This window comes from Agarivorans sp. Alg241-V36, from assembly GCF_900537085.1.
GTDB lineage: Bacteria > Pseudomonadota > Gammaproteobacteria > Enterobacterales > Celerinatantimonadaceae > Agarivorans.
This window is the reverse complement of record NZ_UNRE01000010.1, coordinates 115,343-173,013: the sequence shown is the minus strand read 5'-3', so window position 1 is coordinate 173,013 and position 57,671 is coordinate 115,343. Positions and strand designations below refer to the sequence as shown.

59 protein-coding genes (2 of these 59 running past the window's edge) are annotated in these 57,671 nt (G+C 44.7%); 18 read left to right on the top strand and 41 right to left on the bottom strand.

What is annotated here, in order from left to right; all coding sequences use genetic code 11:
* The 4 genes from fbaA to tkt all read right to left on the bottom strand — a co-directional run.
* Positions 1-334: the 5' portion of a class II fructose-bisphosphate aldolase gene (gene fbaA / locus G6R11_RS20155; RefSeq protein WP_163134853.1), read on the bottom strand. 743 nt of this gene lie to the left of the window's left edge; the window shows 334 of its 1,077 coding nt (coding positions 1-334); its start codon is at positions 332-334; its stop codon lies off the left edge, out of view.
* A gap of 96 nt (positions 335-430) precedes the next feature.
* Positions 431-1,594 (bottom strand): phosphoglycerate kinase, encoded by a 1,164-nt coding sequence (locus G6R11_RS20150; protein ID WP_163134851.1) that lies wholly within the window; start codon positions 1,592-1,594, stop codon positions 431-433.
* A 55-nt stretch (positions 1,595-1,649) separates the two neighbouring features.
* Positions 1,650-2,675, bottom strand: a complete 1,026-nt coding sequence (gene epd, locus G6R11_RS20145; protein WP_163134849.1) for an erythrose-4-phosphate dehydrogenase — start codon at positions 2,673-2,675, stop codon at positions 1,650-1,652.
* Between the two features lie 84 nt (positions 2,676-2,759).
* Complete coding sequence (gene tkt / locus G6R11_RS20140; RefSeq protein WP_163134848.1) at positions 2,760-4,754, bottom strand: transketolase; 1,995 nt, start codon at positions 4,752-4,754, stop codon at positions 2,760-2,762.
* Between the two features lie 206 nt (positions 4,755-4,960).
* Between tkt and G6R11_RS20135 the strand changes: the two genes are divergently transcribed.
* From G6R11_RS20135 to ruvX, 8 genes are all read left to right on the top strand, one after another.
* Positions 4,961-6,232 carry a chloride channel protein gene (locus G6R11_RS20135; protein WP_163134847.1) on the top strand — a complete coding sequence of 424 codons (1,272 nt, stop codon included), beginning with the start codon at positions 4,961-4,963 and terminating at the stop codon, positions 6,230-6,232.
* A 237-nt stretch (positions 6,233-6,469) separates the two neighbouring features.
* The gene (locus tag G6R11_RS20130; RefSeq protein WP_163134846.1) at positions 6,470-7,015 is read left to right on the top strand and encodes a hypothetical protein; all 546 of its coding nucleotides are present in this window, start codon (positions 6,470-6,472) and stop codon (positions 7,013-7,015) included.
* A gap of 564 nt (positions 7,016-7,579) precedes the next feature.
* Positions 7,580-8,731 carry a methionine adenosyltransferase gene (gene metK, locus G6R11_RS20125; RefSeq protein WP_163134845.1) on the top strand — a complete coding sequence of 384 codons (1,152 nt, stop codon included), beginning with the start codon at positions 7,580-7,582 and terminating at the stop codon, positions 8,729-8,731.
* A gap of 97 nt (positions 8,732-8,828) precedes the next feature.
* On the top strand, positions 8,829-9,305 hold the full coding sequence (locus G6R11_RS20120) for a SprT family zinc-dependent metalloprotease (RefSeq protein ID WP_163134844.1): 477 nt from the start codon (positions 8,829-8,831) through the stop codon (positions 9,303-9,305).
* Positions 9,306-9,412: 107 nt separating this feature from the next.
* Positions 9,413-10,144, top strand: a complete 732-nt coding sequence (rsmE, locus tag G6R11_RS20115; RefSeq protein WP_163134843.1) for a 16S rRNA (uracil(1498)-N(3))-methyltransferase — start codon at positions 9,413-9,415, stop codon at positions 10,142-10,144.
* Positions 10,145-11,101, top strand: a complete 957-nt coding sequence (gshB, locus tag G6R11_RS20110; RefSeq protein ID WP_163134841.1) for a glutathione synthase — start codon at positions 10,145-10,147, stop codon at positions 11,099-11,101.
* Positions 11,102-11,127: 26 nt separating this feature from the next.
* Complete coding sequence (locus tag G6R11_RS20105; RefSeq protein ID WP_163134867.1) at positions 11,128-11,691, top strand: YqgE/AlgH family protein; 564 nt, start codon at positions 11,128-11,130, stop codon at positions 11,689-11,691.
* Entirely contained in the window at positions 11,691-12,119 is a 429-nt protein-coding gene (ruvX, locus tag G6R11_RS20100; RefSeq protein WP_163134839.1) for a Holliday junction resolvase RuvX, read from the top strand. Before G6R11_RS20105 ends, ruvX begins: the two co-directional genes overlap by 1 nt.
* 75 nt (positions 12,120-12,194) lie before the next feature.
* On the opposite strand, the gene G6R11_RS20095 is transcribed toward ruvX, so the two are convergent.
* Complete coding sequence (locus G6R11_RS20095) at positions 12,195-13,604, bottom strand: sodium:alanine symporter family protein (RefSeq protein ID WP_163134837.1); 1,410 nt, start codon at positions 13,602-13,604, stop codon at positions 12,195-12,197.
* Between the two features lie 306 nt (positions 13,605-13,910).
* Here G6R11_RS20095 and G6R11_RS20090 point away from each other — a divergent pair, with 306 nt between their 5' ends.
* A complete protein-coding gene (locus tag G6R11_RS20090) occupies positions 13,911-14,078 on the top strand; it encodes a DUF3545 family protein (RefSeq protein ID WP_163134835.1) in 168 nt (55 codons plus the stop codon).
* A 52-nt stretch (positions 14,079-14,130) separates the two neighbouring features.
* Here G6R11_RS20090 and G6R11_RS20085 read toward each other — a convergent pair whose 3' ends face one another.
* On the bottom strand, positions 14,131-14,688 hold the full coding sequence (locus tag G6R11_RS20085; RefSeq protein ID WP_163134833.1) for a hemerythrin domain-containing protein: 558 nt from the start codon (positions 14,686-14,688) through the stop codon (positions 14,131-14,133).
* 429 nt (positions 14,689-15,117) lie between these two features.
* On the opposite strand from G6R11_RS20085, the gene grcA reads away from it, so the two are divergent.
* The gene (gene grcA / locus G6R11_RS20080) at positions 15,118-15,498 is read left to right on the top strand and encodes an autonomous glycyl radical cofactor GrcA (RefSeq protein ID WP_163134831.1); all 381 of its coding nucleotides are present in this window, start codon (positions 15,118-15,120) and stop codon (positions 15,496-15,498) included.
* A gap of 67 nt (positions 15,499-15,565) precedes the next feature.
* On the opposite strand, the gene tesB is transcribed toward grcA, so the two are convergent.
* The 5 genes from tesB to thrA form a co-directional block, all read right to left on the bottom strand.
* Positions 15,566-16,426: an acyl-CoA thioesterase II gene (gene tesB, locus G6R11_RS20075; RefSeq protein ID WP_163134829.1), complete on the bottom strand. Its 861-nt coding sequence runs from the start codon at positions 16,424-16,426 to the stop codon at positions 15,566-15,568.
* A gap of 91 nt (positions 16,427-16,517) precedes the next feature.
* Positions 16,518-17,156: a hypothetical protein gene (locus G6R11_RS20070; protein WP_163134827.1), complete on the bottom strand. Its 639-nt coding sequence runs from the start codon at positions 17,154-17,156 to the stop codon at positions 16,518-16,520.
* 73 nt (positions 17,157-17,229) lie between these two features.
* Positions 17,230-18,507, bottom strand: a complete 1,278-nt coding sequence (gene thrC, locus G6R11_RS20065) for a threonine synthase (RefSeq protein WP_163134825.1) — start codon at positions 18,505-18,507, stop codon at positions 17,230-17,232.
* Positions 18,504-19,469: a homoserine kinase gene (gene thrB, locus G6R11_RS20060; protein ID WP_163134823.1), complete on the bottom strand. Its 966-nt coding sequence runs from the start codon at positions 19,467-19,469 to the stop codon at positions 18,504-18,506. Before thrB ends, thrC begins: the two co-directional genes overlap by 4 nt.
* Before the next feature lies 1 nt (position 19,470).
* Positions 19,471-21,942 (bottom strand): bifunctional aspartate kinase/homoserine dehydrogenase I, encoded by a 2,472-nt coding sequence (gene thrA, locus G6R11_RS20055; RefSeq protein WP_163134821.1) that lies wholly within the window; start codon positions 21,940-21,942, stop codon positions 19,471-19,473.
* A gap of 539 nt (positions 21,943-22,481) precedes the next feature.
* Between thrA and aceK the strand changes: the two genes are divergently transcribed.
* Positions 22,482-24,188 (top strand): bifunctional isocitrate dehydrogenase kinase/phosphatase, encoded by a 1,707-nt coding sequence (aceK, locus tag G6R11_RS20050; protein ID WP_163134819.1) that lies wholly within the window; start codon positions 22,482-22,484, stop codon positions 24,186-24,188.
* A 134-nt stretch (positions 24,189-24,322) separates the two neighbouring features.
* Positions 24,323-24,874 (top strand): MtrB/PioB family outer membrane beta-barrel protein, encoded by a 552-nt coding sequence (locus tag G6R11_RS20045; protein ID WP_163134817.1) that lies wholly within the window; start codon positions 24,323-24,325, stop codon positions 24,872-24,874.
* Here G6R11_RS20045 and G6R11_RS20040 read toward each other — a convergent pair.
* Both G6R11_RS20040 and G6R11_RS20035 read right to left on the bottom strand, forming a co-directional pair.
* A complete protein-coding gene (locus G6R11_RS20040; RefSeq protein WP_163134815.1) occupies positions 24,871-25,368 on the bottom strand; it encodes a putative 4-hydroxy-4-methyl-2-oxoglutarate aldolase in 498 nt (165 codons plus the stop codon). The genes G6R11_RS20045 and G6R11_RS20040 overlap by 4 nt on opposite strands.
* Positions 25,319-25,786, bottom strand: a complete 468-nt coding sequence (locus G6R11_RS20035; protein ID WP_163134813.1) for a DUF3293 domain-containing protein — start codon at positions 25,784-25,786, stop codon at positions 25,319-25,321. The genes G6R11_RS20040 and G6R11_RS20035 overlap by 50 nt, the downstream gene beginning before the upstream one ends.
* A gap of 344 nt (positions 25,787-26,130) precedes the next feature.
* Here G6R11_RS20035 and arcA point away from each other — a divergent pair, with 344 nt between their 5' ends.
* Together arcA and pykF are read left to right on the top strand one after the other, a co-directional pair.
* A complete protein-coding gene (gene arcA, locus G6R11_RS20030; protein ID WP_163134811.1) occupies positions 26,131-26,841 on the top strand; it encodes a two-component system response regulator ArcA in 711 nt (236 codons plus the stop codon).
* A 250-nt stretch (positions 26,842-27,091) separates the two neighbouring features.
* The gene (gene pykF / locus G6R11_RS20025; protein ID WP_163134809.1) at positions 27,092-28,504 is read left to right on the top strand and encodes a pyruvate kinase PykF; all 1,413 of its coding nucleotides are present in this window, start codon (positions 27,092-27,094) and stop codon (positions 28,502-28,504) included.
* A gap of 58 nt (positions 28,505-28,562) precedes the next feature.
* Here pykF and G6R11_RS20020 read toward each other — a convergent pair whose 3' ends face one another.
* Entirely contained in the window at positions 28,563-29,156 is a 594-nt protein-coding gene (locus G6R11_RS20020; protein WP_163134807.1) for a gamma-glutamylcyclotransferase family protein, read from the bottom strand.
* Positions 29,157-29,197: 41 nt separating this feature from the next.
* Positions 29,198-29,764 carry an SOS response-associated peptidase family protein gene (locus G6R11_RS20015; protein ID WP_163134805.1) on the bottom strand — a complete coding sequence of 189 codons (567 nt, stop codon included), beginning with the start codon at positions 29,762-29,764 and terminating at the stop codon, positions 29,198-29,200.
* Between the two features lie 113 nt (positions 29,765-29,877).
* Here G6R11_RS20015 and G6R11_RS20010 point away from each other — a divergent pair, with 113 nt between their 5' ends.
* Complete coding sequence (locus G6R11_RS20010) at positions 29,878-30,333, top strand: methylglyoxal synthase (RefSeq protein WP_163134803.1); 456 nt, start codon at positions 29,878-29,880, stop codon at positions 30,331-30,333.
* Position 30,334: 1 nt separating this feature from the next.
* On the opposite strand, the gene G6R11_RS20005 is transcribed toward G6R11_RS20010, so the two are convergent.
* From G6R11_RS20005 to G6R11_RS19995, 3 genes are all read right to left on the bottom strand, one after another.
* On the bottom strand, positions 30,335-30,973 hold the full coding sequence (locus G6R11_RS20005; RefSeq protein ID WP_163134801.1) for a super-infection exclusion protein B: 639 nt from the start codon (positions 30,971-30,973) through the stop codon (positions 30,335-30,337).
* A gap of 116 nt (positions 30,974-31,089) precedes the next feature.
* The gene (gene dusA, locus G6R11_RS20000) at positions 31,090-32,082 is read right to left on the bottom strand and encodes a tRNA dihydrouridine(20/20a) synthase DusA (protein ID WP_163134799.1); all 993 of its coding nucleotides are present in this window, start codon (positions 32,080-32,082) and stop codon (positions 31,090-31,092) included.
* A 189-nt stretch (positions 32,083-32,271) separates the two neighbouring features.
* Complete coding sequence (locus tag G6R11_RS19995) at positions 32,272-32,862, bottom strand: hypothetical protein (protein WP_163134797.1); 591 nt, start codon at positions 32,860-32,862, stop codon at positions 32,272-32,274.
* Between the two features lie 196 nt (positions 32,863-33,058).
* Between G6R11_RS19995 and G6R11_RS19990 the strand changes: the two genes are divergently transcribed.
* On the top strand, positions 33,059-33,880 hold the full coding sequence (locus G6R11_RS19990) for a glycosyltransferase family 2 protein (protein WP_163134795.1): 822 nt from the start codon (positions 33,059-33,061) through the stop codon (positions 33,878-33,880).
* A 216-nt stretch (positions 33,881-34,096) separates the two neighbouring features.
* Positions 34,097-34,564, top strand: coding sequence for a chemotaxis protein CheX (locus G6R11_RS19985; protein ID WP_016400835.1), 468 nt, complete (start codon positions 34,097-34,099; stop codon positions 34,562-34,564).
* 67 nt (positions 34,565-34,631) lie between these two features.
* Here G6R11_RS19985 and G6R11_RS19980 read toward each other — a convergent pair whose 3' ends face one another.
* The 16 genes from G6R11_RS19980 to G6R11_RS19905 form a co-directional block, all read right to left on the bottom strand.
* Entirely contained in the window at positions 34,632-35,237 is a 606-nt protein-coding gene (locus G6R11_RS19980; RefSeq protein ID WP_016400834.1) for a peroxiredoxin C, read from the bottom strand.
* A gap of 168 nt (positions 35,238-35,405) precedes the next feature.
* Positions 35,406-36,485 (bottom strand): alanine racemase, encoded by a 1,080-nt coding sequence (gene alr / locus G6R11_RS19975; RefSeq protein ID WP_163134794.1) that lies wholly within the window; start codon positions 36,483-36,485, stop codon positions 35,406-35,408.
* A gap of 6 nt (positions 36,486-36,491) precedes the next feature.
* A complete protein-coding gene (gene dnaB, locus G6R11_RS19970; protein ID WP_163134793.1) occupies positions 36,492-37,910 on the bottom strand; it encodes a replicative DNA helicase in 1,419 nt (472 codons plus the stop codon).
* A gap of 132 nt (positions 37,911-38,042) precedes the next feature.
* Positions 38,043-38,336: a c-type cytochrome gene (locus G6R11_RS19965; RefSeq protein WP_163134792.1), complete on the bottom strand. Its 294-nt coding sequence runs from the start codon at positions 38,334-38,336 to the stop codon at positions 38,043-38,045.
* Between the two features lie 133 nt (positions 38,337-38,469).
* Entirely contained in the window at positions 38,470-39,090 is a 621-nt protein-coding gene (locus tag G6R11_RS19960) for an ATP-binding cassette domain-containing protein (RefSeq protein ID WP_163134791.1), read from the bottom strand.
* Entirely contained in the window at positions 39,090-40,778 is a 1,689-nt protein-coding gene (locus tag G6R11_RS19955; RefSeq protein WP_163134790.1) for an ABC transporter permease, read from the bottom strand. Before G6R11_RS19955 ends, G6R11_RS19960 begins: the two co-directional genes overlap by 1 nt.
* Positions 40,775-41,956, bottom strand: coding sequence for an ABC transporter substrate-binding protein (locus G6R11_RS19950; RefSeq protein WP_163134789.1), 1,182 nt, complete (start codon positions 41,954-41,956; stop codon positions 40,775-40,777). The genes G6R11_RS19955 and G6R11_RS19950 overlap by 4 nt, the downstream gene beginning before the upstream one ends.
* Before the next feature lie 159 nt (positions 41,957-42,115).
* Positions 42,116-42,568: a 50S ribosomal protein L9 gene (gene rplI, locus G6R11_RS19945; protein WP_163134788.1), complete on the bottom strand. Its 453-nt coding sequence runs from the start codon at positions 42,566-42,568 to the stop codon at positions 42,116-42,118.
* A gap of 49 nt (positions 42,569-42,617) precedes the next feature.
* A complete protein-coding gene (gene rpsR / locus G6R11_RS19940; protein WP_016400825.1) occupies positions 42,618-42,845 on the bottom strand; it encodes a 30S ribosomal protein S18 in 228 nt (75 codons plus the stop codon).
* A 4-nt stretch (positions 42,846-42,849) separates the two neighbouring features.
* Entirely contained in the window at positions 42,850-43,164 is a 315-nt protein-coding gene (priB, locus tag G6R11_RS19935) for a primosomal replication protein N (protein WP_163134787.1), read from the bottom strand.
* Positions 43,165-43,169: 5 nt separating this feature from the next.
* Positions 43,170-43,604, bottom strand: a complete 435-nt coding sequence (rpsF, locus tag G6R11_RS19930; RefSeq protein WP_163134786.1) for a 30S ribosomal protein S6 — start codon at positions 43,602-43,604, stop codon at positions 43,170-43,172.
* Between the two features lie 196 nt (positions 43,605-43,800).
* Positions 43,801-44,535 (bottom strand): 23S rRNA (guanosine(2251)-2'-O)-methyltransferase RlmB, encoded by a 735-nt coding sequence (gene rlmB / locus G6R11_RS19925; protein WP_163134785.1) that lies wholly within the window; start codon positions 44,533-44,535, stop codon positions 43,801-43,803.
* Between the two features lie 2 nt (positions 44,536-44,537).
* Entirely contained in the window at positions 44,538-47,063 is a 2,526-nt protein-coding gene (gene rnr / locus G6R11_RS19920; protein ID WP_163134784.1) for a ribonuclease R, read from the bottom strand.
* A gap of 76 nt (positions 47,064-47,139) precedes the next feature.
* The gene (locus G6R11_RS19915) at positions 47,140-47,859 is read right to left on the bottom strand and encodes a tetratricopeptide repeat protein (protein WP_163134783.1); all 720 of its coding nucleotides are present in this window, start codon (positions 47,857-47,859) and stop codon (positions 47,140-47,142) included.
* 239 nt (positions 47,860-48,098) lie between these two features.
* Positions 48,099-49,028, bottom strand: coding sequence for a malate dehydrogenase (mdh, locus tag G6R11_RS19910; protein WP_163134782.1), 930 nt, complete (start codon positions 49,026-49,028; stop codon positions 48,099-48,101).
* Positions 49,029-49,209: 181 nt separating this feature from the next.
* Positions 49,210-49,917, bottom strand: a complete 708-nt coding sequence (locus G6R11_RS19905; protein WP_163134781.1) for a transporter substrate-binding domain-containing protein — start codon at positions 49,915-49,917, stop codon at positions 49,210-49,212.
* Positions 49,918-50,106: 189 nt separating this feature from the next.
* Here G6R11_RS19905 and argR point away from each other — a divergent pair, with 189 nt between their 5' ends.
* Positions 50,107-50,574, top strand: a complete 468-nt coding sequence (argR, locus tag G6R11_RS19900) for a transcriptional regulator ArgR (protein ID WP_016400817.1) — start codon at positions 50,107-50,109, stop codon at positions 50,572-50,574.
* 23 nt (positions 50,575-50,597) lie between these two features.
* Here the strand turns inward: argR and G6R11_RS19895 are convergent, their stop codons facing one another.
* The 7 genes from G6R11_RS19895 to G6R11_RS19865 all read right to left on the bottom strand — a co-directional run.
* The gene (locus G6R11_RS19895) at positions 50,598-51,656 is read right to left on the bottom strand and encodes an ABC transporter ATP-binding protein (RefSeq protein WP_163134780.1); all 1,059 of its coding nucleotides are present in this window, start codon (positions 51,654-51,656) and stop codon (positions 50,598-50,600) included.
* A gap of 7 nt (positions 51,657-51,663) precedes the next feature.
* Positions 51,664-53,346, bottom strand: coding sequence for an iron ABC transporter permease (locus tag G6R11_RS19890; protein WP_163134779.1), 1,683 nt, complete (start codon positions 53,344-53,346; stop codon positions 51,664-51,666).
* 102 nt (positions 53,347-53,448) lie between these two features.
* Positions 53,449-54,483, bottom strand: a complete 1,035-nt coding sequence (locus G6R11_RS19885) for a Fe(3+) ABC transporter substrate-binding protein (protein WP_163134778.1) — start codon at positions 54,481-54,483, stop codon at positions 53,449-53,451.
* A 134-nt stretch (positions 54,484-54,617) separates the two neighbouring features.
* Entirely contained in the window at positions 54,618-55,889 is a 1,272-nt protein-coding gene (locus G6R11_RS19880) for an ammonium transporter (RefSeq protein ID WP_016400813.1), read from the bottom strand.
* A gap of 45 nt (positions 55,890-55,934) precedes the next feature.
* Positions 55,935-56,273, bottom strand: coding sequence for a P-II family nitrogen regulator (locus G6R11_RS19875; RefSeq protein ID WP_163134777.1), 339 nt, complete (start codon positions 56,271-56,273; stop codon positions 55,935-55,937).
* A 351-nt stretch (positions 56,274-56,624) separates the two neighbouring features.
* The gene (locus tag G6R11_RS19870) at positions 56,625-56,972 is read right to left on the bottom strand and encodes a YacL family protein (RefSeq protein ID WP_163134776.1); all 348 of its coding nucleotides are present in this window, start codon (positions 56,970-56,972) and stop codon (positions 56,625-56,627) included.
* Between the two features lie 9 nt (positions 56,973-56,981).
* A protein-coding gene (locus tag G6R11_RS19865) for a winged helix-turn-helix domain-containing protein (RefSeq protein ID WP_163134775.1) crosses the window boundary here: on the bottom strand, positions 56,982-57,671 show its 3' portion. 129 nt of this gene lie beyond the right edge of the window; the window shows 690 of its 819 coding nt (coding positions 130-819); the start codon falls outside the window, past its right edge — the gene reads right to left on this strand; its stop codon occupies positions 56,982-56,984.

Below are 57,671 nucleotides of genomic sequence, written 5' to 3'. Positions count from 1 at the left end.
CAGCGTGGTCAGTGTGCAGAATAACTGGAACACCGTAAGTTTCAGCAACAGCGTGTACGTATTTCGCACCAGCTACAGCACCAAGGATTTGAGCACCTTGACCTTCTAACTTAACGCCTTTACCAGCGAAGAAACCAGCACCGCCGTTAGAGAACTGAACTACAACTGGAGACTTAACTTTAGCAGCTGCTTCTAGTACACCGTTGATTGAGTCAGTGTTAACTACGTTAACTGCTGGCAAAGCGAATTTGTTTTCTTTAGCAATTTCGAAAACTTTCTGTACGTCATCACCAGAGATTACACCTGGCTTAACTGCGTCAAAGATCTTAGACATAGCAATGGTTCCATTTAGTCTTATTGATTAAAAATTTTTCATTTCTGCATAGAACATTCTAATACAGAAAACGGGAGCAAGCTCCCGATCAAGTAATTAGCCTTTTGCACGCTCTTCAAGCATGGCTACAGCTGGTAATACTTTGCCTTCTACAAACTCTAGGAAAGCGCCGCCGCCAGTAGAGATGTAAGAAACATCGGCTTTAATACCAAACTTGTCGATGGCCGCTAGTGTATCACCGCCGCCCGCTACAGAGAAGCCTGCAGATTCTGCGATTGCTTTAGAAATACCCGCTGTACCTGCTTCGAAGTTTTTGAATTCGAATACGCCAACAGGGCCATTCCAAAGGATTGTTTTAGCATTGCCAATAATTTCAGCAAGTGCTGCTGTAGAATCTGGACCTAAGTCGAAGATCATGTCGTCATCTTGAACGTCTGCAACGTTCTTAATTTCAGCTTCAGCGTTTTCATCAAATGCTTTAGCACATGCAACATCAGTAGCTACCGGAATAGCACACTCTTTCATTAGCTTTTTAGCAGTGTCTACTAGGTCAGCTTCGTACAAAGATTTACCTACGTTATGACCGTCAGCTGCAATAAAGGTGTTGGCAATACCGCCACCCACTACAAGTTGGTCAGCAATTTTAGATAAAGACTCAAGCACAGTTAGTTTAGTAGAAACTTTAGAACCACCAACAATTGCTACTAATGGACGCTCTGGGTTGTCCATTGCTTTGCCTAGTGCTTCTAGCTCAGCAGCTAAAAGAGGGCCAGCACATGCTACAGGAGCGTTAGTACCTACACCGTGAGTAGAAGCTTGGGCGCGGTGAGCCGTACCAAATGCGTCCATAACGAAGATGTCACACAATGCAGCATACTTCTTAGATAGCTCTTCTTCGTTTTTCTTTTCGCCTTTGTTGAAGCGAACGTTCTCAAGAACAACCAATTCACCAGTGTTTAGCTCTAGGCCATTTAGGTAATCTTTAGCTAATTTAACGTCACAATCTAGTGCGTCGTTTAAGTAGTTAACTACAGGAGCTAGAGAGAATTCTTCAGCGTACTCGCCTTCGGTTGGACGACCTAGGTGAGAAGTAACCATTACTTTAGCGCCAGCTTCCAGACAACGCTTAATGGTAGGAAGCGATGCAAGAATACGTGCATCTGAAGTTACTTTACCGTCTTTTACTGGAACGTTTAGATCAGCACGGATAAATACGCGTTTGCCTGCAAGATCTAAGTCGGTCATTTTGATAATTGACATTATCTGTCCTCTATAGTTTCAATTTAAACTTACAGTTTAGCCAGCATGGCTAAACCTACAATTCCGTGTTACTCATTAACTCTGCGGTGTCTAACATACGATTGGCGAAGCCCCATTCGTTATCACACCAGGCCAACACTTTTACTAAATGCTCGCCACTTACCCGGGTTTGTGAACCGTCAATAATGCTTGAATGACTATCGTGATTAAAATCGATAGACACCAATGGTTCTTCGGTATAACTCAAGATGCCGCTTAATTTACCGCAAGTTGCTGCTTGGATGGCTTGATTTATATCAGAAACTGTAACTTTTTTACACAATGTTACACTTAAGTCCATCGCCGTAACGTTCTGCGTTGGCACCCTTACCGCAATTGCTTCAAATTTACCTGCAAATTTAGGCAAGATCCGCTCTACACCTTTGGCCAGCTTAGTATCAACCGGGATAATTGATTGCCCTGCAGCACGTGTTCTGCGCAAGTCGGTATGGTAGGCATCAATCACTTGCTGGTCGTTCATGGCCGAGTGAATTGTAGTAATAGTACCACATTCAACCCCAAAGGCTTCATCTAAGACCTGTATCACCGGCACAATGCAATTGGTGGTACAAGAGCCATTAGACACCACTTTATCGCTGCTACTTAATAGCTGGTCATTTACACCATAGACCACTGTTTGATCTACGCAAGGATCGGCAGGATGAGAAAACAAAACTTTTTTAGCCCCTGCGTCAATGTGCATTTGCGCATCGGCCACCGAGCTAAAACGACCGGTACATTCCATCACAATATCTACAGCGAGCTCTTGCCAAGGCAAGCTACTTGGCTCGCTTTGATGCAATAACTGAATGACTTGACCTTCTACCGACAATGTTTCGCCTTGCAGCAGTACATCTTCTGCAAAAGTGCCGTGAGTAGAATCGTACTTAAGTAGGTGAGCCATGGCCTCTGGGCTTGCCAGTTCATTGATAGCGACAATTTTAATTTGGTGCTGACGATGAGATTCAAACAGTGCCCGCACTACACTGCGGCCAATTCGACCAAAGCCATTAATGGCTACTCTAATAGCTTGATTAGGCATACTAATCGCCTTTATATAACGCTAAAACAAAGAACCCTCTTAGCAGAGGGTTCTATTTTTTACTGAATTACACCAAGCGCGAGCTTATAGTAATTCGTTAGCCATGCTCACTAAGTTCTCTTTAGTGAAGCCAAATAGCTTGAATAGTTCACCAGCTGGCGCTGATTCACCAAAGGTAGTCATACCTAGTACTTTACCGTCGAAGCCAACGTACTTGTACCAGAAGTCGGCAATACCGGCCTCTACAGCAATACGCTTGCGAACAGCATTTGGTAATACTGACTCACGGTATTCAGCTGATTGCGCATCAAATACATCGGTAGCAGGCATAGACACTACACGTACTGCTTTGCCAGCAGCTGTTAGTTCTTCGTAAGCCGCTACAGCTAGCTCAATTTCAGAACCGGTTGCGATTAAGATAAGCTCTGGCGTGCCAGCGCTATCTTTAAGTACATAACCACCACGAGCAACATCAGCTAATTGCTGAGCATCACGCGCTTGAGGCGCTAAGCCTTGGCGAGAGAAAATCAATGAGGTTGGGCCGTCGGTGCGTTCTACCGCATGACGCCAAGCCACTGCAGACTCAACAGAGTCACATGGACGCCAAGTGCTCATGTTAGGCGTTAAACGTAAGCTTGCAGTTTGCTCAACCGCTTGGTGAGTTGGACCATCTTCACCCAAACCAATTGAATCGTGAGTGTAAACGAAGATCGCAGGTTGCTTCATTAAGGCAGCCATGCGAAGAGCGTTACGTGCATATTCCATAAACATTAGGAAGGTTGCGCCGTAAGGCTTTAAGCCACCGTGCAAGGTCATACCATTCATAATGGCCGACATACCAAACTCACGCACACCGTAGTGCATGTAGTTACCTGATGCATCTTCAGCAGTAACCGCTTCAGAGCCAGACCACATAGTAAGGTTAGATGGTGCTAAGTCAGCACTACCACCTAGTAGCTCTGGCAATTTAGGGCCAAAGGCTTCTAGTGTTTTCTGAGAAGATTGGCGGGTGGCAATCTTAGCTTGGCTTTCTTGCAATTCGCTAATGTAGTTATCGGCAAACTCTTTCCAATCACTTGGAAGTTGACCGTCTACACGACGCTTAAACTCAGCCGCTAGCTCTGGGTGAGCAGCTTCGTAGCCAGCAAACAACTGGTTCCACTCAGACTGAGATTTCTCACCATTTGGTTTTGCATCCCAAGCTTGGTAAACATCTTGTGGGATATCAAAAGCAGCATGTGGCCAGTTTAAGAACTCACGTGCCGCTGCAATTTCTTCAGCGCCTAGTGGAGCACCGTGACAATCGTGGCTACCAGATTTGTTTGGCGAACCAAAACCAATCACAGTTTTACAACAAATCATGGTTGGACGTTTAGTCTCTGCTTGAGCAGCTTTAATTGCCGCGCTAATCGCCTCGCTATCGTGGCCGTCAACACCACCAATCACGTGCCAACCGTAAGATTCAAAACGCTTAACTGTGTCGTCGGTAAACCAACCTTCTACTTCACCATCAATTGAGATGCCATTGTCATCCCAGAATGCGATTAACTTACCTAAGCCTTGAGTACCCGCCAAAGAACATGCTTCGTGCGAGATACCTTCCATCAAACAGCCATCACCTAAGAAGGTGTAAGTGTAGTGATCAACTACTGGGAAACCGTCGCGGTTAAATTGCGCAGCCAAAATTTTCTCAGCTAGCGCCATACCTACAGCGTTGGTAATACCTTGACCTAGTGGGCCAGTGGTAGTTTCTACGCCCGGTGCGTAACCATACTCTGGGTGACCTGGAGTTTTTGAGTGCAATTGGCGGAAGTTTTTAAGCTCTTCAATAGGTAGTTGATACCCAGAAAGGTGCAGTAGAGAATACAGCAACATAGAGCCATGGCCGTTAGATAGAATAAAGCGGTCACGGTCTGCCCAGTTTGGGTCAGTTGGGTTGTGTTTCAAAAAGTCGCGCCATAGTACTTCAGCAATGTCAGCCATTCCCATTGGTGCACCAGGGTGACCAGAGTTAGCTTGCTGAACTGCATCCATGCTTAAAGCACGAATAGCGTTGGCGTATTGACGACGAGAAGACATGAATTTCTCCTGCAAATATTAGGGCTATAGGGTATCGAGAGGCGCGTATTGTCACAAAGTCAACGGTGTTACTCAATATTTATCTAAAAAGAATCCTTAGTTTTATGAAATTTTTCTGCTGAATGCTTAAGCAATCGCATATTTACAGTCTGAATCTTCGTGATAAAGTCTTGATATAAGAACTAAACAAGGACGCTAGACAAAAAATGGCTAACAATTTTGCTTTTCGCAGCCGCAGCTTTTTTGTTTACCTATTCATTGGTTTGTTCTCTAGTGGCTTGGCCTTGTTATTTAGTGACCTCGCCCACCTCAACCCTAACCAACTACTAAGCACGCCTTTACCCGCCTATTCGCTGCCTTTTATTGCCGCTATTTGCATCTTGTTGTTTGAGCGATTGTTTACTCGTTATAAACAGGTGGGCTTAATTTTTGTGGTAAAGGCTTATCACTTTGATGAGGGGCGGCTGCACTGGGGCAACCTGGTGTATCAATTTGCGGTGGGCCTGTTGTTAACCTGGGGAGGCTATGCCGTTGGAATCGTTGGCCCAGCTTGTTATCTGAGTGCGGTAGTTGCCAGTAACTTATCTTACTCTGCGCGCTTAACCGAAGGCCAAGTACGCTTAAGTGTAGCCTGTGGCACAGCCGCAGCAGTAGCGGCTTTATTCAATGCGCCATTAGCAGGCACAGTGATAGCGTATGAGCTGGTAATGCGCCGCTTTAATTGGCGATCTATTGCAACTATCGCCGTAGTGGCCTTTACCGCAAGCGTCATATCGCAGCTGCACGGCGGCAGCATGTTAAGTATTGATTTACCGCAGCAGTCGTTTCAGTGGCATGGCTTAGCGCAGTTTGCCCTACTGGGTATGCTATGTGGCCTATTCGCCACTTTATTGGTGAAGTTGATTCGCGCAATGCCCAAACTAAACCGCAACTATGCAGTTAGCATTGCAGCAAGCGTGACTGCAGTAGCAGGCTTACTCAACCCACAATGGTTAGGGCTAGAACCCATCACGCCGAACGGTTTACTTTACTGGGAATTAGGCCTCGGCGAGCAGCACCTTTGGCTACTAGCTAGGATAGTGCTCACCACTGTAGCACTGGCCTTTGCGCTTCCAGGAGGCAGCTTAGGACCAATGTTGGTTATTGGCGGAATTTTAGGCAGCATTATTGGTGATGTCATTCCTAACAGCGCCGACTTAATGCTGGTAATAGTGGGAATGGGCGCGATGTTTGGCGCAGTGTTTCGCACACCTTGGGCAGCATTTCTGCTGATTACCGAGCAAACCATGCAAGTGGAAATAGTAATTCCAGCCATAGTCGCATGTTTATGTGCCAGTGCCATAGCCAAATACATCTTCCGTTCGCCAAGCTTGATTGAGCAACAATTACTCAACGCACAAATCCGCCTAATCAATAGCCCAGTGCTGGTTAAGGAAGAGAACAAAATCCTAGACAGCGAGCCCCTGCAACAGCGCTAATTTGAAATAGACTCTATAAATAGATACCCAAGTCAGCCTTAGCCATCCCCCCAAACTAGGCTGAGTCGAGCTGATAATGGCAGTCAAATAAGGACGATTTAGAAGTAATTCCCCGAAAAAACTAAGCATTCTAAAAATGAGAACGGTATCACAGAAAAATACGATAGGCTTACGGACTCGAGTGTTCTAGAATGGCAAAGATATTAATAGTGGCTTTGTATTTTATAGGGAATTTTTATGCGCCGCCCAGTTGTACTGTTAATAGTGGCTTTATTTTCCGGCCAAGTTTTTGCTGCCGTAAATACTGACACTACCACCTTTAAGGCTAATAGCCGGGTGATAGAAAGCTTCAGCGATGAACATGGTAAAACAACCAAACACATACCTAGCATCAAGAAGTTCGATGCTGGCCAATACTTCTATTCGCAAGCTCTTAAGTACCACGACTTTGTCTGGTCATGTAAGGAATACAATGATAAAGGCCAATGCCTAGACTTAACACGTAGCCCTCGCCCCCCTATTCGCTTAGTTTCGTTTGTGCACGACCGAAACGATCACAGTAAAATTCAAGCTGATTTGGTGATGCTTTATAACCAGAAAAATGAAAAGAAAATTGAGCTGATCAATTTAAGTGAAGACAGGACTGCTCGTAGCAAATATCAAATATCTACCCTACCGGTGGTAGTGATTGTGCGTGGTGATAAAGAAATCGCCCGAAAAACTGGACTCGAAACTAGAGAAAACATGGTCAACTGGATTAAGCACGAGCTTAGTAAGCCTTAGATAACCAGAGCTCGGGATAATAAACCGATTTCTAGCGGCTATTTTTACTTATTTCGGTGTTGCAGCTACTTGCAATAGACTAGCTATTGGCGCGCAGCTTCGCCTTGAACTAAGCAAAACTATCTCGCCAGAAACATCAAGCTAAATTAAATGCTGGGTTCTAGAGTTTTCGTCACTTCCTTATCCCGAGTTCAGGTTAAATAAGGCGAGTTGATTCAAGTTAGTTGAATACTTAGCCGCATCAGTGATGCGGCTAAGTGCTTTATAATCCAAGCGTAAAATGGCAGCCAGCACTTCTTGGCAGTCATAATCCTCAGAATGGTCCGTACTTTCCTTAAAGACCAACCTCCAGCATGCAAGGCTGCTAGTTCAAAACGTCCCACCGCATTCAGCAATATCTTTAAGTGAAAGACGGCTTGCCATCGAGCAAACACAATAAAACTAATCTGCCAATGTGAATTATTTTCATTAATAAGCGCTAGCAAATCTCTCAGCCCTCACTTAGAATAGACGTCCAGATGGTAAAACATCCATACGTATATAATTCATTTACGAGATATAAACATGGCTACTCATTTATTTACTTCAGAATCAGTGTCTGAAGGTCATCCAGACAAAATTGCAGATCAAATTTCTGATGCAGTATTGGATGCGATCTTAGAGCAAGACCCCAAGGCACGTGTAGCCTGTGAAACCTACGTAAAAACCGGCATGGTAATGGTGGGCGGCGAAATCAATACCTCAGCATGGGTTGATATCGAAGAACTTGCTCGCTCAACAGTACGCGACATTGGCTACACCCACTCAGATATGGGCTTTGACGCCGACTCTTGCGCTGTACTTAACGTTGTGGGCAAACAAAGCCCAGACATTAACCAAGGTGTAGACCGCTCGCGCCCAGAAGAGCAAGGTGCTGGCGACCAAGGTTTAATGTTTGGTTATGCCACCAACGAAACCGACGTACTCATGCCTGCTCCAGTGACCTATTCTCACTTGCTGGTTAAGCGCCAAGCAGAAGTGCGCAAAAATGGCACGCTTGACTGGTTACGCCCAGATGCTAAATCACAAGTTACCTTTGCTTACGAGAACGGCATTATCACTGGTATCGACGCAGTAGTATTGTCTACTCAACACTGTGACAGCATTTCTACTGCCGATTTACGTGAAGCGGTAATGGAAGAAATCATTAAGCCAGTGCTACCAGCACAGTGGCTTAACGAAAAAACACAGTACCATATCAACCCAACTGGCCGCTTCGTAATTGGTGGTCCAATGGGCGATTGTGGTTTAACCGGTCGTAAGATTATTGTAGATACCTACGGCGGCATGGCACGCCATGGTGGCGGTGCATTCTCTGGTAAAGATCCTTCAAAAGTTGACCGCAGTGCCGCATACGCTGGCCGCTATGTAGCTAAAAATATTGTTGCTGCAGGTTTAGCCGATCGCTGTGAGATCCAAGTATCTTATGCAATTGGTGTAGCAGAGCCGACTTCAATCAGTATTGATACCTTTGGCACTGGAAAAATTGCCGATGACAAATTGGTTGCTTTAGTGCGTAAGCACTTCGACCTGCGCCCTTACGGTATTTTAAGCATGCTAGATTTAGAGCGTCCAATCTATAAAGCTACCGCTGCTTACGGCCACTTTGGTCGTGAAGAATTCCCTTGGGAAGCAACCGATAAAGCAGAACTACTAAAGAGTGAAGCAGGCCTATAGCCTTTAAACTCTCTCGCTAAACAAAGCCGAAAGCGTATAATCAACGATTATCCTTTCGGCTTTTTTATTGGCGTTTTACCGCTTAAGAACTCAACGCGTGCAGCAACTAACCCAACAAGTAGAACATTGTTTTACTCTGGCAGAAGCATTTTATAAACGCCGTTTTCCTCGCCCAGAGGTGGTGCTGTCATCGCGAAAGAGTAAAGTCGCAGGTAGCGCTAATTTAAGCCAATGGCGTTTGCGTTTTAATGCCCACTTCTACCAGCAACAACCACAGCACTTTTTAGCCCAAACAGTGCCTCACGAAGTGGCTCACCTAGTTTGTCATGCCATTTATGGCAGAGTAAAACCGCATGGAGTTGAGTGGCAGCAAATTATGCAGCAAGTATTCAACTGCTCTGCAGCAACCACTCATAGCTACTCACTGGAGCAACTAAAACTAGCCAGCTATGAATATCGCTGCGCCTGCCAAGTTCATCAGCTAAGCGTACGACGCCACAACAAAGTGCTTAAGGGTGCCAGTTATCAATGCCGCAAGTGCCACACGCCATTAATTGCCAACACTTCAAGCTAAACTAAATAGTATTAGCCCTGCTGCTGGGCTTAGGCGCTTTTTAGGTTTATCCTTTAACAGTCAGAACGTTAACTATTGCAGCTACCTAATGGAGCCTATTTTTCACCATGCGCATTCCTCGAATTTATCACTCTCAAGCTCTCTCACTTAATATGCTTACCGAGCTCGACGAAGAAGCCGCCAATCATGTTGGGCGCGTATTACGCATGGAAGCGGGGCAACAGTTGGAACTGTTTAATAGTGATGGCAATAATTATGCGGCAACCATAGAAAGTGCCAGTAAAAAACACGTCACGGTGAAGATTACCGCCGTAGAGGAAAACCCCAGTGAATCTCCACTTAATATCCATTTAGGCCAAGTAATTTCTCGTGGTGACCGAATGGAATTTACCATTCAAAAATCTGTTGAACTGGGGGTAAATAAAATTACCCCACTAACTAGCGAGCGCTGCGGGGTTAAGCTCAATCAAGAACGTTTTGAGAAAAAGCGCCAGCAGTGGCAGAAAATCGCCATTGCCGCTTGCGAGCAGTCAGGGCGCAGTGTTGTACCAGAAATAGCGCCACTGCAAAGCCTAGAACAATGGGCGAGCGAAGAGTCTGCCGCTATGAAGTTGAATTTGCACCCAAAGGCCCCATATAGCATTAAGACCCTGCCAACTCCTGAACATGGAGTGAGGCTGCTGATTGGGCCAGAAGGTGGCTTAAGCGAGCAAGAAATTGAAAGCTGCAACCAGCATCAGTTTCAAGAGACAATTTTAGGGCCACGAGTGCTGCGAACTGAAACCGCAGCCCTTACGGCTATCACCGCTTTGCAATGTCAATTTGGAGACTTAGCATAAATGAGCATTAAACTTGGTATCGTGATGGATCCCATCGCCAACATTAACATCAAAAAAGATTCTAGTTTCGCCATGTTGCTAGAAGCTCAATCACGCGGCTACGAAATTTACTATATGGAGATGCAAGATCTCTATTTAGATGGCGGCAGAGCGGCAGCAAATATGCGCCCATTGGCCGTACAACAGGACGAGCAGTCATGGTATGAGCTTGGTGGTGCAGTGGATCAAAGCCTTAGCGAGCTAGACGTAATCTTGATGCGCAAAGATCCGCCATTTGATACCGAGTTTATCTACGCCACCTACATTCTAGAGCGAGCTGAAGCTGAAGGCAGCTTAATCATCAATAAGCCGCAAAGCCTGCGCGATGCTAACGAAAAACTGTTTACCGCTTGGTTTGCTGAGTTTACTCCAACCACTCTGGTTAGCAGTGATATGCCGCGTTTAAAAGCCTTCCACCAGCAGCATAAAGACGTAATTATGAAGCCACTCGATGGCATGGGCGGCGCATCAATCTTTCGCTTAAAAGAAGGCGACCCCAACGTCGGCGTGATCCTCGAAACTTTGACCAATCACGGTCAAGAATATTGCATGGCGCAAAAGTTTATCCCAGAAATTGTCGATGGCGACAAACGCATCTTAATTGTGGATGGCGAACCTATGCCCTATTGCTTAGCGCGCATTCCATCTAAAGGTGAAACACGTGGCAACCTAGCTGCCGGCGGGCGTGGTGTTGCTCAACCATTGTCTGACAGCGATTGGAAAATTGCTAAGGCCATTGGTCCAGCCTTAAAAGCTAAGGGCTTGGTATTTGTTGGCTTAGATGTGATTGGCGACAAAGTGACTGAAATCAACGTCACCAGCCCAACTTGCATCAAAGAAATCGAAGCGGCCTACGATATTTCCATTACCGGTAAGTTAATGGATGCAATTGAAGCTAGACTTAAATCATCAACCTAAGTAGTAAAAGGGTTAATTTGGACGCAATCAATACTTTGCAGAATCAGTTTTTAATCGCCATGCCGAGCTTAGAAGACCCCTTCTTCAAACGCTCGGTAGTTTACCTGTGCGAGCATAATGATGAAGGCGCAATGGGTTTAGTGATTAATGTACCGGTAGACTTATCGGTTGAATCGCTACTGCAACAAATAGAACTGCAAGATCAGGCTGAAATGATCCGAGAAGATTTGGACCGTCCGGTATACCAAGGCGGCCCCGTTTCGCAAGAGCGTGGCTTTGTGCTGCACTCGCCAGTAAAGGGCTTTAGCAGCAGCTTAAAAGTGAGTGAAGAGCTAATGGTCACCACCTCGAAAGATGTGCTCGACACACTAGGCACAGATTCTCAGCCTAGCGAATACATCGTGACTTTAGGTTACGCCAGCTGGGAAGCGGGACAGTTAGAGCAGGAAATTGCCGAGAACTCTTGGTTAACCTTGCCCGCTAGTACCGACATTATTTTCTCAACCCCCATTCACAAACGTTGGGAAGCCGCGGCAAAAAGCTTAGGTATCGATATTTGGCAATTATCCAACCAAGTAGGTCACGCTTAATGGCTCGTTCAGGAGAGCGCTCTGCCCTAGCTTTTGACTTTGGAACCAAGAGCATTGGCGTGGCTATTGGCCAGGAGATTACAGGCTCAGCCAAACCGCTGGCCGCCATTAAAGCTCAGGATGGCATTCCCAACTGGCAAACCTTGGAGGAGCTGCTCAAGCAATGGCAACCCGATCTACTAGTGATTGGTTTGCCGCTTAATATGGACGGCACCGAGCAAGACCTCACCAATCGAGCCAAAAAGTTTGCCAACCGACTTCATGGCCGTTTTGGCTACCCCATAGCGATGCAAGATGAGCGTTTAACCACGGTAGACGCCAAAGAAAAGCTATTTGAGTTAGGCGGTTACAAGGCCCTAGAAAAAGGCGCTGTAGATAGCCTAGCCGCCGCCTTAATTTTTGAAAGCTGGTGCACCGAGCAATACTAGTTATTCACTTAAATTAGTTAATAAAAAGCCTCGATATTATCGAGGCTTTTCTGCTTATTCGAAGAGCGATGCCTGCTACTTGCTAGATCCTGACCAAATATCTTTATCTATTTGTTGTTTCAATTCAGGGTACTCATCACTATTGAAGCTTGGCACTTTGCCCGCATCCAATTGGCGGTTGTAGTCAGTCGCTAGTTTCACCACCACACCTGATAGCATCAAAATTGCCACCAAGTTAACCAAGGCCATAAAGCCCATGGATACATCAGCTAAATTCCAAATAATGTCAATTTTGACTACGGCACCTACCATTACCATTGCCAACACCAATAAACGGAAGATCCACAAACCCGCTTTATGGTTATGCTCTAAGAAAATCAGATTGGTCTCAGCGTAAGAGTAATTGCCCACAATAGATGTGAAAGCAAAGAATATGATCGCAATGCCTACAAAGTAGCTACCCCAAGCCCCCACTTGGCCGCTTAAAGCTTGCTGGGTTAAGGCAATGCCATCGCCGGTTAGCTGTTCGTTGTGGCTAAGCAATATAATCGCTGCGGTAGCAGTACAAATCACCACGGTGTCGATAAATACGCCAAGCATTTGCACGTAGCCCTGAGACGCAGGATGCGGCGGGTAAGGCGTTGCAGTAGCTGCAGCATTAGGCGCACTACCCATACCGGCCTCATTGGAGAATAGGCCACGCTTAATACCGTTCATCATGGCTGCGCCTAACGCACCAGCCCCAGCCTCTTCAAAACCAAAGGCAGAGCGGAAGATAAGGCTAAATACTTCGGGCATTTGCTGAATATTCATCAACACCACAACCAAGGCCACTACCACATAGGCTAAGGCCATTACCGGCACCACTAGTTCGGCAAAACGGGCAATACTGCGAATGCCGCCAAAAATAATCAGCGCCGCCGCTATCACCAATACCAAACCCACTAGGTATTTCTCAAAACCAAATGCTTCATGCAAAGCAGAAGCAATTGAGTTAGCCTGCACGGCATTAAATACCAAGCCAAAGGCGATAATCAAGCAGATAGCAAATACCACTCCCATCCATCGCTTTCCAAGGCCCTGCTCCATGTAATAGGAAGGCCCACCACGAAAGTTACCATCGCTGTCTTTTACTTTATACAGCTGAGCCAAGCTACTTTCAGCAAAGCTGGTTGCCATGCCCAACAAGGCAATCAGCCACATCCAGAATACTGCACCTGGTCCACCCAGGGTTACCGCAACCGCCACACCTGCTAAGTTACCTGTGCCGACTCGCGCCGCAAGGCTGGTACATAAGGCTTGAAATGAAGAAATACCACTGGCGTCACACTTACGGCTAGACTTCATCACCGAAAACATATGGCCAAAATGGCGAAATTGAATAAATTTGGTTCTTACGGTGAACAACACACCCGTGCCCAGCAACAAATAGATGAGCAAATTTCCCCACAACACGTCGTTTAACCAGTTCACAATCTCATTCATGGTTCTATTCACCTTACGTTTAATGTTGGTTAAAAACCTAAGCTAGGTTTGAACGAACGCGGATTCTAAGGAGCTGCGAGCGACTATGCTTTGATATATAACAAAAACAAGATAAAAACACACACCGATATAAATTAATGGCATAAAAATCTATACCAAGAAATAACCACTACGAATAAAGCTTAGAAAATTTTGCAAAAAATGCCTAAAAAAGTGAGCCACTGTAACTATTTTGCAACATTAGTATTTTACTTTTTGTGCTCGTATGGTACTTATTAAATTGCAACAACATACAAGGAGATAACCATGGATAGGCTAGACTTGGATACTGTTGAAACCAGCAAATCTTCTCGCGGTTCAAATAAGAAACGAAAATGGCGAGAGATTGAGGCAATTAAAGATAAGATTCGTTTACAAAAAGAACTGCAGTCAATCGACCACAGTTTTGATCTTCAATCAGAGTACGAATACTAAACAAAAAAACCCGGCCTTAGCCGGGTTTTTTATTTACTAAAGAATAGGCTTTCTACTCTTCTTCTTGAGGCTGAGACAGCTTAATTCGCTCTGACAAAGCTTTATATTGCTCGTGAACACGGTGGCCAAACAATGGGTCTTCGTAGTTGCCGTGCTGCCAGCTTTGCTCAATTGCACGCCAGTCATCGGCTGTAAGATGGCGTTTTAATGCCGGGAAAACTACATCTTCTTCATAATTAAGATGTTCCCACTGAGCATTAATAAAGGCTTCGAGTTTGTCACTAAACTGATCCAATGGAACCACTGCGTCAAGCAAGATGATATCTAGAATATCGCTTAGCTCATCGGTCATCGCCATCAAGTTTTGGTGCTGCTTCTTAAGTTGATTGGATAAATCATCCTCTACCACGCGATACTTCACGTAGTAATCATAAATAAGATCTTCTTTGGGATGGTGATAACGGTCAGCGTACTCTTGCATGTAGCTAATAATATGGGCGATCAACTTATATTTAACCGCTTTTTCATTGCGAATATGAGCCAACTTCTGCTCTAATACCTTCAGCAACTTAGCGATATTTTGATGATCTTGTTGAAGACTTTGTAACATTGCTTCTCCTTGGCTAACTAGCACTTTTCAAATCAGTATAAAGGACTCACCGTTGTACTATTATTGCGCTAGATCGTTTATTAGACAGATTTGCTTTTCGCTCAGTTCACAGTTTTTAAGATAAACGCTCCAAAAAGCGCATTTGTACTGTTTGTTAACCACTAAGCCATAAAAAACAAATGCTTGTATAACACTTCGGTGATGAACGCTTGTTTCTTATTCAAGCACAGCTCGGGGCACTAGCACAAGCCATCAGGCACCTTCTTAATCTTAATCAACAAAGATAACAATAAAATTCAAAAAAAACCCTTTTTTGATTAAGGTCAATTGTAGTATAGTTACAGCAAGTGGCGATATTGATTCAATAAGTGGCTCAGGGATCGCTATATTATGTAATAAAATTACAATTTTTAGCTAATGAGGTATGTTATGACCACCGGTATTCAAATCACTAAAGCAGATAACAACGCACTATTAGGTTCTTTTTGGCTGCTAGACAACGAGCAAAACCAAGCTCGCTGCCTATGTGTTAAAGACGAGCTATACGCTGAAGATGAAGTTGTCGCTCTCGATAAGCTAGGTCAAATCGAGTATCGCGAAGTACCAATGAAAGCTCAGCCAATCGAAGAAGGTGGCCAACACCTAAACGTTAACGTTCTTCGTCGTGAAACTTTAGAAGACGCAGTTAAGCACCCAGAGAAATACCCTCAGCTTACTATTCGTGTTTCTGGTTACGCTGTTCGCTTTAACTCGCTAACCACAGAGCAACAACAAGACGTAATTACGCGTACTTTTACTGAATCTCTATAAGACTCAGTAACTAAAACGAAAAAAGCATGCCTAGGCATGCTTTTTTATTACTTAGGCTTCAGAAAACCTAGCTACGTTCTCTAATCAAACCTTCCTGAATAGTAGAAGCCACCAGCTTACCATCGCGAGTAAAGAACTGTCCTCTTACCAAGCCTCGGCCATTAGACGCCGCTGGGCTATCAACCACATAAAGTAACCATTCATCTAAACGGAAGTCATGGTGAAACCACATACTGTGGTCAATGGTCGCAGTTTGCATCTGCGGCTCAATGAATGAGCGCCCATGAGGCTGCAGAGCCGTAGGTAAAAAGTTAAAGTCAGACGCATAGGCCAGCAAATAGCGGTGAATACGCCCGTCATCTGGCATTTGTCCATTAGCCTTAAACCATACACAACGTTTAGCTGCGAGCTTCTCTGGCTGTAAAGGGTTAACAAACTCTACTGGACGCATCTCTAAGGGTTTATCACAGATGAATTTATCTCGAACCGCATCGGGCAATAAGTCACGTAATTGAAAAGCATACTCTTGCTCAGATTGCAGCTCTTCTGGGGCAGCGACGTCTGGCATTTGATCTTGGTGTTCAAAACCAGAAGACGGCTGCTGAAAAGACGCCGTCATATAAAAAATAGGCTTACCAAATTGAATAGCTTTAACTCGGCGAGTAGATACACTGCGGCCATCACGAATGCTTTCTATATCATAAACAATGCGATGATTAGGATCGCCCGGTCGTAAAAAGTAAGAGTGGAAAGAGTGAACTTGACGCTTTTCACTCACGGTTTCTTTAGCAGCAGACAAGGCCTGCCCCATTACTTGGCCGCCAAATACTGCACCAAAGCCTAAATCTTGGCTATGCCCGCGAAACAAACCTTCTTCAATGCGCTCTAAGCTTAATAGCTCGAGCAAATCTTTTAACACTTTACTCATAGTTTTCGTATTTTGTTCTAGCAATCTTTGCAATATGCGTGAGAACGCTGCAAAGATCAACTCGATAGCTAGGCGATATTTATTTGACTAACTAATCACTAATCCGCAACGGTACTTGAGCTAGCTGAGCCAACTGGGTGGCTGATTGTACTAGCTGCTCAATGGCTTGTTGAGTATCAATGATCTGCTGATGCTTAGCAGCATTACGCGCCTCAACTAGCGCTTGGCTTAACTGCTCAGCCAGCAGGTCATAAGAAGCTTGAAAAGCCTCTGGGCAATCTTGAATCACTTGGCCAATCACATCGCTGGCGTGATAAGAAAACTCTATATCTGCAAAGTCATCACTCGACCAACGCATCTGTGAGTGCTGCATAATCGTAAGGTACAGTTCAAACCAGCTGTTATACCCCGACCCCAGCTGATAATAATCCTCATCAAAGTGATGATAGAGAACGTTAAAACTAGCTAACTGATTCTGCGGCTGGAGGAATTGCCAATTCATATAATGATAAGCGGGTTGCAACGGCCCATCAGCTAGGCGTATTAAGCTATCTAGCTCTCCCTGAATACAGCGAAAGATTAAGCTTACCTCGCCTGATTGGGAAACCAGCTCAGCGTAACTTAATTGCTGTTCAGTGCTCTGTTGGTAATGCCAAGCATTGCTAGGCTCAGCGATTGCGGCAAAGCTTATAAAGCTGCTAACGGTGCCAATTATCAGGCTGGGTCTCATGGTTTCAGCACTCCTTGTACAAACAAAAACAGCGCCGTTAAGGGCGCTGTTTTAGATAACCTAACCAACGAGCTTAGATGCTCATTAGTAGTTTACGCAGCTGAGCAAAATCGGCTGGCATTTCTTTAGATAACAAGTCCAAGTCTGCACGGTCAGCAAGCGGTTTTGGCAGGTCAATTTCACGCTGCAAAATCTCTTCTACGCTTTCTTTAAACTTAGCAGGGTGAGCGGTACATAGGAACAAGCCTTGTTCGCCTTCTGCTAGCTGCTCAGTAAGTTGCTGGTATGCAATCGCGCCATGTGGTTCACATACGTAACCTAAGTCATCTAAAGCTTTAACCGCTTGAGCCGTTTGCTCATCGGTCATAACGCCTTTACCTAGATCGCTTAGTGGCCAGCCTTTAGTTTTAAATAGCTCCTCAACACGAGGCCAGTTGTTTGGTTGGCTCACGTCCATCGCATTAGATAAGGTAGCTTGAGTCGGTTTAGGCTCCCAGTTACCTGAAGCGAGGTAACGTGGCACCGTATCGTTTACGTTAGTAGCAGCAATAAAGCGCTTAATCGGTAAGCCCATGGCTTTAGCAATTAAACCAGCAGTTAAGTTACCAAAGTTTCCAGAAGGCACAGCAACCACTAATTGCTCTCGCTGGGCTTTAGGCAGCTGCGCTGCGGCTTCAAAGTAGTAACACACTTGTGCCACTAAACGGCTAATGTTGATAGAGTTTGCCGAGTTAAGGCCAATCGCTTGCTTAAGCTCTTGATCATCAAAAGCTTGCTTAACCATGCTTTGACAAGCATCAAAATCAGACTCTACCGCTACCGTGGTGATGTTTCCACCAAGAGTACAGAACAGCTTTTCTTGCAGTGGGCTAATTTTACCCTTCGGGTAAAGCACCACTACGTTAATGTTTTCCATGCCATAAAACGCATGTGCTACCGCTGCGCCAGTATCACCCGAAGTAGCCGTTAGAATAGTGGTTTTATTGCCACTAGAGAACTTGGCCAAACATTGGGCCATAAAGCGGCCACCAAAGTCTTTAAATGCTAGGGTTGGGCCATGAAACAATTCTAAGGCACTGATTTGCTCAGTCACCTTGTTTAAAGGGGCGCTAAAAGTGAAAGCCTTGCTTACCATCTCAAATAGCTCAGCTTCAGACAGTTCATTGTCTAGCAGAGCTGCCAATAGTTTTGCGCAACGGGCGTGAAAATCTAAGTCCAGCACCGCATCAATATCATCAAATGCAGGAATGCTATCGGGAAAGAATAAACCTTGCTGTTTACCCAGGCCTTGCTTTACAGCTTGAGTAAAGCTCACCTGCTCTTCGTTGTGTTTTAAGTTGTATAAATTCATAGCGACGTTCCTGTTACTCGTGTGCCTTGTTCATCGATTTTACAAACATGGCAAAATCCATCTTCGTTTTGAATAAAGTGTTGTTCTAACCAAGCTTTAGTTCGCTCGGCTTGCTCTAATACTGGGGTAACAATATAAACCGTTGGCCCAGAGCCTGAAATGCCGCTGGCTAAGGCGCCACTTTGTGCGGCATAGCTGCGAACTTGATCAAATCCGGGAATCAGCTTCGCACGGTAAGGTTCTGCCACAATATTGTCTTTTAATAGGGCAGCGGCTAACTCAGGCTGCTTACTATAACTGGCATGAACAAATCCTGCCAAGTTACGGCCAAACTCTAAGGTATCTTGGCGGCGATACTGCGCAGGCAAAATAGAGCGCGCCTGAGCAGTTGAAATATTAATGCCTGGGTAGGCCACAATCCAATACCAATCTTCAAAGTGGGGAATAGCTTGGCTGGTTACACCGGCTTCTTGCAACATTAGTTGCATGCCACCTAAATAGCATGGCGCTACATTATCGTAGTGCACACTGCCACTAATTTGGCCTTCTAACTCGCCCATCATTATTAGCATTTGCTCTTTATTAAATGGCGAATCAACATAGGCGTTTAGGCCTTCTAGTGCCGCTACCACCGAACACGCGCTAGAACCCAAACCGCTGCCAATAGGCAGGTTCTTTTCTAGGGTCATCTTAACGCAACCTAGCTGCTTGCCATGATGCTCTGCATATTGCTTCACAAAATAGTGGTAACAATCATAAAGAATGTTCTGCTTAGGATCGGCTGGTAATTTGTGCGCGTAAGGCCCTACGTTTTCAATAAGCACATCATCGCCACTAGCCGCTTCAACCAATACTCGGTCACCTAAGAGCTGGCCATCAATTGGCGATAGCGCAGCACCTAAACTGTCAAAACCTACACTAACATTTGCCGTAGAGGCCGGAGCATAAACAACCACACTCATGTTACACCTCTTGGTTCCAGTTAAGCGTTCTTAATACATCAGCAAATACGCCCGCTGCAGTTACCGCAGTACCTGCGCCATAACCACGTAATACTAATGGAATTGGCTGGTAGTAACGGCTGTAAAAGGCCAAGGCATTCTCACCATCTTTAACGCGGTGTAATGGGTCATCTGCCGCTACAGCAGCTAAAGATACCTTGCAAACGCCTTTATCGATGCTACCTAGGTAGCGCAATACTTTACCCTCGGCCGCTGCGTCATCCATAAGCTTAGTGAAATAGGCATCGGCTTCCGGTAAACGAGCCATAAAGGCTTCGGTATCGCCGCTAGCGTCAAAGTTTGGCGGTAAGGCCATGTCTATTTGAATATCTTCGATGCTCAGAGGCATACCAGCTTCACGGGCTAAGATAAGCAACTTACGTGCTACGTCCATACCTGATAAATCATCACGCGGATCTGGTTCAGTAAAGCCGTTTTCACGGGCAATGGTAGTCGCTTCAGAGAAGCTCATACCTTCATCTAACTTACCAAAGATAAACGACAATGAGCCCGACAAAATACCGTTAAAACGCTCTAACTTATCACCCGCTTTTAATAAGTTCTGTAGGTTTTCAATCACTGGCAAGCCAGCACCCACATTGGTGTCGTATAAGAATTTACGGCGCATCGCCATCGCGGTTTTACGTAGCTGTTGGTAATACTCCATGCTAGAGGTATTGGCTTTTTTGTTTGCCGTTACCACATGGAAACCGTTAGCCAAGAACTCAGCGTATTTTCCTGCAATGTCATCGTTGCTGGTACAGTCAACAATCACCGGGTTAATCAAGTGGCTTTGGTCTACTAAGCTGCTTACGTTGTCTAAGGTAAAGCCGCCATTTTCTTCAGTGGCGGCCAGTTGCTCTTGCCAGTGTTCAAGGTCAAGGCCTTTAGAGTCCAATAACAACTTACGGCTATTAGCTACACCACAAACACGAATACCAATTTGCTGTTCTTTTAAATGGCTTTGCTGAGCATGAATCTGCTCTAACAAAGCACCGCCAACACCACCCACTCCAATTAGGAACAAGTCGATGAAGTGCATGCTGTTAAAGAAGTTTTGGTGACAAGCGCGAATAGCTTCGGCAGCTTTATCTTGCGAAACAACGGCTGAAATTGAACGCTCCGATGAGCCTTGAGCAATCGCTACGATATTAATGGCTACTTCAGCTAATGAGGTAAAGAAGCGCGCTGCAACACCTTTGCTGCGGCGCATGCTATCACCCACCAAAGAAATAATCGCCAGCTTATCAATTGCTTCAATTGGCTCTAATAACTGGTTAGCTAGCTCTAGTTCAAACTCTTCGTTTAGCGCATTTAGGGCACGTGTTGCATCGATACTGTGGATACAAAAGCTCACGCTGTATTCGCAGCTAGATTGGGTAATCAGGGCAACTGATACTTTACTGCGAGAGATGCTCTCGAAAATCCGCCCCGCCATGCCAACCATACCTTTCATGCCAGGGCCAGACACCGTAAGCATGGTTAGTTCAGACAAGCTAGATAGCGCTTTAACGGGTAAATCATCTTGCGCCGGGCTTTGCGCGCCAATTAAGGTACCTTCTCCCTGAGGGTTAAAGGTGTTCTTAATAAGGCATGGGATATGGTACTGAGCAATCGGGGCAATGGTTTTTGGATGAAGCACTTTAGCGCCAAAGTAACTAAGTTCCATTGCCTCTGGATAGCTTAAGCTACGCAGCAAACGGGCGTCTTCAACAATTCTAGGGTCACAGTTATAAACACCATCTACATCTGTCCAAATCTCGCAACATTCTGCATCTAAACAAGCAGCCAACACAGCTGCGCTGTAATCAGAACCGTTACGGCCAAGCACCACAGTCTCGCCTTGCTCATTACCGGCAGTAAAACCAGGCATTAAGTAGATAAGATCTTCTTGGATCATCGCTTTATTTAAGCGCTGCTTAGACGCCTGAATATCTACCACGGCTTCTAAGTAGCCGCCGCTTGTTGCAACCAGCTTTTGCTGAGGGATGATGATTTCAGCGCTATGGCCTCGCACCGACAATAAATGGTTCATAGTGTGGATGCTGAGCTTTTCGCCGGTAGAGAGTACTTTGGCGCGAATGTTATCGGGACACTGCTGTAATAAGGCAACACCTTTTAACAGCTGGCGAAGTTCGCCCAACTCTTGGTGCACCATTAACTGCATTTGCTCAATGGCAAAGCCAGCGTACTTCTCCTTTAGTTTTGACAATAGCTCTTGGAAGGTAGCGTCAATGCGGATCAAATAGCTTTCGCCATCGTTGCCGTGACTAACTTTATCTACCACAGCAACCAAGTCATTGGTTACTCCAGCAGGGGCAGACAATACTACTGCCATTTGAGATTGATGCTGATTGCTTAACACAATGTCTGCTGCACGATTAAAGCGCTCAGCGTCAGCTAAAGATGATCCACCAAATTTTAAGACTCGCATTATTCCTCCCAAAAAAAAACCCGTATCGTGGTTGATACGGGCTTTCTTAGATGTAGTAAGTTGCTACAACCAGCCCGACCCGCATGTGGTGGTGCGGGTAATAGTTCCGGTGGTTGTGTAAGCAAAACGTACTAGCATCTTAATAAAAAACTAAATCCAATTTATGGCCATACCTTAACCAGCTGGGGTGGATAGTCAAGCTTTATTTATCTAAGCCAAGTGCATAAAAGTGCGCTTTTAGCCCTGTTTATGCTTTAAAGGACCATTTTTTTAATAATTGGCTTGCTAAGTCAAGTTGCTTAAAGAGAACAATAATGTCTTCAAACCAAAGGGTTTTTAATGCTAATTCAAGCCATTAAGGCGCTCTCCATAAAACAAGCTAAGTAGCTTTTATCAAGCCCTTAAGCCGTTCCAGCAAAGCACTAGATAGAACGCTAAGAGGCAAACACTCATCCCCCAACACAACTTAGCAACAAAAATTTGAACAGGTGTTTAAATCCTGCCATAGTGAATAAAAAAACAACAATAAGAAACAGCCTATGACGCAATTAATGGAACACCAAGCCGCCCACGCTATGCTGCAGCGCTTCAATAGCTTTTATCAATGTTTTTTAGAAGTAACTCGCGGTGCGCAAATGCGCTTTGAAGAAGCCGACTGGATGTCGGTGCAACTTGCTTCTCGAGAGCGCATTCGCCTCTACGACCACCACGTAACCGAAGCACGAGCAGCCATTAAACAACTCACCGGCCACTTGCAGCGAAGCGATGCCTTTTGCGCAGCAGTAAAGTCGCAGTACTCAGAGCTACTTAAACAGCATGATAATTTTGAAGTTGCCGAGTCGTTTTTCAACTCTGTCTATCAACGTTTATTTCATCACCGCTATATAGAAGAAAGCCAACTCTTTATTCGCCCCAGAAGATGCAGTAAGTTATTTGATTACCAGTTGCTTACCCATACTTATCAAAATACTTCCTTAAATACCCTGTTAGAGCAGTTATTCGAAGACTACCGCTTTAATATCGAGTACGAGGATTTACCCCGCGATATTCAGTTTGTTAGCAAACGCTTAACCGAGCTGCCGCAATTGGCTCAGCAGCAGCTACACAAAATCACCATGCTGCAACCGGTGTTTTATCGTAACAAAGCGGCTTACCTTATCGGCCAATACAAAAGTGAAGACCACAGTTTTCCCATAGTATTTCCCCTGCTTAATCAGCAAGGTAAAGTGGCTGTTGATAGTGTGCTTATTGATAGCGACGAAGTGAGTATTATTTTTGGCTTTGCGCGCTCTTATTTCATGGTAGACGCCCCAGCGCCGCGCCGAATCGTTAACTTCCTTAAGCAACTGCTGCCCAATAAAACTGACTACGAGCTGTTTACTGCCATTGGCTGTCAGAAACATGGCAAAACCGAATTATATCGCCACTACCTCAACCACTTGCACAACTCCAGTGATCAGTTTGAGTTAGCACCTGGCATCAAAGGCATGGTGATGAGTGTATTTACCCTGCCTTCTTACGATGTGGTATTTAAAATCATTAAAGATGAATTTACCCCGCCAAAAGACGTAAGCCACGCCATTGTGAAAGAGAAATACCGGCTAGTAAAACAGCACGACAGAGTGGGTCGTATGGCAGATACCCAAGAATTCTCTAACGTGGAGTTCCCCTTAGCACGCTTTAGCCAAAGCTTATTGGATGAGCTTCAAGCGGTTGCACCTTCGGTACTGCATATAGAAGGGGATTCAATCACCATCAAGCACCTGTACACAGAACGAAAAATGATCCCGCTTAATATGTATTTGGATCAAGCTGATGAAGCACAAACCCGGCAAGTTATTGATGAGTACGGCAATGCGATTAAACAGCTGGCTGCTGCCAATATTTTCCCTGGAGATATGCTGTTCAAAAATTTTGGGGTCACCCGTCATGGCCGTGTAGTATTTTACGACTATGATGAAATCTCTTACATGACGGAATGTAATTTTAGAGAGTTTCCAAAATCTCAATATCCTGAAGATCAATGGGCGGCACAACCCTGTTACTCAGTGGGACCTAACGATATTTTCCCTGAGGAATTCGCCACCTTTTTATTAGGAAAACCCATTGTGAAACAGGTTTTTAGAGAGTTACATGCGGAGCTTTTTCAAGCCAGTTTTTGGCAAGAGTTGCAGCAAAACATTAAAAATGGCCAGTTTGAAGACGTATATCCATACCGAAGACGTCGTCGTTTTATAAACCGCTAGATGATCGTGCTAAAAAATTTGGCTTTAAAATCATTTATTAGGCTTTCTATAATTTTTTGAAGATCTGCAATGATCTTAAAGCGATGATCAACCATACTACTGTTACTAAGAAAAATAATAACAAGGAGACGGCAGTGGCTAAGTTACTATTTCAGCATTCGATTGCTGCTGTGCTTGTTATTGCCAGCGGTTCTTTAGCAGCTGCGGAAGTAGAAAGTGAAATGAGCTTAAGCTACGGCGATGGAGAACATGTCCAAGTTTCTTCACGTAGCCAAGTTAAAAATTGGTACATCACCGGATACAACAACAGCCAGTTTGTAAGCTCTGGTGAAAACAACGATGTAGACTCGTGGTTTTTCAATGGCGGCTATCAACACAAGCTTCGCAACGAATTGTCATTATTCGTAGAAGCTGGGGTTAACAACCAATACGACGATATCGCTACACGCAAAGGCTTTAACCTTTCAACTGGGGTTAACTACCAACCCTTAAAAAGCTTATCTATTCAAAGTAAATTAGTGCAAGTTCACCAGCCCAAGTACGACAATACTGAGCACAGTTTAGAGCTATCTAGTACCTACCACTTGCTGAAGAACATTGATGTTAAAGCCGTTTATCAAGTTGAAGCACAACAAGATAGAGATACCCAACAGCAAGTACAGTTTGGTTTAGGCTACCGCTTTTAGGCAAAGCCCTCTGGCAACTGCAAAGCTTGCTCACTCAGCAAAACACCATTCTCATCAGCATATAAATACATTCCTTGCCGGATAGTTTGCCCAGCAACACTTAGCTCAAGCCCAGCGTCTCCGGCACCTTTGCGCTCTGTTTTCATCGGGCAAGCCGCCAAGGCTCTAACACCGAGTTCCATGGTATTAATGGCTGCAACATCCCGGATGGCACCGTAAATCACTACGCCCGCCCACCCTTGTAAATAGGCTGAGTCAGCAATAAGGTCGCCCATTAAAGCCCTTTGGGTACTTCCTCCACCATCAACAACCAATACCCTCCCCTCTCCAGGGCGAGCCAACAGTTCTTTTACTCGGCTGTTATCTTGCCAACACTTAACGGTTTCCACTTGTCCGTAAAACAGCTTTTTGGCTCCATATATTTGAAAAATGGGGTCGAGCAATTTAACTTGCGCTGGGTATAGGTCGCACAGTTCCGGTAGTAGATCTTGCATAGTGATAGTCCTCTATCATCTTGTTGTAAGCCCAAGGGTTGTTAAACCAGCGGGGCGATATTTCTCCGAGAGTAGAATGGGCGCTCGCTAAACGCTTGGTGTCGTAAAGGTAGCACTCGTCATCCAACCAATAAAAGGCCTTTTGTCTGAAAGCCTTTGCAATATGTTGAGCATCATTTAACGAGCAGTCAACAATTGCACTATATTCGTAATGATTTAGATCCCTTGAACCCGCAAATACCCAAAAGTGACGAAACTGATGACGCTTCAAAAATGAAATAAAATGACAGTCTAGCCAGTGATTAAATCGTCGAGTTCTAGTTACTCCATCAGGATTACTGGCGGTGATTACAGCAAGTTCTTGATATTTAAAGTCGGCATTTGCCAAGAAAATGGTGTTTTGATACAAATTAAACATGTAGTTTATTTTCAGTATTGGTTGGTAATTTTCGCTTTATTAACAAATTTCGATTGATTTGAATCAAAAGCACCTCAGAAAACGTAAGCTTTTTTCATACTCAAGTTGTTATATCACTGTTAAGCCCATAGAATATGTTTATTGCTTGTAACGAACAATGCATATGGAAGGTCTCGTACGCTGATTTATCACGCGTTTTAGACAAACTATTTGTCTATTTTTTTGCCATTCAACGAGTTTTAACACAAACTCAACATGGAAGAATAAGTAGCCATTGCCTCACCTTCTATATCGCGCTACCTGTTCGCAAGCCAACTTTATTCTAAATAGCATTGGGGAAGACCATGACACCAAATATTTTAATTGTCGAGGACGAACTGGTCACTCGTAATACGCTCAAAAGCACTTTTGAAGCCGAAGGTTACAATGTGTTTGAAGCGATTGACGGCAATGAAATGAACAGCGTATTAGAAGCACATTCTGTTCACTTAATTATCATGGATATTAACCTTCCTGGTAAGAATGGTTTGTTACTTGCGCGTGAACTGCGCGACCGTGAGCAAATTGCGTTAATGTTCTTAACTGGACGTGACAACGAAGTAGATAAGATCTTGGGCTTGGAAATTGGTGCCGATGATTACATCACTAAACCATTTAACCCTCGTGAACTTACCATTCGTGCTCGCAACCTGCTTAACCGTACTGTAAATGGTCAAGTCGCTAGCGAAGAAAAAGGCACAGTTGAAGAATATCGCTTCAACGGTTGGATCTTAGATATTAATAGTCGCTCGTTGGTAAGTCCAAACCAAGAGACTTACAAACTGCCACGTAGTGAATTTCGCGCTATGCTGCATTTTGTTGAGAACCCAGGACAAATTCAAACCCGCGCTGACTTATTAAAGAAAATGACCGGCCGCGAGCTTAAGCCACACGATCGTACAGTGGATGTGACTATTCGTCGCATCAGAAAACACTTTGAATCGATCCCAGAAACACCAGAAATTATCGCCACCATCCACGGTGAAGGTTATCGTTTCTGTGGTGAAATTGAATAAGCGATAAATTCGCATCAAAACCTCGCAGTTTGGCGAGGTTTTTTTATACTTGCTAGATGCTCAAATAATGAGCAAAACAGCAAGCGTTTACAAAATTGCACAATTAACAAGCCACATTTGTGAATTATAAATCGACATTATTTTGATCGACATTCGGATTTGTAGTTATTTTTCTACATATCCTTTTGTGATCAATCTTGTATAATGTGCGCAGATTTTTTACTAGCATCCTTAACGGAGAGTCACTTCAATGAAGAAAACCAAAATAGTTTGTACCATTGGTCCAAAAACTGAATCGGTAGAAATGCTAACTAAGTTAGTTGAGTCAGGCATGAACGTAATGCGTCTTAACTTCTCTCACGGCGACTTTGCTGAGCACGGCACTCGCATCAACAACCTACGTGAAGTTGTTAAGAACACTGGCAAATCTGCTGCTGTTTTATTGGATACCAAAGGTCCAGAAATCCGCACTATTAAACTAGCTGGCGGCGAAGACGTTAGCCTAGTTGCTGGTCAAGAGTTCACTTTCACTACGGACCAAACAGTAATCGGCGATGCAACTCGCGTAGCGGTAACTTACCCTGGTTTTGCTGCTGACTTGAAAGTAGGCAACATCATCCTAGTAGATGACGGCCTAATCGAAATGGAAGTTATCGCTGTATCTGATGACGAAGTTAAGTGTACTGTTCTTAACAACGGTGACTTAGGCGAAAACAAAGGTGTTAACCTTCCTGGCGTTATCGTTCAACTTCCTGCTCTTTCTGCTAAAGATAAAGGCGACTTAATCTTTGGTTGTGAGCAAGGTGTTGATTTCATCGCTGCATCTTTCATTCGTAAGAAAGAAGACGTATTAGAAATTCGTCAACTTCTTAAAGAGAATGGCGGCGAGAAGATCCAAATCATCTCTAAAATCGAAAACCAAGAAGGTGTAGATAACTTCGACGAAATTCTAGAAGTATCTGACGGCATCATGGTTGCTCGTGGTGACTTAGGTGTTGAAATCCCAGTTGAAGAAGTAATCTTCGCTCAGAAGATGATGATTGAGAAGTGTAACCGCGCACGTAAATTGGTTATCACTGCAACTCAAATGCTTGATTCAATGATCAAAAACCCACGTCCAACTCGTGCAGAAGCGGGCGACGTTGCTAACGCAATCCTAGACGGTACCGATGCAGTAATGCTTTCTGGTGAGTCTGCTAAAGGTAAATACCCAGTAGAAGCTGTATCTATTATGGCAACTATTTGTGGTCGTACTGACGCAGTAATGCCTTCTAACTTAGATCCAGCACGTGATAGCGGTAAACTACGCATCACTGAAGCGGTATGTAAAGGCGCTGTAGAAACTTCTGAGAAGCTAAGTGCTCCTCTTATTGTTGTTGCTACTGAAGGTGGTAAGTCTGCGAAATCTGTTCGTAAATACTTCCCACAAGCTAACATCTTAGCAATTACTACTAACACTAAGACTGCTGCTCAGCTTTGCTTAACTAAAGGTGTTATCCCTCACGTTGTTGAAAACATTGAAAGCACTGACTCTTTCTACGCGCTTGGTAAAGACTTAGCGATGGAATCAGGTCTTGCTAACAAAGGCGACATCGTAGTTATGGTATCTGGTGCACTAGTACCTTCTGGTACTACTAACACTTCTTCTGTACACGTACTGTAAACTACGTTTATTGAAGCTAAAAAAGGCGCCTTAGGCGCCTTTTTTTATGCCCGCGCTTTTAGCTTTGTGCAGCCGGCTTGTAGTCTGCTAAATGCGCCATATCATTTAATATCGAATCTATTTGCTCTAAGGCTAAAGCATCCATATTTATAGCCCTTGGATAAATTGGTTGATGGCGGTCATCTAACCAATGGCTTACCCAATAATTGGTTGAAAGCAAAAACTCGCGAGCATATTGCTCGTTTACCGCCAAACACCCACGCAAGCACACATCTAAATAAGACTGCAGAATGGGGCTATTGCTCTGTGGATGCCAATACTCTTTAGCCACATAAGTATAAATTCTAACTGCAGCTTGTGGCAGAGCATCTAGGAGATCGAGCTGAGAAACATCGAGCAATTCTCGGTCATAATCTTCTTCGCGTTTATCTAACTCTGGCAAGAAGCTTTCATCAAAAGGAATCAATACCCCATTCACACTGGCCTTGTTATCTGGGGTGATAACCACTGCCGAGCGATCTTCTGCACTTTTTAAACCACTCCAATAACGTTGATACCCATGTAAGCGCGCAGCGTAAGCATGTTCACCAGGAAAGGTACGCTGTCTGCAATCTGCATCAATTAAACTGCCATAACCAAAAATGTAAATCATTAATCACTCCTAGAGATCTGATGCGATAAAAATACTTGTCACTAAAACAAACCTAGCTGCGGGCTATTGCTCGACACATGATAATGAAACTGCTCCGCCTTATAGTCACAATGCTCACCACTGAGCCAGCTCAAACCTTGTTTAAGCTCGAACAATAAAGGCATGCGATGATGATATTGCTGTAAATCACTGGCAGCAGTTTGAGTAAGTACCACCAAATGCTTCTGCTCTGCGTTAGTTTGCAGGTATAAACCTCCCAGCAACAACAAATTTTGATGCTCAAGGCTGAACTCAAAACGCTCTTGATTACGCCATTCGTGCCAAGCTTTTACCGGCAGTAAACAACGCTGTGTTTTCCAAGCGTCTTTAAACATAGGTTTATCCGCGGCGGTTTCTGCTCGAGCGTTAATAATAAGCTGGGAATGATGAGGATGTTTTACTCCCCAGGTAAAAGGCTTACAACGTAAAGCATTTTGCTCAACAATTAGAGCTGGTAATGACTCACTAGGCCTATACTGCTTAGTTTCGCCAAAATCTAAAAATAACGAATCCACGCCTATGGCTTGTCGTATTTCATATTCACCGCCAATCATTACGCTACCGCACACGTTTTTGTTATCCCACCTTGATTATCTGCTGGCTGTTGCTAGCTAATAGTAAGTACAAACAGTAACATAATCTGCAGTAAACGCTTTCAAACTAATCGTATTTAAGAGGTAACATGAATACAACTACCCGCACTATGAACGTTCGCAAACGTATTGCATTGGTCGCCCACGACCATAAGAAAACGGCATTAATAAACTGGGCGAAAAATCATCGCGAAGATTTAGTGAAGCATCAACTATTTGGTACCGGCACCACCGGAACACTATTGTCACAGCAGGGTTTTGAAGTAGAAGCCTTATTAAGTGGTCCTATGGGTGGTGACCAACAATTAGGCGCGATGATTGCGGAAGGTAAAATAGATTTAATGATCTTCTTCTGGGATCCACTTGATGCGGTTCCTCATGACCCTGATGTAAAAGCGCTACTGCGCTTGGCAGCGGTATGGAATATACCTATGGCCACCAACCAAGCGACGGCTGAATTTATCTTAGCCAGCCGCCACTTTAATCAGGAGTTTTCGGTAGATGTACCCGATTACGCGGGTTACTTAAAACAGCGCACTAGTTAACTTAGGCCGCAGTCTGGCTTTCTGTATCACCAGCGCGGATCCTAAATAGTTTCCCAGAGTGAGTACGATTTGCTTTGTAATCTGGCTGTAAAAAGCGAGGACGAATTGATTTTAAATGCTCAATTTGCTCCTCGTTTAACTTACCAACCGGTAAACCCAAGGCTTTATAACTCAGTAATGGCCGAGCCGCTAAATTGATCATCATATCCACGTTGCTTCGTTGCTCATGAACATGTTGCTCATTCATTGGTTTTAACACACCATTTTCCATTAAGTTTGCTACGGCAGGTTCTTTTAAAGGCAGACTTAATACGCTGCGGCGAGTAATAATAAACTCGCGCAAAATTGCACGCTCTGAATGATCCAAACACGAGATCATCGAAGCGAGTCTTTGCAATTCACGACGATGCTGAACAGTGCCCGTGATACTAGTCACCATCAACAACAAACTGCGGCTAAGAAAATAAGCCAAACCCGCGACACAACTAATGGTTAATACCATACTCAGTTGCGCGTTTAAGCCTGCTTCAGGCAACCACTGCTTGGGAATAAGCAGTAACATTCCACTGGCAGTAAGTACCCACGCCATAAAAATGTCTAATATGCCCCAGCGGGCGATTAAACGTCCTAAAAATTCCATTGTTTTGCACTCCTGACAAAAAGCTGACTCTTCGCAGGTAGTGATAGCAAGGGCTGTGCCAGATAATAATAAGGCCGCATAAAGCGGCCTTAACTAAATAAAGGAAGTAACAATAACTAGGCTTCTTGATGCTCTGGAACCAGCGCCATTGCAGCTTTCATCACCTCAATGCCAGCGCCGTTCTTATGGGCATTTTCACTTAAGTGCCTACGCCAAGCACGGGCTCCCACGCAACCTTGAAACAAGCCCAGCATGTGGCGGCTAATATGTTGTAAACGGCCGCCTTGTGCTAAATGATTTTCAATGTATGGCAGCATTAGCTCAGCCACTTGATGGCGGCTTAAGGTTTGCTGCGGATCGTCAAAGATCTGTTGATCCACCTCTGCCAGTAGGTAAGGGTTTTGATAAACCTCTCGACCTAACATAACCCCATCAAGATGCTTTAAATGCTCCTGCACTTGTTCCAAGCTAGCTATTCCCCCATTTACGCTAATGGTGAGCTGCGGATAATCGGCTTTTACTTGATAAGCCCTTGTGTAGTCTAGCGGAGGAATATCGCGATTCTGTTTGGGGCTAAGGCCAGACAACCAAGCTTTACGCGCATGAATAATAAAGGTTTCGCAGCCTGCCTCAGCAACCGACTCAATAAAGTCCTTTAGAAACTGATAGCTATCTTGCTCATCGATACCAATTCGCGTTTTAACCGTCACCGGTATCTTAACTTGTTGCTGCATTTTGCTAACACATTCAGCCACCAGCTCTGGCTCTGCCATCAAACAAGCGCCAAAACGACCATTTTGAACTCTATCAGATGGGCAGCCTACATTTAGGTTTACTTCGTCATACCCCAAATCTTCAGCACGTTTGGCGCATTCAGCTAATTCCAGCGGATTAGAGCCCCCCAATTGCAAAGCAAGTGGGTGCTCTTGCTCAGAGAAGCCTAAATAGTCGCCTTTGCCATGTAAGATAGCGCCTGTAGTCACCATTTCTGTATAAAGCAGAATGTTCTTGCTCATCAAACGGTGGAAGTAACGACAGTGTCGGTCGGTCCAATCAAGCATTGGAGCTACGGAAAAACGATGAGCTTGGAAAGGTGAAACTTGGGTCATGGATTCAACATAATAATAAAAAGCTGCAAGATCAAAGCACTAAATTTTATAGCTACGCTTATTTAAGCTAGCCGTTATCAAATGCTTATAATTATTCGAGTTCAATTAACTCAGCCAGCAATTATACTACGGTTGAGCGGGTATTGACTAATATTGTCGGGGGAATCCTTTGCTCTATTTAAGCTTTGCTTATTCAAGTACAAATTGAAACTCGCCAGCTTTAACCCACTCGGCTAACCAGCTGGCACTGCCAACAACTTGGCCTTCATAACGCTGCTTTCCATTAACCGAATAAACGCCTTGCTTAGGCGTAATACTAAAAGCCAACTGCCAATTAGAATAGCCATTAATTGAGCTGTCCTTTTGGGGTTCCGGAAGTCTGGCAAAATCTCCCACAAACTCATGCACCTCTGCCCCACTTTTATCGATAAAAGAACCACTTAAATCAGGATGAATAGTGAGTGAAATAGACCAATTGTTTGCTGCAAACTGCTCAGCGCTCGGGTAAACCAAAACCTTACCATGCGCTTGTTTTCGCAACTCCAATTCACCATCAAATACCGTTATCCAGCCATTGTGGTATACGGTTTTATCAAGTACCACTGAGCCCATATTCCATTCGTCGCCTTCGCGAAAAGGCTCGGTATAACGAATAGTGCGCAAATAGTCAGGCCCTTCAAAGTTGAGCACAAACATTTCATCATGGTTTATCTCCGCAGCAGCATAAACAGCCCCCTCAAAAAGAGTTAAAAGCAAAGCCGCAGCGATTAGTTTCTTCATTTCACTTCCTTGTAGGTAACCATGCAATAAGTAGGGCCTGTTGGGCATATGCTTTCAAACTCCACATCGGCATCACCGATAAACTTATCTCAAGTCACTTGCTCAACTAGCCTTAACTGCTAGTCTGGCATCTGTAGAAAATAGCAACAAGTGAATACAACCTGACTTTTGCGATAAAACTTTCAAGGAAGAAAGAATGGAAACCAAAACCTCGGTGGTGATCCCATATTTTAATAATCAGCAGTTTATTTCCCAAGCAGTGAACTCTGTAATGAAGCAAACTCTGCCCGCCCTAGAATTAATCATTGTGAACGATGGCTCCACTAAGGAAGCGCGAGAATACCTAGAGCAATTTAGCTCGGTGGCTACTATTGTCGACCACTCTAGTAACCTGGGAATAGCCGCAGCTAGAAACAACGGTGTTAAAACCGCAAAAGGTGAGTTCATCGCATTTTTAGATGCTGATGATTATTGGGATAAACACAAGCTTGCACTTCAACAAGAGATAATGGAGAGCGAACCCGAACTCTCTGGTTGCCACTGTGCTACCAATATCTTCTCACAAGAAGGTGAAGCCGTTGAAACCTGCGATGCTAAGCCACTTTATCTTAGTATGAGTGATAGCCTAGTCGATTCGCATATCGTACCCTCAAGTTGGTTAGTTAAACGAAAAGACTTCATTGAGGCTAAAGGCTTCGATTCTAAGGTTATTGCTGAAGACTATGATTTATTCCTCACTCTACTTGCTAGAGGTCATCGCTATAAGTTTATTGCGAAACCATTAGTATGGTTTCGCCGAGCCAACCAAGGTAACGAGTCTGGCCGCTGGCAATACATTTTTTACGGGCGCTTAAAGGTGTTTAAAAAACATAGGAGAGATTTGTATAAGGAAGGGGGAGCTTGGGCACTGTGTAATAACTTACAGCGAACCTTTGAGCTAGCAGCCTGGAGAACCAGCGGCAGCCGCTATTATATTTTTAGGCTTTTTGCGACGATAATCCCTAACAACTATAAATAGGCCGAAAGCTACAAAGACAAAAATGAGAATATCAACTAACTCACAACGAATCAGTGAAACACTTCTTAAAAATATGACTAATAGTTGCAGCTCATCGGATCTCGTGCGATTCTTATATTAATTCTCAATAGTTTTTGTGGCTTTGGTCATTAGCCTGTTTAAGCGCTTGATTTAAATTTGACCAAATTCACCCACAGTAGGAAGTTATCGGTCGCTATGGACGTAAATTTTGTTAACCCTTTTCTAAAGTCTCTTTTAAACGTGCTCGAAACCATGGCTCAACTTGAGCTTAAACCAGGTAAGCCTGGGCTTAAAAAAGATGAAATTGCCCGCGGTGATGTTTCTGGACTAATTGGTATGGTTGGCCCACAAACTAAAGGCTCTCTATCAATTAGTTTTGATAAGGGTTTGGCTATTGAAATTATGCGCCGCATGCTAGGTGAAGCCCCAGAATCCATTAACGAAGAAGTCACCGATATGGTGGGTGAAATTACCAACATGGTAACGGGTGGCGCTAAGCGCTTGCTAGCCGAAGATGGCTACGATTTTGATATGGCCACACCCGTAGTAGTATCAGGTCCATCTCATACTATTACCCACAAAACCGAGGGGCCTAAGGTGTTAATTCCTTTCACCTCAATTCATGGTCACGCCACCATCGAGATTTGCTTCGAAAATATCTAGCCTTTACCACTGATACAAAAAAGCCCGCTATTGCGGGCTTTTTACTTTCTAGCTAACTAGCTGCTTATTATAGGCCTTCAGCGTTAGCAGATAAGTACTTAGCAACACCTTCAGGGCTTGCGTCCATACCTTCTTTACCTTCTTCCCATTGTGCAGGACATACTTCGCCGTGCTTCTCGTGGAAGTTTAATGCGTCAACCATACGTAGCATTTCGTCAATGTTACGGCCTAAAGGTAGGTCGTTCACTACTTGGTGACGAACAACACCGTTAGTGTCGATTAGGAAAGAACCACGGAAAGCAACACCAGCTTCTGGATGCTCTACATCGTAAGCTTGACAGATTTCGTGTTTAACATCTGCTACAAGTGGGTATTTAACTTGGCCGATACCGCCATCTTCAATAGCAGTGTTACGCCATGCGTTGTGAGAGAACTGAGAATCGATAGATACACCGATTACTTCAACGCCTTTGTCTTGGAAATCTTGGAAACGGTGATCAAAAGCGATCAACTCAGAAGGACAAACAAAAGTAAAATCTAGTGGGTAGAAGAATACTACCGCAGCTTTACCTTTGATGTGCTCACTTAACGTAAAGGCATCAACAATTTCACCGTTACCTAGAACAGCAGCGGCAGTAAAGTCTGGAGCAGGACGACCAACTAATACACTCATTTCGTATTCCTTGTTAAATTAGGTTATCAATTTCGCTATAAATAATGCGCTAAAATTGTCGAATTGACGAATTGATCTAATCAATTAGTTTGATAGGTTAAAACTATCAAAATGTAGATTAACAATTCAGCACCCAATTAATAGCCTAATTTGATGAACTTGTAAATACTAGTTTGTGTAAGTTATGCGAACTCTTGATGTCAGTTTGGTGACTAACTCATAAGCAATAGTGCCTACTGCCTTGGCAATGGTTTCTACTGGCAGCTCAGGTCCCCAAAGTATCACCTTGTCGCCTACCTTATCTTTACAATCTGGGCCAAGATCAACACACAACATATCCATAGACACCCGCCCCACCAGCGGCACCAATCGGCCATTTAACCAAACAGGAGTGCCGTTAGGCGCGCTGCGGGGATAGCCATCGCCGTAGCCCATGGCCACCACACCTAAACGGGTATCTCGCTCGGCTTGCCAAGTAGCGCCATAGCCTACCGACTCACCTTTTGGATGTTCGCGCACTGCAATCAGGTTGGTCTGTAAAGTCATCGCAGGAATCAAACCAAAATCAACACCGCTATTATCTACTTGAGGAGAAATACCGTAAATGGAGATCCCAGGACGATTCCAATGGGCATGAGCTTCTGGCCAAAGTAATATACCGGCGGAGTTAGCTAGCGAGCATTCAACATCGAGCTCTTTGCTTAAGTCATTAAATGCAGTAATTTGCTGAGGAGTTAAGGGTTGCTCCACTTCATCGGCGCAGGCAAAGTGACTAATTAATTTGAACGGTGATTGAATATTCTGGCAAGCTCGAATGCGCGGCAACAGCGATGTAAACTGCTTTGGCAGTAAGCCCAAACGATGCATGCCAGTATCAAGTTTGATCCAAGTGTCTAAAGCTCGTGCTAAGGACAGATCTTCTACCACTTCCAACTGCTGCTCACTATGAATCACCGTGGCCACATTATACTTCGCTAAGGCTTGCGCTTCTGCCCCATCAAAAAAGCCTTCAAGCACCAGAATGTGTGAATCTATGCCAGCCTTACGCAGCGCAATCGCCTCTTTACTTCGAGCCACCGCAAAACCATCGGCAAGTTCAGTCAAAGCTTCGGCCACTTGCAACATACCATGGCCATAAGCATTAGCCTTAATTACCACCAAAATCTTGCTGCTTGGCGCCCGCTGCTTTAATACTGCGTAGTTATGTTTTAAGGCTGATAATGAAACGTGCGCGTTGGCAATTTCCATTAGGTTTTATTCGTCATCATAGAATTCACCCGCCCAGTTATCAAAGCGAGAAAACTGACCTTGGAAGGTAAGTGGAACACGGCCAATAGGACCGTTACGTTGCTTACCAATAATGATTTCTGCAAGGCCTTTGTTGTCGGTGCCTTCGTTATATACTTCATCACGGTAGATAAACATAATTAGGTCGGCATCCTGCTCAATAGAGCCCGATTCACGTAAGTCGGAGTTTACCGGGCGTTTATCTGCGCGCTGCTCCAAACTACGGTTAAGCTGAGAAAGAGCCACAACCGGTACGTTAAGCTCTTTCGCTAATGATTTAAGCGAGCGGGAAATTTCGGCAATTTCTAAGGTACGGTTTTCACTTAAGCCTGGCACTTGCATTAACTGCAAGTAATCAATCATGATCATGCTAAGCCCGCCTTCTTCGCGCGCTACACGGCGCGCCCGAGAGCGAACTTCGGTGGGGGTTAAGCCAGAAGAATCATCGACATACATTTTAGATTTTTCGGCCATGAGGCCCATGGTGGAAGATAAGCGAGCCCAATCATCATCATCTAAGGCGCCGGTTCTGATCTTAGTTTGATCAATTCGACCGAGAGAGGCCAACATACGCATCATGATTTGCTCAGAGGGCATCTCCAAACTGAAAATCAGAGCCGGTTTATCTTGGGTCATTGCTGCGTATTCACACAAGTTCATCGCAAAGGTGGTTTTACCCATCGACGGACGAGCGGCAACAATAATAAGATCTGAACCTTGTAGGCCTGCCGTTTTCTTGTCTAAGTCGGCAAAACCGGTAGATACACCGGTAACACCATCGTTAGGCGCTTTGTACAACTCTTCAATTTTATCAATGGTTGCAGCCAGCAAACCTTTTACTTCTTTGGGGCCTTCGTTGGCGTTAGCGCGAGACTCGGCAATTTTAAATACTTTACTCTCGGCAAAGTCCAGCAAGTCACTACTTTTTCGCCCTGCGGGCTCGTAGCAACTATCGGCTATTTCATTAGCCACTGCAATCAACTCGCGAGTTACTGCACGTTCGCGTACGATTTCAGCATAAGCACGAATATTGGCAGCACTAGGGGTGTTTTTGGCAATTTCCCCCAAATAGGCAAAGCCACCAATATCATCTAGCTGCTCTTGGCGCTCTAACTCTTCCGATACCGTCACCAAATCGATGGGTTGGCCGCTTTCCGCTAAGCGATGCATCGCCGAAAAAGTATATTGGTGGGCACGTTGATAGAAATCTTGCTCAACCACCAGCTCAGACACATTGTCCCAAGCATTGTTATCGAGCATTAAACCGCCTAATACCGCCTGCTCTGCCTCCAAAGAATGAGGAGGAACTTTAAGCTGATCGATCTGAGAATCTCTAGGCTTTTTGTCTTTATCTTTAAACTTACGAGAGGGCGCGCTGGCTGCCATAATCTTTCATTGCGGTTGTTTGTTTCTGGCGCCTATTATGCGGCAATTATGCGGTCACACCAAGTAACATTTATCTCAGATTTAGAAACTAAAAAGCCAGCTCAGGGCTGGCTTATTGCAATAAACGACAGCTTACATCTTAGCGAAGTAGGCAGCTAACTCTGCAATTTCGGCATCACTTAAACCAGCGGCTTGGCCCTGCATTACAGCAGCCTGACCACCGTTGCGTTGCTTATCGCGGTAAGCTTTTAGCGAAGACACTAGGTATTGTTCATTTTGGCCAGCTAAATGCGGGTAGCCCGGAATCGTAGCCATTCCATTAGCTCCATGACAAGCGGCACACAAAGGTGCTTTAGCTGGAGCCGCCGTTGCGGTTGATGCAACAAATGGGAGTGACAATGCCAGTGCAATAATCAATTTGTTCATCTTCATCCTCTTTATTGTTATTGGGGATCTCTATTCGAGTCCTGACGCTTTCGCTCCACACAATAAAGCCTCAGGAAATTTAAGCTTATCAAATAAAACTCAACAGCAACAGCTTATTACAGCACTCCTCCAACTAGGAAAAAAACGAAATAGGCGGTGCCTGTAAACAGTCTTCAGCATCGTGAGTAACCAAAATGGCGGGGATGGCTAGCTCTTCAATTTTATCTCGAACAAACTGACGAAACTGTTTACGCAAGGGTTTATCTAACTTACTAAAAGGTTCATCGAGCAATATCAATTTAGGCTCGGCCAACAAGCTGCGCAATACACTCACCCTCGCCCGCTGGCCGCCGGATAAACTGGCGATATCGCGCTGCTGATAACCTGGCATTCCAGCATCAGCTAGCGCCTGTTCAATAACTTGCTTCGCTTGAGGCTGCTTAGACTGTACTAAACCATATTGCAGGTTCTGCGCTACATTAAAATGCGGAAACAATAAATCATCTTGAAACAAAATTCCCACTTGGCGCTGCGATTGCGGCATATCTAACAAAGACTTCCCCGCTAAGCTAATGCTTCCCGAACAAGTGAATCCTTCATCTAAGGTGCCGGCAATAGCCGCTAAAAGGCTGGATTTTCCGCAACCACTTGGCCCCATAATAGTGACAATTTCGCCTGCCCCTACCGACATAGTAAGATTGCTTAATAGGTTTTGCTTAGCTAGGGCTAAACTAAAATTTTCAATTTTTAACATTAACTGTGCATTCCTCTAAAATGCCGGTACCGCCACTTAGGCCAGGCAATAGCGGCACTATACACCAGCAATGGCAGCATGGTTTGCCATATCACCATTACTGCGGTCACTCGCCTATCGCCGCCAGAAGCCAGTGCCACCGCCTCGGTGGTTAGAGTGCTAACCCTACCGGCACCCACAAACAAAGTGGGCAGGTATTGAGCAATACTAACGGCAAAGCCAATCGCGAAAGCCAAACCTATCGGGCGAGTTAACATAGGCAACTTCACTGAGATAAAACTACGCCAGTAGCTATGCGATAAGCTCACCGCTGCTTGCATATAACGCTTATCAAAAGCGCGATAACTGCCAGCCAGAGACAAATAAACATAGGGCAAAACAAATATTAGGTGGGCCCAAATAACTGTGATGAGATTGCCGTCTAAGCGGTACTTAAACAGCTGCACTTGCACCCCAAATAAAAACACCACTTGAGGTAGTAACAGCGGCAAGTACATCATCAATGACCACCAACGCGAAGGGCGAGCCTGCTTAAGTTGATATTCCAAGCAGCCAAGCACTAATACCAAACTAATCGCAGCTGAGACCAAAGCGATGCTCAAACTATTAACTAAAGGCTGCAACAAATAGCTGCCCGCTTGTTGCCAGTAATGTAAGCTCCACTCTGCGGGTAATGCATCAGGAAAGCGCCATCGCCAAGTAATCGACCATATAAGGATTACCAGTAGGCTCAACACTAAGCTAAGCACCAAGGCCACTAATACGCTACGCGCTAATATAGGGCTGCGAGGCGCTTTACGGATACCGCGCATAGCCTTACTCAAGCGCCTAGTAAGATAGAGCTTTTCTAAGCCAATACACAAAGCCACACTTAACAGTACAACGGCTAGCAATAGCAAAGAACCAGCCGCTCCTACTAGGCGCATGTCTATATTGCTATCGCTAAACCACTGCCAAACCAGTAACGCTAATGTCACTGGCTTACTGGGACCGATAATTTGCGCCACATCAACCACGGTAAGCGAGAAAGCCAATACTGTAAAAAACGGCAAACGAATACGTTTGATTAGCTGCGGAAATAGGATGTCTTTCCATACTTGCTGGTTTGAGTAAGCGAAGCTTTGGCCAAGCGCTAAGCTGCGTTTTACAGGCAGCTGGGAGCAAGCCGACATCAATACCAGCAACATGAATGGTAGTTCTTTTACCCACAGCGCAAGTATTAGGCTTAAGCCCCAACTGTCTTGCGTGGTTTGCCATAAAGGAGGGTAGTTAAAACCGCTGAGCCAGGGTGAAACTAAGCGTATTAACCAGCCGCTTGGCGCTAGCAAAAACAACAAAGCAATGGCCATTGCAGCATGGGGTATGGCTAAAAACGGCGCCAGGGTTTTCTCAAGAAACTGCCACCAACGACTCTGGTAGCAATGCATTATCAACCAAAGCGCTGAGACCAATGACAATAAAGCCGCAGCCCAGCCAGTAAAAATCGTCAGTAGTAAAGATTGCCACAGTGAAGAGTAACTAAATAGCTGCTGCCAAATACTTAAACTGAACTGTTCCCGTGAAGCAATAGGAAAGTAGCCAAAAGCAGGTAGTACGGTATCAATAAAACCAAACAGCAAAGGCAGCATCAGTAGTGCGCAAGTCACTACTGGGAATAACACTACTGCCTTTTTGGAAAGCTCACTCATCGACTATAGCGACGCAACCATTCTGCTTCCAATAATGCCACCCAAGTAGCATGAGGTTCGCCCAATACTTTGGCGCGGTCTTCAGCACTTAAGCTAGCTTGATTTTGTTGCCCAGCAAAAAACTGCTGCTGTTCGTCACTGAGTTTTGCTAAGGCCAATACCGAGGGGTCACCCCAGTAAGTTAAATCGGCTTTACGTGCTTGCGCTTCTGGCGATAACAAGAAGTTAGCCACTACCATGGCTCCGGCGCTGGCATCGCTATTAAAGGGAATCGCTAAAAAGTGGGTATTACCAACAGTACCCACTTGATGCACATAACTACGTACCGAATCTGGTAACAAACCTTGCTCAATAGCGGCAGCTGGGTCGTTAGGATTGAAGCTAAACGCAATGCTCAACTCGCCGTCATTCAACAGTTGCTGCATTTGGCCACTGCCGCTAGGAAAGCTTTGACCACGGCGCCACATTAAAGGATGTAACTGATCCAAATATGCCCAAAGCTTACTGGTCACCTTATCGAAAGTTTGCTTATTTACTGGCTGATAAAGCTGCTCGGTATCATCAATAGTTTCAAACAAGGCTTGTTTTACAAAGGTGGTTCCGTAAAAGCTTGGCGGCGCTGGGTAACTAAATAAACCAGGGCTTTGTTGCAAGTACTCAAGCAAGGCTTGCATCGACGCTGGCGCTTGTTTGATACGAGCACCATCATAATAGAAAGTAAGCTGAGCACCGCCCCAAGGCGATTCATAACCTTCAACAGGAATGGTGAAGTCATACAGTAAGGCCGGGTTATTGGCATCGGTAAGTGCTAAATTAGGCAAGTACTGGCTAAATGGCCCATATAGCAATTTGGCCTCTTTTAAGGCGCGGAAATTCTCGCCGTTAACCCAAACCAGATCAACACTGCCACCATTGGTTCGCCCGCTCACTTTTTCTGCCAGAATACGGCTAACCACATTGGCGGTATCGGTAATTTTTACATGCTCAAGTTCAACGCCGTAACGCTGTTTAACTTGCTCTCCGGCCCAACGAATATAGGCATTAATATTATCGGCGCCAGCCCAAGCATTAAAATAAACGGTTTGCCCCTTGGCCTGCTTTTCGATATCTGACCAATTATCGTTGGCATGGGAAAAAAAACTGATGAAGGCGGTCGCTAAAACCAAAAATAAACGCACACTGACTCTCCTTGTTCAAGTTGCATAATCTGCGACAAGTAATTACTTATAGTCAAAACCGGATTTGTCTCAACTATCTTTCAAAATCCTTTAAAATCATAGTCAATATACAAAAAAACCGCGCCTAGGCGCGGTTTTTTTCAAGCTATTAAACTGAAATTATTCAGCAGCAACAACTTGTAGAGTAACAGTAGCACTTACGTCTGTGTGAACTTGAATTACAACTTCAACTTCACCAGTGTTACGTAGTACACCGTTAGGTAGGCGAACTTCAGATTTAACTACTTCAACACCAGCAGCAGTTACAACATCAGCGATGTCGCGAGTACCGATAGAACCGAATAGTTTACCTTCTTCACCAGCTTTAGCTTCAACAACAATCGCTTCTAGAGCGTTTAGTTTCTCAGCGCGAGCTTCAGATACTTTCAAAGTTTCAGCTAGTTTAGCTTCTAATTCTGAACGACGAGCTTCAAAAACTTCTACGTTAGCTTTAGTTGCTGGAACAGCTTTACCTTGTGGGATCAAGAAGTTACGTGCGTAACCTGCTTTAACATTAACTTGATCGCCCAAACCGCCTAAGTTAGCGATTTTGTCTAATAGAATAATTTCCATTACCTTTCCTCGATTAATTCGATTGAGTTAGGCTAGTTGCAACGCCGATTTACTTATGTAAATCAGTGTATGGCAATAGAGCCAGGTAACGAGCACGTTTAATAGCGCGTGCAAGTTGACGTTGGTATTTAGCGCTTGTACCAGTAATACGACTAGGTACAATTTTACCACTTTCAGTGATGTAGTTTTTCAATGTTGCTGTATCTTTATAATCGATCTCAACAACACCTTCCGCTGAAAAGCGGCAGAATTTACGACGACGGAAAAAACGTGCCATAACATTATCCTCGTGATAACAAATCAATTTCAGAAGCATGAAGTACCAATCGGTATGTGCCGTTGGCCGCTTTGTGGCTATTTATAAAGCCACTTACTCTTACTTCACACCCCATACTTATATGCGATGAATCTTGCTTCAAAATATCGCCACTGGCAACTACTGCTATTTGGCAATAGGCTTGGCGAGAAAATCCAGCTTCTTGTTGCTGCGAACGATGCTCCAGCCAAAATTGGCAATGTGCAACACCGGCCGGACTGGTAGAGCGTTTTGGTGCGCGTAAAACTCGCCCCTGCAAAACCAATCTATTTTCAGACATACGTCTTATTCTTCGCTAGCTGACTCTTCTTTAGCTTCTACTGCTGGTGCTTCTTCAGTTGCTGGAGCAGCTTCTTCACGACGAGCTGGACGCTCATCATCACGACGAGCTGGACGCTCATCTTTAGCTTTAGCAATTGGAGACATCTCTGTAGCAGCAGACTTAGTGCGCATGATCATGTTACGGATAACAGCATCGTTGAAACGGAAAGCAGTTTCCAATTCATCAACAACTTCTGCGCTAGCTTCGATGTTCAAAAGAACATAGTGGGCTTTGTGCAATTTTTCGATTGGGTAAGCCAATTGACGGCGGCCCCAGTCTTCCAAACGATGAATGCTACCGCCGTTATCTGTGATAACTGCTGAGTAACGCTCGATCATACCTGGAACTTGTTCGCTCTGGTCTGGGTGGACCATGAATACGATTTCGTAATGACGCATGATTGCTCCCTACGGGTTATAGCCTCGTTCATGGTACAGCCGAACCGAAGAGGCAAGGAACTAAAAGTAAAATGGCTGTTTTAGGGGCGCTGATTTTATGTGAAGGCGAGAATTTAATCAAGCTAAAATAAAGCCTCTGAATGATATTCCACTCAGAGGCTAATAAGGCAGTGTTTTTTCTGGGCAAAATTGCGGGTTAACGACGCTGGCGAACCGCTTCAAACAAACATATTCCGGCGGCTACCGATACATTTAAACTCGACACCGCACCTAGCATTGGCAACTTCACCAACTCATCACAGGTTTCGCGAGTTAAGCGGCGCATACCGCTACCTTCGGCGCCCATTACCAACGCCATTGGGCCTTGCAACTTGCTGTCGTAAATAAATTGTTCGGCTTCGCCGGCAGTGCCTACCACCCAAACGCCAAGCTGTTGCAGCTCACGCAAAGTTCTTGCAAGGTTGGTTACGACTACCAGCGGGACGGTTTCGGCCGCACCACAGGCCACTTTTCGCACCGTAGCATTTAACTGCACCGATTTATCTTTTGGGACAATCACTCCAGCGACACCCGCGGCATCCGCATTTCGTAAACACGCACCTAAGTTATGTGGGTCGGTCACGCCATCCAATACCAAGAACAAAGGCGCATTACTTGATTCTACTAACTGTTTTAGGTCGTTTTCATTATAACCACGACCAGCTTTCACCCTTGCGACAATACCTTGGTGCTGAGAGCTCTCCGCTTTGTCATCTAAGGCCTTGCGTGGCATAAACTGCACCGACGCGCCTAAACGGCGAAGTTCATTAAGCAGGGGCAACAAGCGGTCATCTTGACGCCCTTTCAAGGCGTAAACTTCGATAATTCGCTCAGGGCTTCGCTCTAACAAAGCTTGCACTGCGTGCAAACCATAAATAACTTGTTGGCTCATGTTTAATTCTTCTGTTGTTTAGCAGCGTTACGCTCTTGTTTTCCAGGGCGTTGCTTGCGTTTCTTTTTAGGCTTTTTGCGCGTTTTAGCACTGGCCTCATTATTTGATTTAGCCTTTTTAGCAGCGGGGTCTCGTTGCTGCCATGGGCTAAAACCACCTTTATTTTCGCTCTCAGCTTGTTTGGTACTGTCACTCGCAGAGCTCGGTTTACGGCGTTTACCTTTATTCTTGCTATCTCTATGGCGAGGTTTCTTTTTATCGCTACGCTTGCCTGCTTCACGCTCTTCGCCAGGCTTAGCAAAACGCTTACCACGAGCGCCATCTTTACCACGTCGCTCTGGCCTATCGAACTCATCCGCTTGACCGTCTTTATTAACAATCACAAATTCCATTTTACGGTCGGCCATATTCACCGAGGCCACTTTAACCGTAACAGCATCTCCAATTCTAAAGCGCTTGCCGGTTTTTTCACCCACCAGCACTTGGCGAGCTGCATCATAATGATAATAGTCGCCACGTAAAGAGTTGATATGCACTAAGCCGTCGATGTGAAACTCATCTAAGCGGGCAAAAAAGCCAAAACCAGTTACCGCTGCAATAGTGGCAGGCAGCACCGTACCCACGTGATCTTGCATATATTCACATTTAAGGCTGTCAGATACTTCGCGAGTGGCGTCATCGGCGCGGCGTTCGGTCATTGAACACACTTCACCAAACTTATCCATTTCATCATCTTGATAAGAGAAGCCACCAGTGACCGTCCATTTGTTTTTAACGGTTTTGCCAGCAGCTTCGGCTTCAAGCTTGTTCACTAAAAACTTAATCACTCGGTGGAGCAATAAATCAGGATAACGACGAATTGGCGAAGTGAAGTGCGCGTAAGATTTAAGCGCCAAACCAAAGTGACCAATATTGTCGGGCTGATACACCGCCTGCATCATCGAGCGTAATAGCATGGTTTGAATCAGCTCGAGATCAGGCCGTTCTTGAATCGCCTCTACCAGTTTGAAGTAGTCGCTAGGTTGCGGCTCTTCGCCTCCACCTAAAGGCAGACCTAACTCATTCAAAAAGCCTCTAAAGTTAGTTAAACGCTCTTTGCCTGGACGATCGTGCACCCTATATAAAATCGCTTGTTGATGTTTTTCAACAAATTTGGCGGCTGCCACGTTTGCTTGAATCATGCACTCTTCAATCATTTTGTGTGCATCATTGCGAGTAAGCGGAACAATCTGCTCAATTTTACGCTGGGCATTAAAGATAAAGCGGGTTTCTTGAGTTTCTAGCTCAATGCCGCCTCGCTGCGCGCGGCTCACTTTTAAGGCACTGTATAAACGATGCAGCTCTTGCAAGTGCGGAACTTGCTCAGAGTAGCGCTGTGCTAGCGCTTCATCACCATCAAGGATCGCTGCCACTTTATTGTAGGTAAAGCGCGCATGTGAATGCATGACCGCTTCATAAAACTTATAACCCGATAAGCGCCCAGCTGCAGAGATAGTCATCTCGGCAACCATACACAAACGATCAACTTTAGGATTAAGCGAACATAAGCCGTTAGACAGCTGCTCGGGCAACATAGGAATAACTTGGTCGGGGAAGTACACCGAGTTACCCCGGTTAAGGGCTTCTTTATCTAATGCAGCGTCTGGACGCACATAATAAGACACATCAGCAATGGCTACCCATAAGCGCCAGCCTCCAGATTTTTTTGCTTCACAAAAAACTGCATCATCAAAATCTCGAGCATCTTCACCATCAATGGTGACTAATGGCAAATCACGCAAATCGACGCGGTTTTGCTTAGACGCTTCATCCACTTCTTCTTCGAGTTTGCTTACCGCTTTAGTCACCGCATTTGGCCATTCGTGCGGGATATCGTGATTTCGCAGAGCCACTTGCACTTCCATGCCTGGCGCCATTTTCTCGCCAAGAATATCGGTCACTTTACCTACTGCAAGTTTCGGCACAGCAGGACGGCTAATGACTTCAATAACCACCACTTGACCTTGGCGAGCGCCGGCTGTGTCATTTTTACCAATCAGGATGTCTTGATTGATTCGAGAATCATCTGGCACTACATAGCGGTGATTGCCTTCTACAAAAAAGCGACCAACCAATTCGAGCTTGCCCGGCTTTAATACCCGAATGACTTGACCTTCTCGGCGGCCACGCTTGTCCATGCTAGAGGGCGCAGCCAATACAAAATCATTGTGGAAAACCTTGCGCATCTCTTTAGCGGGCAGGAATAAATCGGTGCCTTCTTGGGTGGTTTTTAAGAAACCAAAACCATCTCGGTGGCCAATAATGGTTCCGGTGACTAAACCTAAGCGCTCGGGCAAAGTGTAAGCCCCAATCCGGGTTGTGACTATGGCACCTTCATCGAGTAATTCAGCAAGGCTTGTAGAAAACTGGCTTTGTTGCTGTTCATTACAAAGCGCTTTAAGCCAGTCTTTAGACACGGGCGCCATTTCTTCGCTTAAGGCGGCGAGCAAGGTCGATTTTAGTGTGGCCGACACAGCCTGATTTTGCATTAACTAACCTACTTAGTTGAGCGATTGAAGGTCTTAACCTTCAGAATAGCTCTATGTTAATGCTTTGCGCGAGGCTTTAGTAGGGTTGGTTGCTGGCTTTAGCTTTAACCACTACATAATCTGGCATTTTGTTCGCCAGTGCAGCTAACAGCTGGCTGGCTTTTTGGTGAGTTTGTTTGTCGGCGATAATGGAGTGATGCAACCAACGATAGGCATCTTCGTAATCGTAGGGACTGCCCTTGCCTTCCACATAAAGGGATACAAGACGCAATTGAGCGGGCAAGAAGCCTTGGCCTGCCGCCTCACGCAATAATGGAATGGCTTTGGCGTAGTCTTGTTGCACTAAAGTGCCTGTAGCGTAATAGCGGCCTAGTTGCTCCATAGCTGCTGCTAAACCTTGGTTAGCCGCGCGCCACATATACATAACGCCAAGCTCTGGGTTGGAGTCTATACACACTCCCCATGCCAGCATATCCCCCCATAAAAATTGGTAGGCAGGGATCGCCACTTTTTCCGCGCGCGCCTCAATATCTTCGACCAACTGACAATCGTCTGCTTTCACCCGAGCAAGGTGTTGATTGTTGTTGATCCAAGTAATGAGCTCGTCTTGTCTGTAGAGCTGAACCGCTTCAATATCTGAGGGACTGGTATATTCTGTTGGGTCTATGGCTACGGGCTCGGCTTGCTCAGCAGGCGCATCTAACTCATCATCCACTGACAAGGCGTCAATAGATTCTGCAAAAGCTGCTGAACTGATCCCTGCAGCAAGAAGTAGTGAAATTATCTGCTTATTCATAGCCGTTCCTATCGTCTTAACACTAAAGCTATCGGCACTTCGCTAAAAAACTAAAGCCACATTTACCAGGCTAGAACTAAGCGGTTCATAGTTGTAAGAAAATAGCGACATTACGATGCTTAGTATTCAATTTATTGTAGCTAAGGTAAGAGTTACGTTTACGACAAACAGCGTTGCAGCGACAAGCAGACACAAAAAAGGAGTGCCTTGCACTCCTTACTAAGATTTAGAATATGTGATTAAACAAATTCTACACCTTTATCGATGTCACCGTGTAAGGTGTCTAACATGCCGTCAATGGCACCTTTTTCAAATGCGCTAATCTCACCGTAAGGTAGGATTTCAGCAACACCTTGAGGACCTAAACGCACTGGTTGAGCAAAGAACTTAGCATGTTCGCTGCCGCCATCAACGTAGGCACATTCAATCACGTCTTCGCCTTGAGCCGCTTTCACTAGAGATAAACAGAAGCGCGCTGCTGCTTGACCCATAGAAAGCGTAGCGCTACCGCCACCAGCTTTGGCTTCAACAACTTCAGTACCGGCGTTTTGAATGCGCGTGGTCATAGCTGCAATCTCTTCGTCGGTGAATGAAATACCGTCTAGCTGTGATAACAATGGCAAAATAGTTACGCCACTGTGGCCACCAATAACGTTTAAGTTAATGTCAGCTGGGTTTAAACCTTTTGCTTCAGCTATAAAGGTTTCAGAGCGAATTACGTCAAGCGTAGTAACACCAAACAGTTTAGCAGGATCGTATACGCCAGCGTTTTTCAATACTTCTGCAGCAATTGGCACAGTGGTATTTACTGGGTTAGTGATAATGCCGATACAGGCTTTAGGGCAAGTAACAGCAACTTTTTCGATAAGGTTTTTAACGATACCTGCATTGATGTTGAACAGATCTGAACGATCCATACCTGGCTTACGCGCCACACCAGCAGAAATAAGAACAATGTCGGCACCTTCTAGGGCCGGGCTAGGGTCTTCGCCCGCAAATCCTTTAATGGCCACTTGTGTAGGGATGTGGCTCAAATCTACAGCAACACCTGGTGTTACTGGAGCGATGTCGTAAAGCGAAAGTTCAGAACCAGCGGGTAACTGGGTTTTTAATAGTAATGAAAGGGCTTGGCCAATTCCGCCTGCAGCACCTAATACGGCAACTTTCATCAAACTTCTCCATGCTTTTTTGTAGTTGTAGAGGGGATGTCTATAAAGACAGCTGACAAGATAACGGAATCCGCCTCGAAATACAATTTAGCAACATTTTTAAAGCAAGTTTAAAACAGAAAAAGGCTGCCTCAATCACACTTTAATAATATGGCTTAAGACCTTGGTCTAACAGTGTTTGTCAGTTAAAAAAGGACTGATATATTGTTTGGTAAGTACCATTACTTTTTAACACTTTAAGCGCATGGTTGATTTGACTCAGCAGGTCTTCGTCTTGCTTGGAAACAGCCATTCCTAAACCACTGGCAGGATAGCTTTTATCAGCTTGCGTAACAAAGTTGGGGTGATTGGCCAACCAATAGTGAGCAGCCGCAGCATCCAAAAACACCGCATCTATTTTACTTTGCTCTAAATCGTTTAAGGCTAACTGGTAACTTGGATAGGCAATCGACAAGATATCGGGTCGTTGTTCACGCAAAAAGCGCATAAAGCTAGAACCGCTTTGTACCGCCACTACAGCGCTATCGGCGATCTCTTGCTTCGAGCCAGTAATATACACCGCCATGTTATCAAAATAAGCATCACTAAAATTAACCAACTGTTTACGCTGCTCAGTGATATCTAGGGCAGAAATGGCTAAGTTGTAATGCCCTGCCGCCACGCTAGTGAGCAGGCTATCAAAGGGTTGATGATAAAACTCGCACTCTCTATTTATCTGCAGGCATATCGCTTTGGCTAACTCAATGTCAAAACCAACCAGCTGCTTTTGCTCATCAAAGGCTTCGAACGGCGGATAAGAGGCTTCGGTTACAATTCGCAAAGGCTTTTCATCAGCAAAGGCTGAGCCAAAGATTAAAACGGGAAGAAGAATGAAAAGTTTAATCCACATAATCAACTACTCATCGAGTCGGATGGGGCTATCATAATTCAGCTTAGCAAAAGCTCACAACTAATTGTTATTAAATGCAATAATAATTCTGTGTCGAAGTATGCATTTATATGCATAAAACTAGAATAAAGTTGAATTAGAGTAAAAAGTTGGCGACAATGGCGACGGATTTATAAGCTCGGACCACCGATGAAATATAGCGATAAACAAGAACAGTTAATAAAAGCCTTTAAATCACTGTTAAAAGAAGAACGATTTGGCTCACAAGCCGAAATAGTGACCGCCCTGCAAGAGCAAGGTTTCGAAAACATTAATCAATCGAAAGTGTCACGCATGCTAAGTAAGTTTGGTGCAGTGCGTACCCGCAATGCAAAAATGGAAATGGTTTACTGCTTACCTGCTGAATTAGGGGTTCCAACCGTTTCTAGCCAACTAAAGATCTTGGTATTAGAAATGGATTTCAATGACGCACTCATCGTAATCCACACCAGCCCAGGCGCCGCTCAACTGATAGCGCGTTTGTTAGACTCTTTAGGTAAAGCAGAAGGTATTCTTGGCACCATTGCAGGCGATGACACCATCTTCATCACCCCTACTCGCCAAGTAGATATCGCCGATGTCTTCCAATCAGTGAAAGAACTCTTTGAAGTAGGCTAACTAAGCCCTACCTTTATGCTTCCCTAAAGCGAGGCTTTAGGGAAGACAAATGCAGCATCTCCATTCACCGACAACCATACTTTGGTGCCAGCACTCGCCTGCCAATGATCGCGCATTCGCGCATGAATAACCCGCTCAGGCATGCTGTTTAGTTGTAATCTAAAGTGAGTTTCATTGCCCATAGCGTGCACCGATATCACCGTTGCTTCGATTTGATCGCTGTTTTCTAGCTGATGCACAACGATGTCTTTAGCGCGCACAATGATCTCAGCCCTTTGCTGAACATCCACACCATTCGCTGTGAATTGCCCTAAGGGTGTGTGAACTTTATTGTCTTCAACATCCGTTTCGAAACGATTACTTGGTCCAAATAGAGCGGCAACAAAAGCGTTCTTAGGATTATTGTAAATTTCTTGAGGACTGGCATTTTGCACAATTTCACCCTTTTCCATCACCACGATTTTGTCGGCAATAAACATTGCTTCTAGTGGATCATGCGTCACCATGACCGCAGGAGTATTGGTTTTCTTAAGCACATCAAGAGTTTCTTCCCGCACTTGCTGGCGAAGATGCTCATCAAGTGCGGAGAAAGGTTCATCGAGTAGCAAAGTGCTCGGCTCTGGCGCTAAAGCACGAAGCAATGCTACACGTTGCTGCTGGCCGCCCGATAAGGTGTGAGGAAAGCGCTCTAATAAGCCTTGCATGCCCATGTTGTCTAAGCTTTCTTCTATCCAACCACGTCGCGTAGCGAGATCTTGTTGTTTACGTAAACCATACTCAATATTTTTACGCACACTCATATGGGGGAACAAGGCATAGTCTTGGAACATCATGCCAATAGCGCGTTGCTCCGGCGCTAAGTGAATCGCTTGCTGGGGCGCAGCAACCAAACTGTCTTGCAAATACAGCTCACCACTTTGCAGTCGCTCCAATCCAGCGATGAGGCGTAATAGTGTGGTTTTACCGCAACCCGATGGGCCCAGCAGTGCCACAATTTGATTATCACTCACTTCAATGCTGACATCTTTTAATGCCTGTTGTTCGCCGTAAAAATGATTAACTTTGCGTAAAACAATACTCATTGCAGGTTTATTGTCCTTGTGGGCGACGTTCAGAAGAACCGATATTTCGACTCATAATAATAACCGGGATAATGCCCGCCAGTAATATAGTTAATGCAGCCAAAGCGCTTTGCTCAAGCTGTTCTAAAGAGGCTAAATCCCAAACTTGGGTTGATAAGGTATCAAAATTAAATGGCCTTAGAATCAAGGTAATTGGCAGCTCTTTCATGGTATCAACAAATACCAATAACATTGCGGTAAGCACGCTTGGCCGAATTAAAGGCAAATGAATACGCCAAAGGGTTTTCCCCGAGCGGCTGCCAAGAATACGTGAAGCATCATCCATTTCTGGGGTGATTTTTGTAAGGCTTGCATCGAGCGTACGATAGCTTAAGGCGATAAAGCGTAACGAATAGGCTAATACCAAGGCGCCACCAGTTCCGGTGAGCAATAAGCCAGTAGGATAATCAAACCAAGCTTTCATCAGCCTATCAACGGTATTATCAAACACCCCAAGTGGATACAAAATACCAACCGCTAGCACCGCGCCTGGAATGGCATAACCCAAAGTAGCTGCCTCGGCGATACTGCGCATTTTGTTGCTTTTTGATAAGCGAACCCCATAAGCTAGCAATAAGCCTAAAATAGTGGTTAGCAACGCGGCCATAATGGCTAGAGAAAAGCTGTTCCAAGCGCTGTTTAAGTATTGGTCTAAACCTTGGTCTAAGTTGCGTAATGCATAATTAGTTAATACGGTAATCGGCAGAATAAAGCCAAGGCTAATCGGCAATAAACATAAAGCCGTTGCCAACCACGCTTTAAAGCCCGAGAGCGGTTCTGCAAACATGGCTGGAGATTGACCGGTTAGCTTATAAAACTTACCGGCATTGCGACTGTAACGCTCTAAACCAAGCAGCAAGATAGAAAAGCTCACCAGCATTAAGGCTATTTGAGCGGCCGCCGAGAGGCTGCTCATATTTAGCCACACATCAAAAATGCCTGCGGTAAGCGTGGGCACCGCAAAAAACTCTACCGTGCCATATTCGTTAATGGTTTCCATAAGCGCTAAGGTTACCCCTACCACTATGGCGGGACGCGCTAACGGCAATGCCACTTTAAAAAAGCTCTGGGTTTGGCTTTTACCTAAACAGCGGCTCATTTCAAAAAGCTGTGCAGCTTGTTCTACAAAGGCGGCTCTCGCCAACAAATAAACATAGGGATATAGCACTAAACTCAATACCGCAATGGCACCTTGTATCGAGCGAATTTCCGGAAACCAATAATCGCGTGCAGTTTGCCAACCAAACAAAGTTCGTAAGGTCTTTTGCACAAAACCTGCGTACTCGAGCTGATCGGTAATAACAAAAGCGAGGATGTAACTTGGCACAGCTAAGGGTAACAACAGCGCCCATACCAACACTGACTTAAGCGGGAAGTTAAAACGCGTGACTAGCCAAGCAGCACCTGTGCCCATTAAACTGGTAAACACAGCGACGCCTAAACACAGTAACAAAGTGTTTTTTACGTAAATCCAAAATACCGTATCCAGTAAGTGCTGCCAGATCTCTTGATTGTCGGCCCATGAGAGCATCAAAATCGTAGCAATAGGTATAATGGCTAAGGCAGCAATGGCTAAGGCAAGCCATACCCAAGGGTCAAAGCGTAAACGAGCTAGCGAAAAAGGCGAAGTAGAATTGGCGGTAGTGCTCATAGCTTCCAAACAAAAAAAACGGCACAGAGCCGAAAACGAATAAAGCTGACCTAAGGCCAGCTTTATTAATGCTTGCTAATAGAATAGCAAGTTTAACAACCTTTACATGTCATAGCCAACACGGTCAACTAAGCGTGCTGCAGCTGCGCGTTGATCGGCCACTTCTTGTAATGAAATACGGTCGGCTTTGAAATCGCCTAGGCTTTCAATAAACTCGTCAGTTTTAATACCGCTGCGAACTGGCTCTTCGTAGTTAGCAGTGGCGTATAAACCTTGGGCTTTTTCACCAACTAAGAACTCTAACAACTTAATCGCGTTGTCTTTGTTTTTAGCTGTTTTCAATAAACCAGCACCAGAAATGTTAATGTGCTGACCACGGCCACCAATGTCTTGATCTAGGTATAAAACACGGATTTGCTCTGCCCACTCTTGTTGTTCTGGGCTCTTGGTGTTGTAGAACATTTTGCCCATGTAGTAACGGTTAGCAATTGCTAAGTCACATTGGCCTTCGAAAATCGCTTTTGCTTGAGCACGGTCGTTACCTTGAGGTTTACGCGCTAAGTTAGCTTTTAAGCCCTTTAACCAAGTTTCTGCAGCTACTTCGCCATCTTCTGCGATTACCGAAGCAATTAAACCAATGTTGTAAACGTGCTTACCAGAGCGGGTACAAATACGACCTTGCCATTTAGGGTCGGCTAAATCTTTCAGCGAGTTAAGCTCGCCTTCTTTCACCCGATCTTTATGTGCGTAAACCACACGTGCACGTGTAGTAAGGGCAAACCATAAGTTATCAGGATGACGTAGATGAGCTGGCACTACTTCATCAATAACTGGAGAGTTTACCGCTTCAAATAAACCGGCAGCGCGCACTTCTTCCAAGCGGCCAATATCAACGGTTAGTACCAAATCAGCAGGATTGTTTTCACCAGCCGCTTTAATCTTTTCAGCTAAACCTTTAGCAGCGTGCACAACATTCACTTTAATGCCGGTTTCTTCGGTAAACGCATCGGTTAATGGTTGTAACAAGCTTTGTTGGCGGTAAGAGTATAAGTTTACTTCTTCTGCAGCTAAGGCTGGCGTGGCTACCACTAGTGAAGCCAACACGGCCACTAATGAAGAGAATACTGATTTATTCACAAATGAGTCCTTCAATATATGTTAAACGCAAATCGTTATCATTTGACTTTAGATTAACATGGGATCACATCTTTGACTATGTTTTAAAACAAAAAAAGGCCCGCTTAGCGGGCCTTTTTTATTACTTTTTAATCTTAGCTAGAAGACTTAACTGTTACGAACTCTGGGTATGCATCGATACCACAGTCAGCAATGTCCATACCGTTCATTTCTTCTTCTTCAGAAACTCGGATACCCATTACAGCTTTTAGGATGCTCCATACGATGAAGCTTGCTACGAATACCCATGCAAAGATAGTTAGTGCACCGATGATTTGGCCAGAGAAGCTTGAACCATCGTTAGTTAGTGGAACAATCAATAGACCGAACAAACCAACTACGCCGTGAACTGAGATAGCACCTACTGGATCATCAATCTTAATCTTGTCGAAGAATACGATAGACGCTACAACCAATACGCCAGCTACAGCACCAAACAGAGTGGCTTGAAGCGCAGTAGGAGTAGAAGGTTCAGCAGTAATCGCTACTAGGCCAGCTAATGCGCCGTTTAGTAACATTGTTAGGTCTGCTTTACCCCAAGTTAGCTTACACACTAGTAGTGCAGCGATTGCACCAGCTGCAGCTGCAGCGTTAGTGTTTAGGAATACCATTGCTACAGAGTGAGCGTTTGAAGCATCAGCAAGTTTCAATACAGAACCGCCGTTGAAGCCAAACCAACCCATCCATAAGATGAATGTACCTACAGTAGCTAGCGGCATGTTAGAACCAGGAATTGGGTTAACAGAACCGTTTTTACCGTATTTACCTTTACGTGCACCTAGTAGAAGTACACCGGCTAATGCAGCAGCGGCACCAGCTAAGTGAACAATACCTGAACCCGCGAAGTCAGAGAAACCAAGGTCGCCTAGGTTGTATAGACCGAATACGTCTGCACCGCCCCAAGTCCAGCTACCTTCTAGAGGGTAGATGAAACCAGTTAGCACTACAGCGAAGATTAAGAATGCCCAAAGCTTCATACGCTCAGCAACTGCACCCGAAACAATAGACATTGCAGTTGCAACGAATACTACTTGGAAGAAGAAGTCAGAAGCACCTGAGTATACGCTGCCGCCTTCAAAGCCTTCTTCAGCTTTAGAAGCTAATACGCCACCTAGGTCAAAGGCTTCGATGCCTGATAAGAAGATACCGCCGTCATACATGATTGAGTAACCACATATTAAGTACATGATACAAGCGATAGAATAAAGTGCGATGTTCTTAGTAAGAATTTCTGTGGTGTTTTTAGCGCGAACTAAACCAGCTTCTAGCATAGAGAAACCAGCGGCCATCCACATTACTAATGCGCCACACACCAAAAAGTAGAAGGTGTCGATAGCATATTGCAGTTGATAAATTTCGTTTTCCATAATTACTTCCCCGTAATCCCTGTTATAAGCTTGCTAAGGTTGCCCTTAGATAGCCTCTGCATCCATTTCGCCAGTACGAATACGTACTACGTTGCTTAAGTCGTATACAAAAATCTTACCGTCACCAATTTTGCCGGTGTAAGCTGCACTAGAAATCGCTTCAATAATGCGATCTAGATTTTCTGAGCTAGTAGCAATTTCCAGTTTTACCTTAGGTAAAAAGTCAACTTGGTACTCGGCACCACGATATAATTCGGTGTGACCTTTTTGACGACCAAAGCCTTTAACTTCAGATACGGTTAAACCATCTACGCCAACTTCGGCGATGGCTTCACGCACGTCATCCAATTTGAATGGCTTGATTATCGCGCTAATTAGTTTCATTTGAGCTCCTCCAAAGAGTCATCGATTAACTTTTCTCGAATAACAAAATACAAGGCTTGTGCCAAAACCAATTAGAAGATAAAAAACAATAGCTTAGACAACAAAGCATCAAGTACAACAAAAATCATCGCACCAATATGGTGCTTAATTTTTTAACAACGCTCCAATATGGTTCACATATTATTAATGCTATTTCTATCAGCACTATTAGAGTGCATGCAAAGAGTAATCTGCAGCAAACAGGCGAGAAAACCGCATACCCACAGGGGTTAAGGCAATGAATTAGCTTAATAAAAAGAACAAGTGAAGGGATTTAAAGATTTTTAAGCTGAGTGCTAACTTTGCACCATGTTAATAAGTGGCAATAGAATTTAACAATTCGAGAAAATCGTCGTAGCCACAAGCGCTATGCGCAGCATCTAAGCTCATTGCCTCTTCTAAGAAGGCTTGATTGTTTGAAGCATCGTCTTGCGAAACAGCAATAGTCACTTCGTCGAGGTTAGCCACAAAACGAAATTCATCACTGTCTATGCGCAGCTCTGCTAAGCCAGACAAGTTATACAGTTTACTCAGTAAGGAAGGGATAAACTGACGATCTTTATTAAGCTCGCGCTCTAGCCACATCGAAAAACACCGATGTTCGTCACCGCAATCAATAATAAAAGCGCCGTCCAGTGAACGGCGAATCGTCAGTTCCATAGTGTCAGTCTAGTTACTTAAACAAGCAGACTGTAAGTTTACGCTAACTGCACTATTTAACATAGTAGGAACAAGATCATAAGCGGCATTAGGCTTTAGTTTAAAGCGCATAGCTACAGCTGTTTTGATTTGTTTCTCCAATACTTCAATGTCAACGGGCTTAACAATTAAGCCTTGCACGTCCATCAATACATTAAAACCAAGTAATTGCTTACTGGCTTCAGATGCTAAAGATAGAATGGCGACATCAGAGCTAGCCAAGGTTTGGCCAGTTCGAATGGCCTTAATTAGCTTCAAGCCTTCGGCATTGGCTAATTCGGTGTCGATGATCACAGCTTGGAACTCATTGCTCATTAGTCGCTCATGCAACAAACCAGCATTAGAGAACATTTCTAACTGTTTTAGCTCACCATCACTCTTCAGGTTTTGAATTTTTTGACAAGTCTCAGTATCACTTAACAACAAGGCTTTTGCTTGAGTTTGAACAGGCTCCGGTTTTACCCGGTTTGGCTGACCTACTGCTTCACATCTTGCTATGTAACCCTTTTTGGGAATGGTAGCGATGGTGAGATCAGTATTGTTCAAAGTAGTGATTACTTTTCGTAACTGAGATATATGCTGGTTAATTGTATGGTCTGAGACACTACGTCCCCATACTGCGTCTGACAAGTCGTCTCTCCCAACAACTTGATTGACATG

Excerpts from the sequence above, each read along its gene's own strand:
- G6R11_RS20150 (WP_163134851.1), bottom strand. The coding sequence starts at position 1,594 with ATGTCAATTATCAAAATGACCGACTTAGATCTTGCAGGCAAACGCGTA.
- epd (WP_163134849.1), bottom strand. The coding sequence starts at position 2,675 with ATGCCTAATCAAGCTATTAGAGTAGCCATTAATGGCTTTGGTCGAATT.
- tkt (WP_163134848.1), bottom strand. The coding sequence starts at position 4,754 with ATGTCTTCTCGTCGTCAATACGCCAACGCTATTCGTGCTTTAAGCATG.
- G6R11_RS20135 (WP_163134847.1), top strand. The coding sequence starts at position 4,961 with ATGGCTAACAATTTTGCTTTTCGCAGCCGCAGCTTTTTTGTTTACCTA.
- G6R11_RS20130 (WP_163134846.1), top strand. The coding sequence starts at position 6,470 with ATGCGCCGCCCAGTTGTACTGTTAATAGTGGCTTTATTTTCCGGCCAA.
- metK (WP_163134845.1), top strand. The coding sequence starts at position 7,580 with ATGGCTACTCATTTATTTACTTCAGAATCAGTGTCTGAAGGTCATCCA.
- rsmE (WP_163134843.1), top strand. The coding sequence starts at position 9,413 with ATGCGCATTCCTCGAATTTATCACTCTCAAGCTCTCTCACTTAATATG.
- gshB (WP_163134841.1), top strand. The coding sequence starts at position 10,145 with ATGAGCATTAAACTTGGTATCGTGATGGATCCCATCGCCAACATTAAC.
- ruvX (WP_163134839.1), top strand. The coding sequence starts at position 11,691 with ATGGCTCGTTCAGGAGAGCGCTCTGCCCTAGCTTTTGACTTTGGAACC.
- G6R11_RS20095 (WP_163134837.1), bottom strand. The coding sequence starts at position 13,604 with ATGAATGAGATTGTGAACTGGTTAAACGACGTGTTGTGGGGAAATTTG.
- G6R11_RS20090 (WP_163134835.1), top strand. The coding sequence starts at position 13,911 with ATGGATAGGCTAGACTTGGATACTGTTGAAACCAGCAAATCTTCTCGC.
- G6R11_RS20085 (WP_163134833.1), bottom strand. The coding sequence starts at position 14,688 with ATGTTACAAAGTCTTCAACAAGATCATCAAAATATCGCTAAGTTGCTG.
- grcA (WP_163134831.1), top strand. The coding sequence starts at position 15,118 with ATGACCACCGGTATTCAAATCACTAAAGCAGATAACAACGCACTATTA.
- tesB (WP_163134829.1), bottom strand. The coding sequence starts at position 16,426 with ATGAGTAAAGTGTTAAAAGATTTGCTCGAGCTATTAAGCTTAGAGCGC.
- G6R11_RS20070 (WP_163134827.1), bottom strand. The coding sequence starts at position 17,156 with ATGAGACCCAGCCTGATAATTGGCACCGTTAGCAGCTTTATAAGCTTT.
- thrC (WP_163134825.1), bottom strand. The coding sequence starts at position 18,507 with ATGAATTTATACAACTTAAAACACAACGAAGAGCAGGTGAGCTTTACT.
- thrB (WP_163134823.1), bottom strand. The coding sequence starts at position 19,469 with ATGAGTGTGGTTGTTTATGCTCCGGCCTCTACGGCAAATGTTAGTGTA.
- thrA (WP_163134821.1), bottom strand. The coding sequence starts at position 21,942 with ATGCGAGTCTTAAAATTTGGTGGATCATCTTTAGCTGACGCTGAGCGC.
- aceK (WP_163134819.1), top strand. The coding sequence starts at position 22,482 with ATGACGCAATTAATGGAACACCAAGCCGCCCACGCTATGCTGCAGCGC.
- G6R11_RS20040 (WP_163134815.1), bottom strand. The coding sequence starts at position 25,368 with ATGCAAGATCTACTACCGGAACTGTGCGACCTATACCCAGCGCAAGTT.
- G6R11_RS20035 (WP_163134813.1), bottom strand. The coding sequence starts at position 25,786 with ATGTTTAATTTGTATCAAAACACCATTTTCTTGGCAAATGCCGACTTT.
- arcA (WP_163134811.1), top strand. The coding sequence starts at position 26,131 with ATGACACCAAATATTTTAATTGTCGAGGACGAACTGGTCACTCGTAAT.
- pykF (WP_163134809.1), top strand. The coding sequence starts at position 27,092 with ATGAAGAAAACCAAAATAGTTTGTACCATTGGTCCAAAAACTGAATCG.
- G6R11_RS20020 (WP_163134807.1), bottom strand. The coding sequence starts at position 29,156 with ATGATTTACATTTTTGGTTATGGCAGTTTAATTGATGCAGATTGCAGA.
- G6R11_RS20010 (WP_163134803.1), top strand. The coding sequence starts at position 29,878 with ATGAATACAACTACCCGCACTATGAACGTTCGCAAACGTATTGCATTG.
- G6R11_RS20005 (WP_163134801.1), bottom strand. The coding sequence starts at position 30,973 with ATGGAATTTTTAGGACGTTTAATCGCCCGCTGGGGCATATTAGACATT.
- dusA (WP_163134799.1), bottom strand. The coding sequence starts at position 32,082 with ATGACCCAAGTTTCACCTTTCCAAGCTCATCGTTTTTCCGTAGCTCCA.
- G6R11_RS19995 (WP_163134797.1), bottom strand. The coding sequence starts at position 32,862 with ATGAAGAAACTAATCGCTGCGGCTTTGCTTTTAACTCTTTTTGAGGGG.
- G6R11_RS19990 (WP_163134795.1), top strand. The coding sequence starts at position 33,059 with ATGGAAACCAAAACCTCGGTGGTGATCCCATATTTTAATAATCAGCAG.
- G6R11_RS19985 (WP_016400835.1), top strand. The coding sequence starts at position 34,097 with ATGGACGTAAATTTTGTTAACCCTTTTCTAAAGTCTCTTTTAAACGTG.
- G6R11_RS19980 (WP_016400834.1), bottom strand. The coding sequence starts at position 35,237 with ATGAGTGTATTAGTTGGTCGTCCTGCTCCAGACTTTACTGCCGCTGCT.
- alr (WP_163134794.1), bottom strand. The coding sequence starts at position 36,485 with ATGGAAATTGCCAACGCGCACGTTTCATTATCAGCCTTAAAACATAAC.
- dnaB (WP_163134793.1), bottom strand. The coding sequence starts at position 37,910 with ATGGCAGCCAGCGCGCCCTCTCGTAAGTTTAAAGATAAAGACAAAAAG.
- G6R11_RS19965 (WP_163134792.1), bottom strand. The coding sequence starts at position 38,336 with ATGAACAAATTGATTATTGCACTGGCATTGTCACTCCCATTTGTTGCA.
- G6R11_RS19960 (WP_163134791.1), bottom strand. The coding sequence starts at position 39,090 with ATGTTAAAAATTGAAAATTTTAGTTTAGCCCTAGCTAAGCAAAACCTA.
- G6R11_RS19955 (WP_163134790.1), bottom strand. The coding sequence starts at position 40,778 with ATGAGTGAGCTTTCCAAAAAGGCAGTAGTGTTATTCCCAGTAGTGACT.
- rplI (WP_163134788.1), bottom strand. The coding sequence starts at position 42,568 with ATGGAAATTATTCTATTAGACAAAATCGCTAACTTAGGCGGTTTGGGC.
- rpsR (WP_016400825.1), bottom strand. The coding sequence starts at position 42,845 with ATGGCACGTTTTTTCCGTCGTCGTAAATTCTGCCGCTTTTCAGCGGAA.
- priB (WP_163134787.1), bottom strand. The coding sequence starts at position 43,164 with ATGTCTGAAAATAGATTGGTTTTGCAGGGGCGAGTTTTACGCGCACCA.
- rpsF (WP_163134786.1), bottom strand. The coding sequence starts at position 43,604 with ATGCGTCATTACGAAATCGTATTCATGGTCCACCCAGACCAGAGCGAA.
- rlmB (WP_163134785.1), bottom strand. The coding sequence starts at position 44,535 with ATGAGCCAACAAGTTATTTATGGTTTGCACGCAGTGCAAGCTTTGTTA.
- rnr (WP_163134784.1), bottom strand. The coding sequence starts at position 47,063 with ATGCAAAATCAGGCTGTGTCGGCCACACTAAAATCGACCTTGCTCGCC.
- G6R11_RS19915 (WP_163134783.1), bottom strand. The coding sequence starts at position 47,859 with ATGAATAAGCAGATAATTTCACTACTTCTTGCTGCAGGGATCAGTTCA.
- mdh (WP_163134782.1), bottom strand. The coding sequence starts at position 49,028 with ATGAAAGTTGCCGTATTAGGTGCTGCAGGCGGAATTGGCCAAGCCCTT.
- G6R11_RS19905 (WP_163134781.1), bottom strand. The coding sequence starts at position 49,917 with ATGTGGATTAAACTTTTCATTCTTCTTCCCGTTTTAATCTTTGGCTCA.
- argR (WP_016400817.1), top strand. The coding sequence starts at position 50,107 with ATGAAATATAGCGATAAACAAGAACAGTTAATAAAAGCCTTTAAATCA.
- G6R11_RS19895 (WP_163134780.1), bottom strand. The coding sequence starts at position 51,656 with ATGAGTATTGTTTTACGCAAAGTTAATCATTTTTACGGCGAACAACAG.
- G6R11_RS19890 (WP_163134779.1), bottom strand. The coding sequence starts at position 53,346 with ATGAGCACTACCGCCAATTCTACTTCGCCTTTTTCGCTAGCTCGTTTA.
- G6R11_RS19880 (WP_016400813.1), bottom strand. The coding sequence starts at position 55,889 with ATGGAAAACGAAATTTATCAACTGCAATATGCTATCGACACCTTCTAC.
- G6R11_RS19875 (WP_163134777.1), bottom strand. The coding sequence starts at position 56,273 with ATGAAACTAATTAGCGCGATAATCAAGCCATTCAAATTGGATGACGTG.
- G6R11_RS19870 (WP_163134776.1), bottom strand. The coding sequence starts at position 56,972 with ATGGAACTGACGATTCGCCGTTCACTGGACGGCGCTTTTATTATTGAT.